The following is a 54,851-nucleotide window of genomic DNA, read 5'->3' as shown; positions in this document are numbered from 1 at the left end:
CTCGTCACCGCCCAGAGCCGTCACCGCGCGCTCAATGGCGCGGGTCTGGTTCACCAGCGCGTCGACCGCGCCCATGATCAGCGCCTCGCCCTCGGCATTGCCACGCTCAAGCATCATGTCATAGCTGAAACCCGCTTCGGCGGCGGTCTTGATCTGGCCCAGCTCCACCATGGAAGCGTTCAGCTTGGCGCGCAGGTCTTCATCGACACCCGCGTCGGCGCTGGCCACCAGATCGGACAGCGACGCGCCCGAGACCACACGCCCATCGACGCGCAGGTATTCGCCCAGATAGACGTTCCGCACGCCCAAACCGTCGTAGTAGTGGCTGTTGTGGGTGTTGTCCGAGAAGCAATCATGTTCTTCCTCGGGGTCGTTCAACATGACGCCCAGCTTCATCCGCTCCCCGGCCTGTTCGCCGTAGGAAAGCGAGCCCATGCCGGTCAGGATCGCGTCGATCCCGGCGTCTTCGTCGGCCAGCACGGTGGCGCGCGCCTCACCGCCTTCGGCCCATTGACCGGCCATCCATTCCAGATCGCTGACCAAGAGATCGGTGGCGGCCTTGAGGTATTGCCCACGGCGGTCGCAATTGCCGCCGGTGCAGTCGTCATCCGCTGCGTAGTCGGTCCAAGGACGGTCGCCCGCGCCGTGGTCGGTGCCGTTCAGGTCTTGGCCCCAGAGCAGGAATTCGATGGCATGGTAGCCGGTGGCGACATTGGCCTCGACCGCGCCCGCCTCATGCAACTGCCCTTCGAGCAGTTCGGGGGTGATTTCGGTGGCGTCCACCTCTTCCCCGCCGAGCGTGAATGTCGGGTTGGCGATGACGTTCAGAACCGCCAGTTGGTTCTCATCTGTTTCACCGCCATAGGAGGCGTCGACATAGTCGATCAGACCCTCGTCCAGCGGCCATGCGTTTACCTTGCCTTCCCAGTCATCGACGATGGCATTGCCAAAGCGGAACACCTCGGTCTGCTGGTAGGGCACGCGGGCGGCCAGCCATGCGGTTTTCGCCGCCTGAAGCGCCTCGGCAGAGGGGGAGGCGATCAGCGTCTCGACGGCGGCTTGCAGGGTCTGCGCGGTGGTCAGGCTGTCTTCGTATCCGGCCTGCGCGATGTCGGCATAGGTGTCCAGCACCTCGGCCTTGCCTTGGGCGAATGCCGGGGCGGCGGCGAATGTGATCAGCGCAATGGCCGTGGACGCTTTGAGGCGCATCGGATGTCCTTCCTTGAAAATCACCATGGTCCCGACACAGGGCGTATCGGGCCTTCGGGCAATAGGTGACTTATTTTGTCGGAAAAGACAAGGTACAACCTCAGGCGGGCTGAACCTGCGAAATCCCGCTAGCTCGTGGCCCTTTCCAACAGGGTCACATGGGTATCGCCATATTTGCGCGTGTCGATCCGGGCGAATCCCTCAGGCGCCTGCATGGGGGCGCTTTCTTCCCAGACGACCATCGCCCCGGGGGTGAGCCAGCCGCCTTCGGCCGCCGCGGCAAGCGCCTTTTGCCCCATGGACTTGCCATAGGGCGGGTCGAGAAAGACCAGATCGAAAGCCGCCTGCGTCCACGGCCCCAGCCGCGTGGCATCATGGCGCAGCAGTTGGGTGTCCGCCACCGTGTCCAGCTTGCGCATATTCTCCCCGAGCAGCCGCTGCCCGCTGCGGCCATTCTCGACGAAACAAACCGATGCGGCCCCACGCGACAGCGCCTCGAACCCAAGCGCGCCGGTGCCTGCAAAGAGGTCCAACACCCGCGCGCCTTCGATCACGTCGTGATGGGTCAGCATCGAAAAAAGGCTTTCGCGCACCCGGTCCGAGGTCGGGCGCAGATGCGCCCCGGCGTCGCCCTTGCCAAGTGCCGCCAGTGGGCGGCCCCGGTATTTCCCAGCGATGATCCTCATGCCCGCAGCAGCGCCTTGAGGTCCGTCTGATGGTCCGCGACCAAGGCGGGATCGGGCGATTTGCCGGCCTCAATTAACCGTTTGCCGACCATATAGCCCCGTGGATCGTTCGCCGCATCGACGGCCAGCAACGTCTCACCGCGGTAATACCAGAAGGAAGCGCTGCCCGCGCCCCGGCGGGTAACGACGCGGTCATAGCCTGCGTTTAGCCCAGCGATTTGCAGTTTCACGTCATATTGGTCAGACCAGAACCACGGTTTGGCGATGTATTCCTTGCCCGCGCCAAGGATGTTTTCGGCCACGACCTCGGCCTGATCGATGGCGTTTGGCACGCTTTCCAGACGGATGCGCCCGCCGCGATAGGGGAATGAGGTGCAGTCCCCCGCCGCCCAGATACCGGGCAGGTTCGTGCGGCCCTGCGCATCGACCTTGATGCCGTTGTCGATCTCGACCCCCGCGCTGGCGGCCAGCGCGATGTCGGGCTCGATGCCGACGCCGGTGATGACGAAATCGGCGGCGATCTCTGTGCCGTCGCTCAGCCGTGCGCCGGTGACATGGCCCTCGCCCAAGAGCCGCTCCAGCCCCACGCCTTCGCGCAGGCGCACGCCGTGGCCTTCATGCAGGGCGCGGAAATAATCGCTGGTCTCTGGCGCGGCCACCCGTTGCAGGATCCGGTCGGCCATTTCCACCAGCGTGACCTCAAGCCCCAGCTTGGCCGCGACCGCCGCCGCCTCCAGCCCGATATAACCGCCGCCGACGATCAGCACCTTCGCGCCCTTGACGAAACGCGGGGCCATGGCATCGACATCCGCCAGATCGCGCACGGTAAAGACACCCTCCAGCGCCCCGCCGATCGCGGCGGGCAAGCGGCGCGGGGTCGAGCCGGTGGCGAGCACCAGTTCGTCATAGGCGACCGCGCCGTCGGAGGTGCTCAGCACCCGCGCCTCGGAATCAATCGCGGTAACGCGGCAGTCGGTTTTCAGCGTGATCCCTTGATCGGCGTAGAATGCCTCGGGCCGGAGCAAGAGACGCTCTTGGCTCATCTCCCCCAGCAGGTAGCCTTTGGACAGGGGCGGGCGTTGGTAAGGGGGGCACGGCTCGCCGCCGATGAGGGTGATTTTCCCCTCGAACCCGCCGCTTCGCAGTTTTGCCACGCATGACGCTCCCGCCTGCCCGGCTCCGATCACCACCACATGCTGCATCTGCCACCCCCCGATTGATCTGGTCTCAGTCGCGGTCAAAGCCTATATCTGGCCCCAAGACAACCGCAATGACAGGAGAGGCTATCCCATGACGATTTCTCAAGGTTCGACACTGCCAGACGCGAAACTGGTTCAGATGGGCGCCGATGGACCCGAGCCGGTGCAGATGGCCGACAAGGTCAAAGGCCGCAAAGTGGTGATCTTTGCCGTGCCGGGCGCCTTCACGCCGACTTGCCACTCAGCCCATGTGCCCAGCTTCGTGCGCACCAAGGATCAGTTCGACGCCAAGGGCGTGGATGAGGTGATCTGCATTTCCTGCAACGATCCTTTCGTGATGAAGGCTTGGGGCGAGGCGACCGGCGCGACAGAGGCCGGGATCACCATGCTCGCCGACGCAAGCAGCGCATTCACCCGCGCCATCGGCATGGAGTTCGACGCCGAGGGCGCCGGGCTGGTGGGCCGGTCCAGACGCTATGCGATGCTGGTCGAAGACGGTAAGGTCACGCTCTGGCAGCCCGAAGAAAGCGCAGGCACCTGCGAGATTTCCGGCGGCGAAGCGTTGCTGGATAATATGTAAAGTGACGGGCAGCGACTGAGCGGATCAGGCGCTGCCCTTCCAACGACCCGCCCGGTGGCACACCGGGCATCGCCCTCCCTCCCCCCGGAGGGCGATTTTGCAAGGGTCTGGCAGACGGAACCTCAATTTAGGGTGAACCGGCCCGCCATACAGCGAGCCCCTCATCGCCCCCCAGGGAGGGCGATGCCCTTCGTTTCAGCAGGCAACGCCCTTCAGACGCCTTACTCCGCCGCCTGAACGATTGTGCGCGTGGGGAAGGGAATATCCACCCCGCCCTCATCCAGCGCCTCTTTGACCTTGCGGGTCATATCGGCCTTGAAGGCAAAGTAATCGTCCGCGCTGCACCAGACCCGCACAAGGAAATCCACCGAACTGTCGTTGAGGTTGTTCACCTGAATGAAGGGCTCGGGGTCCGTATGCGCGCGCTCATCCGACATGATTGTGCTGCGGATGATATCCTCTGCGGTCTTGAGGTTCGCGCCATAGCCCACACCAAAGGTCCACTCCGCCCGGCGCGTCGGGTTGACGGAATAGTTGGTGATCACATTGCCCCAAACCTCGGAGTTCGGCACGATGACCTGCACGTTGCTGAGATCGGCCAGAACCGTGTAGTTCAGGTTGATCTGTTTGATCGTCCCCATCTCGCCCGCGATCACAACGAAATCGCCGATCTTGATCGGGCGGAACAGGATCAGCATGACGCCCGCGGCCACGTTCGACAGGGTGCCTTGCAGGGCCAGACCAATCGCCAGACCCGCGGCACCAATGACCGCCACGACCGAGGTCGTTTTGACCCCGAAAGTGTTGAGCACGAACAGAACAGTGAAGCCCAGCACCACATAGCGCACGATGGAAGCCAGAAATTCGAACAGCATCTCATCAAGGTGTTTGTGCCGCTTGCCAAGGTTCTCAACCCGGTGCTGCAGCCAACTGGAGATGATCCACCCCAGCAGCAGAATGGCAATCGCGGCGATCACCGACCCCGCCGCGCTGGCCAAGAACTCCAGCGTCAGCAGATCGGCAACTGTCTTGCCCTGCCACAACTCGGTTTCAAACAAATCTTGCATCCGGTCTCTCCGTCAGTCTTTACCGGCCCCAAAGAGACCATCCATCTTACGCGCCAGCTTCGCGTCGAGCGAGCTGAGCCCATCCACGTCATGGGTGATCAACGTTACCTCCACCCGGTTGTAAACGTTGCTCCATTCCGGATGGTGATTCCATTTTTCCGCCCAAATAGCCACCCTTGCCATCCAGCCAAAGGCATCGGCGAAATCACTGAACTTGAACGTCTTGTGGATCGCATCCCGGCCTTCCACCATCTCCCAGCCCGTGTTGAACAGCGGCTGAAGCAGGGTCTTGCGGGTTTCGATGCTCAATCTCTCGGTCATTCTTGTTCCTCGATCGTCGTCTTTTTGAAAGGTCCGTAGTCGGTCAGCACGCTGATCTCTTCGTCCACGGCGTCGCGTTCGGCCTGCAAATACTCCCCCACGGCGGCGGCAAAGCCCGGATCGCGCATCCAATGCAGCGACCATGTGGGCGAAGGCAAATAGCCCCGCGCGAGCTTGTGTTCGCCCTGCGCGCCTGCCTCGACACGGGCAAGCCCATGGGTAATGGCGAAATCCATGGCGCGATAATAGCACAGTTCGAAATGCAAAAAGGGGTGGTGTTCGGTACAGCCCCAGTAGCGGCCAAAGAGCGTCTCGCGCCCGATGAAGTTGAGCGCCCCGGCCACCCAACGCCCGTCACGTTCGGCCAGCACCAATGCAATATCGTCACGCAGGCTTTCCTGCGCATGGTCAAAAAATTCCCGCGTGAGATAGGGTGAGCCCCATTTCCGCGCGCCGGTGTCTTGGTAGAACTGCCAAAAGGCATCCCAATGTTCCGGCTCAATCCGATCTCCGGTGAACGTGTGGATCCTGCCGCCGAAATCCTGCGCCTGCGCGCGTTCCTTGCGGATGTTCTTGCGCTTGCGCGAGGACAGGCTGGCGAGGAACCCGTCGAAATCCGCATAGTCGCGGTTGTGCCAATGGAACTGCTGGCTTTTGCGGCTCATCAAGCCGAGTTCTTCGGCCCGCGCGACTTCGCCCTCGGTGCAAAAGGTCACATGCAGCGACGACAGCGCGTTGTTGTCGGTCAGCTGCACCGCGCCTTGAACCAGCGCGGCGGTGCCCGCCTCTTCGAACCCGGGCCGCAGCAGAAAACGCCGCCCGGTGGCGGGGGTATGCGGCACCGCGATCTGAAGTTTCGGGTAATAGCGCCCGCCCGCGCGTTCATAGGCATGGGCCCAGTTGTGGTCGAAGATATATTCGCCTTGGCTGTGCGATTTGGCATACATCGGCGCGACGGCGATCACTTGGCCTGCGATCCGCGCCACCAGATACTGCGGCTGCCAACCGGTGCCGGGGCCGACCGAGCCGCTGCGCTCAAGCGCCGAAAGGAAGCGATAGGTGGTGAAAGGATCGCGCGGACGGCCCCCATCCGCAGCCTCGGGACAGGCGCAGGCGTCCCAATCCTCTTGGCCGATCTGCGCCAATTCCGGCACCACGGTAATCTCGATTTCCTGCGCGTTCATCTGAGCCTTGCCTGCCTTGGGTCCTATGTGTGGCGTCGCCCTCGCAGATCAAGGGCGCGGGCGCGGCAGATAGTCCTCAAAGGTCACGTTCTGCGCCACCTGACGCGCCATATCTTCCTCCGCTTGGCTGCGGATCGTCCAACAGAGTACCGCCGCCCCTTCTGCTTTCAGTTCCGCCACGCGGGGGCGGCTCAGGTCGTCCGCCTCATGGCTGATGAAACAAGACCCGCTGTCGGTGTAATCGGGAATCTCGCGCAGCCGGTCGCAGGTCGCTTCGGGCAGCGGCCATTCATCGGGGCGATAGGCGCTGGTGGTCAGGCCGCGCGGCACCTCGGGCAAAAGCTGGGCCAGCGCGCGCACCGAATGCGGGTTGAAGGACATGACCGCCAGATCACCCCGGTAGCGGCCAAGCAGTTCCGCCGCGGCGGCCTCAAGCGCACCGACATCCGGCCCCATGGCACCGTCCTGATCCTTGAACTCCACCAAGAGCGGCACGCGCCCGGCAACGAGGTCGAGGATTTCTTCAAGCGTCGGAATCCCCTCATCACCGCCCTTCAGCGGGATCGCGGCAAGGGCACTTGCGTCGCGCAGCCGAACCGCGCCCTGCTCTTCCGTCAGCCGCTCCAACCCGTAATCGTGGAACACCATCGGCTTGCCATCGGCGCTGAGTTGCAGGTCGATCTCGATCCCCAGGCCCGCATCGACAGCCGCGCGCACGGCGGCGCGGCTGTTTTCGGGCCGTCCGGCGGCAAGGTCATGCAGCGCGCGATGCGCCAGCGGAATGTTCAAAAAGGCGGCAGGAAGGGTCATTCGATCTCAAAGATGCCTTCGATTTCGACGGCGACACCCAGCGGCAGCGATGCGGCAGAGACCGCCGAGCGGGCGTGACGGCCCGCATCGCCCAACGCCTCGACCATGAAGTCGGAGGCGCCGTTGATGACCTTGGGCTGGTCGGTGAAGTCGGCGGTGGAGTTCACGAAGCCGGTCAGTTTCACCACACGCTTGAGCCGGTCCAGATCGCCATCACAAGCGGCGCGGACCTGCGCCAGAAGGCTCAGCGCACAGCTGCGCGCGGCGGCGGCACCGGCGTCGACATCCATATCGGCGCCCAAACGCCCGGTGATCAACCCATCCGGCCCGTTGGAGATCTGGCCCGAGACATAGACGGTATTGCCGGTGACCACGAAGGGCACGTAGTTCGCCGCGGGTGCGGGCGCGTCGGGCAGGGTGATGCCGAGTTCGGCAAGGCGGGCGGTCAGGGACATGACGGGCTTCCTTTGGTTGCGGTTCTGGGGCGGACGCTAACCGCCCGCCGCGCCAAGGGAAAGCCCCTTTGCCACCTGCCCCGCTTCAGCTTTCGCGGAAGGCGCGGGCGAAATAGTCGGCCATCGGTTTCAGCAAATAGGCCATGGGAGAGCGCTCCCCGGTGCGGATGAAAGCCTCGACCGGCATGCCGGGTAGGAGAATGGTGCCCTCCTCCAGCTTATCCGTCTCACCGGGGTTCAGCGCGATCTCGGCCCGGTAATAGCTCTGACCGGTGGCGTCATCTTCGATGGAATCGGCAGAGACCTGCAAGACCTTGCCCACCAGTTCCGGCGTGGTGCGCTGGTTCAGCGCCGAAAGACGCAGGTTGACCTCTTGGCCCACGGCGACCTGATCGATGTGAATGGTCTGCACCTGCGAGGCGATGATCAGCGGACGGTCCTGCGGAACGAGATACATCAGCGGCTCCGCCGCGCGCACGACGGAACGCGGGGTTTGCACCTGCATGCCATAGATCACCCCCGACACCGGCGCGCGGATATCAAGGCGGTCGATCTCGGCCCTCAGCGCGCGGCGCTGCTCGGCCATCTCCAACTCACGGTAGCGCAGATCGCGCAGTTGAGTGATCGCCTCTTCCCGTCCGGCGGAGCGCAGTTTGAGCCGTTCGATGTCGATCTCGGTCACCCGCTCTTGCGACTGGGCCTTTTGCGCCGAAAGCTCTCCGATCTGGCCGCGCAGGCGGGCCTGTTCGCGCATGAGGGTGAGCACGGCAGAGGCCTGCGTCAGGCCCCGGTCCAGCAGCGATTGCTGATTGGCCAACTCCTCTTCGATCAGCTCCAACTGCCGCGAAAGCGCGGCCTCCTGCGCGTCGACCCCGCGGATTTGCGCGTTGATCTGCGCCCGGCGTTTGCCCAATTGCTCAAGCTCCTGCGCCACGCTGACGCGGCGCGCGTCAAAAAGGTTGCGCTGCCCGTCCACCAATTCCTGCACGTCAGGGTTCGTCGCCCCGGCGGTCAGCAACTCTTCGTCAAATGTGACCGTCTCGACCTCATCGCGCTGCGCCTCTAGCCGTCCCCGGCGGGCCATAAGCTCGTAAAGCTGCCCTTCGACAATGGCCAATTGCGAGGTCAACTGCTCCGCATCCAGCCGCAGCAGCACATCCCCGGCGGCGACGCTGTCGCCCTCATCCACAAGGATGTCGGCCACCACGCCGCCGGTCTCATGCTGGACGATCTGCCGGTTGCGGTCGACTTCGATCCGGCCCGAGGCCACGACCGCCCCGGCGATTTGGCTGGTCACCGCCCATGTGCCAAAACCACCGAAGAGCAGGAGCAGCCCGATGAACCCAAGGATCAGGGGCCGCTTCGCCGACCAGCGCTTGTCCTCACGGGCGTTCATACCACGCCCCCCGAGCGCGCGGGCGCTTTCTGGATCTCGCGGTGGTTTTGCACCATCCCGGCCAGCACCTCATCCTTGGGGCCAAAGGCTTTGCGCATGCCGTTATCCAGCACCAGCAGCGTGTCGCATTCCTGAATGGCTGCCGGGCGATGCGCCATGATCAGCACCGACCGCCCGCTGGCCTTCATCTGTCGGATCGCGTGGTTCAGCGCCTGAGAGCCGGTATTGTCAAGGTTCGAGTTCGGCTCATCCAGCACGACGATCACCGGGTCATCATAAAGCGCCCGCGCGAGCCCGATCCGCTGCATCTGCCCGCCTGAAAGCCGCACCTGCCCTGCGCGGATGGGCGTGTCATAGCCTTGCGGGAATTCGAGGATCATCTCATGGGCCGCCGCCATCTTGGCCGCCTTGACCACTTTGGCGTCGTCAGGATTGGGAGAGAGGCGGGCGATATTCTCGGCAATGGTGCCGTCGAACAACTGAACGCGCTGCGGCAGATATCCGATATGCCGCCCCAAAGTCTCGCTCCCGTAATGCTCCAGCGCGGCCCCGTCGAGGCGGATAGACCCGCCTGCAGGCGGCCAGACCCCGGTGAGCGTGCGGGCCAAGGTCGATTTCCCCGCCCCCGAGGGGCCGATCACGCCAACCGCCTGCCCCGGCTCAACGGTGAAGTTGATCGACTTGAGCGCCGCCTGTTTCTCACCCGGCGCCACGACGGTCAGCGCTTTTGCGGCGAGTTTTGCCTTTGGCTGTGGTAGGGCAGTGCGCGCGGGCTCTTCCCCCACCGCACCCAGAAGCTGCGCCAGATTGGCCCAACCGGCCCGGCCCCGCTGCACCACCGGCCATTGGTTCAACGCCAGTTCCACCGGTGCCAGCGCCCGGCCCAAGAGGATCGAGCCTGCGATCATCGCGCCCGGTGTCATCTGGTTTTTCAAGACCAGCCAAGCGCCGAGACCCAGCATGGCGGATTGCAGAAACAGCCGCAGCGTCTTGGTCATCGCGGTGAAAGTGCCGCCCACGTCGGTCGATTTCACCTGCTGCGCCAGCGCCTGCCCCCGGGCCTGCTGCCAGCGGGTAAAGACGGCATCGCGCATCCCCATGGCCTGCACCATCTCGGCCTCGACCCTGATCTGGCCCGACATGGCATCCGCCGCCTGCCCCGAGATGCCAGCCCGGGCTTGGCTTTCGCGCGACAGCATTTGATTGGCCACCGCGATTGCCACCAGCACGGCGGCACCACCCAAGGCCAGCCAGCCCAACATCGGGTGGAACAAGAAGATCGCGGCAAAGAAGATCGGCGTCCATGGCGCGTCAAAGGCAGCCATTAGCACTGGGGAGGTCATGAGGCGCTGCACGGCTTCGAGATCGGCAAGGCCCGCGTTGGTTTTCACGTCCGGGGCCACGGCGGATTTGCGCACCACCGCGTCGAACACCCGCCGGTCGAGATCGGATTGAAACCGCGCCCCCACCCGCGCCATGATCCGGCCACGCGTGTAATCCAAAAGCCCCATCACCGCATAGAGAAAGACGACGAGAACCGAGAGGGCGATCAGCGTTTCCTCTGACCCTGAGCCGAGCACGCGGTCATAGACCTGCAACATATAGAGCGGGCCGGTGAGCATGAGCATATTGGCAAAAAGGCTGAACAAGGCCACCGCCCAATAAAGCCCGCGGCTGCGCCTGCGCACGCGACGCAGCTCGGACAGCCCCCTGTTCACCACATCGCTCTGCATCAAACCCCTTCAACGCTGCCCGCCACGCGCGCAGCACCTTCCCGCCTTTGGGGAATTGATACTGAGTTTAACAACCCAATGCTATTGATTTTTCGGCCCGCCCCCGACCGCCTCAGCGGTCAAGGAAGTTCGGCGCGGGCGCGCTGGCACCGCTGCCGCTGCTGCCGCCGCCAAAGATATCGCGCAGAACCCTGTCGATCACATTGTCCGCGCCGCCGCCTTGGTTGCCACCGCCTTGGGGTTGCGGCTGTGGCTGCGGTTCGGGCTGTGCCTCGCTCAGGTTGCTGGGCGGGGCGGGCGCCTGCATCGGCAACTCCTTGAGGGGCATCCCCTCATGCACGCGGCTCATGGTTTCGCGCCAAATCTCTGCGGGCAGGCCCCCGCCCGTGACCCCGGTGAGCGGCGTGTTGTCGTCATAGCCCATCCAGACCCCGGCCACATAATCCGCCGAGAAGCCCACGAACCAGGCATCTTTGTTGGCCGAGGTGGTGCCGGTCTTGCCCGCCAATTGCCGCCCGCCAAACTTGGCGCGCTGGCCGGTCCCTTCGGAGATCACCTTTTCCATCATATAGACCAACTGGCGCGCGGCATCTTCTTGGATCACACGTTCGTTGATGCCGCCGCCGGTGCCCATCAGCGGCTCCGTCTCGCCCAGAAGGCGCAGGTCGACCAACCCATAGGGCGTCACCGATGAGCCGCCGTTGAGGATACCGGCATAGGCGCCGGTCATTTCAAGCAGGGTGCTCTCCGATGCGCCAAGCGCCAGCGCCGGACCAGCGGCCAGATCGCTTTTGATGCCGAACTGCGTGGCGACCGAACTCACCGTTTCGCGGCCCACGCTTTCCGAGACTTTTACCGCCGGAATGTTCAGCGAGCTTTTCAGCGCCTCGGTCAGGGTCACCGGCCCCTTGAAACTCTTGGTGTAGTTCTTGGGACACCACTGTCCCGAACCGGGGATATTCAGGCAATAGGGCTCATCCACGATGATGTCATCGGGCGAATAGCCCAGATCGAGCGCCGCGGCATAGATGAAGGGTTTAAAGGCCGAGCCGGTCTGGCGCATCGCCTGCGTGGCACGGTTAAAGGCGCCCGCGACCTTGGTCTTGCGCCCGCCGACCAGCGCGCGCACCGCGCCATCAGAAGACATCACCACGATCGCCGCCTGCGCCTTGGAGCCTTCGCGGACCTTATTCTCAAACACCCATTTCAAGCCTTCCTCGGCTGCGCGCTGGATGCGCTGATCGAGGGTGGTCTTGATGATCACGTCCTCGGTGGTGTTGCGGGTAAAGAACTCCGGCCCCGAGGACATGACCCAGTCGGCGAAATAGCCACCCGCCTCGGCCTCTGCCGCCTCGGACAGTTGCGCGGGGTTGGCGATGGCCTCATCAGCCTCGCCGGCAGAGAGATAGCCCTGCTCTTCCATCAGGCGGATCACCGTGGCGGCGCGGCTTTGCGACCGGTCCAGATTGTTGGTGGGCGAAAGCGTCGTGGGCGCGGTCAGAAGACCGGCCAGCATCGCGCCTTCGGCGGGCGAGAGGGCCGCTGCGGGCTTGCCAAAGAACCGCTGCGCCGCGGCCTCTGCCCCAAAGGCACCGCCGCCCATATAGGCGCGGTTAAGGTAGATCGAGAGGATGTCGTTCTTAGTGTATTTCAGCTCCATCGCGATGGCAAAGAGCGCTTCCTTGGCCTTGCGGCCCAAAGACGAACGACGGCATTCCGCCTCATATTCCTTTTCCGTCATGCCGCTGCTGGGGTCATAGGGTTCGCCCAGACAAAGCAGTTTGGCTGTCTGCTGCGTGATGGTCGAGCCGCCGTGGCCGGAAAGCGGCCCGCGCCCCTCGCTCAGGTTGATGCGCACAGCCGAGGCGATGCCCCGCGGGCTGACGCCCAGATGGCGATAGAATCGCTTGTCCTCGGTGGCGATGACCGCGTTTCTCAGATGTTTGGAAACCGATTCCGCCGAGACCACGCCGCCAAACTGGTCGCCGCGCCATGCAAAGACCTCTCCCTCACGGTCAAGCATCGTGACAGAGCCGCGCGCGCGGCCATCCAACAACGCTTCGAGGGGCGGGATCGTGGTGTAGATATAGCCAACGGCCAAGGCGAGGACGAGGAAGACCACAAGGCTGACACGCCATGTGATCGTCCAGATCAAGCGCCAGATCCAGCGGGCGAGGCCCGCAAAGAAACCGATGATACCGCCGCGCCGGGGGCGTTTGGGACGAGCGGCTTTGCGGCGGGCGGGCGCGGCCTTGCGCGTGGCCGGTTTGCCCCGCGCCGCGGTCTTGGCCTTTGGTTTGGCCTTACCGGGATACCGCTTGTCGGCCACCAAAGGGCGTTTGCGCTTGTTCTTATCGGTCATAATATCGCCTGCTCGGGCCTATTTTTCGCCACTTTAGCCTGACTGCAGCGGTTTGTTTAGCGCTGCAAGGTCCAATCGGCGTCAAATGTCTGATTAATTTATAGGCAGATTCCAACCTGCGCCCGCTTTTTAGGCGGCACTGCCACGCAATGGCGCAAATATGGCAGGCAAACCTGTCCAAGAGCGCCCGATATCCGGTTTTCTCATGCTGCACGGGCAGCCGCCCGCTTCGGTAAGCACGCATTCGGACCCGCAGACAGGAAACGACCATATGAAACCCATCTTAATACTTCCCCTCGCAGCGGCGGTCAGCGCCCTGCCCGGGCTGGCGCTGGCACAGGACGCGGAATACGCGACGCTGGCGGATACGACCTTCATCTTCAACACCCTGCTTTTCCTGATCGGCGGTTTTCTCGTCTTCTGGATGGCGGCGGGTTTCGCCATGCTGGAAGCCGGGCTTGTCCGCTCCAAGAACGTCACCACGCAGTTGACCAAGAACATGGGCCTCTTTGCCCTCGCGGCGGTCATGTATTGGCTGGTGGGCTATAACATCATGTATCCCGGTGACGGCAATTGGATCATGGAAGGCGTCTTTGGCACCTTCGCGACCAAGGATATCAAGACCGAGATCGACGCAGGCGGCTACTCCAACGCCTCCGACTTCTTCTTTCAGCTGATGTTCTGCGCCACCACCGCCTCCATCGTGTCGGGTGCACTAGCCGAGCGGATCAAGCTATGGCCCTTCCTGATCTTCGTGGTTGTGCTGACCGGCTTCATCTACCCGATCGAAGCGTCCTGGCAGTGGGGCGGCGGTTTCCTTTCCGCCATGGGCTTCAGCGACTTCGCCGGTTCGACCCTCGTGCACGCCGCTGGTGGTTTCGCCGCACTCGCCGGGGCCATCGTACTGGGGCCGCGTTTGGGCAAATACGGCAAGGATGGCCGCGTTGTGCCGATGCCGGGTTCCAACCTTGCCCTCGCCACTTTGGGCACGTTCATCCTGTGGATGGGCTGGTTCGGCTTTAACGGTGCGTCGCAGCTTGCCATGGGCACCATCGAAGACGTGGACGCCGTAGCGCAGATCTTTGCCAACACCAACATGGCCGCTGCCGCCGGTGCCATCGCCGCGCTGATCCTGACGCAGGTGATGTACAAGAAAGTCGACCTGACCATGGTGCTGAACGGCGCGCTGGCCGGTCTCGTCTCGATCACTGCAGGGCCGCTTGACCCGACGCTGTTTGGTGCGCTTTGGATCGGTGCCGTGGGCGGTGTCATCGTGGTGCTGACCGTGCCGATGCTCGACAAGTTCAAGATCGACGATGTGGTCGGCGCGATCCCGGTTCACCTGATCGCCGGTTTCTGGGGCACGCTGGTCGTGCCGGTCTATACCGAAGGCACATCCTTCGTCACACAGATCATCGGCTTTGCCGCGGTTGGCCTCTTTGTCTTCATCGTCAGCTTCGTCGTCTGGCTGATCCTGAAAGCCGCCGGTGGCATCCGCGTCAGCGAAGAGGCCGAGATCACCGGTCTGGACATGTCGGAACTGGGCATGGAAGCCTACCCCGAGTTCGCCAAGGGCTAAGCCTCGGCGACATCGCCAAACAATCGACCGCCCGGCCAGCAATGGCCGGGCGGTTTGCGTTAGGCCACTAGGGGTAAAGAAATGGTAAAGGTCGTGCCGACACCCGGCGCGCTGACATAGCGGATGCTGCCCCCGTGCCGGTCCAGAATCTGCCGGGTGATATGCATCCCCAGACCGCTGCCATAGGCGACCTTGGTGTCGGAGCCATCGACCTGCGAAAAGGGCGCAAAGACCTGCTCTTCCGCGCCCGGCGGGATGCCACAGCCGCTGTCGCTGACCTGCACATGCGCCATGCCTTCGGACTGCTGAAGGCTAACCTCCACCTGCCCGCCCGGGGCAGAGAATTTCACCGCGTTCGACAGCACGTTGCCAAAGACCTGCCCCAACCGCTCTGCATCGGCTTGGACCGTCAGCACCGCCGCGGGCATCTCGCAGCTAAAGCGGATATCCTTCTCCGGTTGCAGGCTTTCCGCCCTCGCCACGGCCTTTTGCACCAGCGGCGCGAGCGCGGCAGGTCGCAGGTCGATGCTGAACTCCGCACTGCTGAGGCTTTGGGTGTCGATCAGATCATTGACCAAGGTCGTCAGCGTCTCGGAGCTACCTGCGGCCTTTGCCAGCAGACGCGCCTTTTGCGCATCGCTCACCTTGGCCCCGCCCTGCGACAACAGGCCAAGCGCGCCGTTGATGACCGTCAGCGGGGTGCGCAGCTCATGGCTGACCGTGGCGAGGAACTGCGCCTGCATCTGCTCGGCGGCGATGGCCTTTTCGGCGGCGATCTTTTGCACGGTCACATCCAAAAGCGCCACGGCCCAGCCCACCTGTTTCTGCCCCGCCCCCAGAGAAATCGCATGGGCGCGCACGGCGAAATGGCGGTGACCCAGTTGGATATCTGTCACATCGGGTAGGCTGCCATGGGCCGCGAGATAGCGGATGATCGGCCCCAACTCCCCAAAGGCGCTCAGCGGGGCCTCGGGATCGGCCTCCCGACGCAAGAGGTCGGCGGCGGCTGGATTGGTCTCGATCGCAGCGCCGCTCGGGTCGACCACCAAAACCGGATCGGTGCTGTTGTAGAACAACAGCTCGCGCGCGATTGCGTTCACGTCGATCCAGCGGTTATCGGCCACCAGCCAGACCACCAGCGTCAGCGAAAGCGCGAATGAGAAAGGCGCCGGATCGGTGTTGAACAGGGTGATGCCGCCCAAGATATAGGCCAGATTGGCCACCATGGGGATCAGCGTCGCGGCAAAAAGCTTGAGGAAAAAGCTGCGCACCGCCGGGTTTGCCGAACGCACCGCCCGCCCCGCCACCACCGCCGCCGCCATGATGACCATGTAAAGATAGGTGATCGCGATGAAGAACAGCGGGCCGTGGTCGGATTGGACATAGGCCCCCTCTGCGCTCAGCAACCACTTGGTTTCGGGGCCATAGAACTTCTCATGCCAACCGCTCGTCACCGCGGCGAGGGTGATCAGCGCAGGCGCAAGCCCCGCGCAGAGCGGCACCAGCCATCGCGGCACCTTGGCCCCAAGCGCATATTCATAGAGGAAAAAAGCCCAGAAGGTTGGCAGCAGAACAAAGCCGATCCACGCCCAACGGCTGACCCCAAAGGCGCAGGCGGCAGAGGTGGCGGAAAGTTCGACCCCGACCGACAGAAGCCAGAGGTCCATGGCTAAAATGGCCAGCAAAAACCAATGTTTACCGGGTAGGCTGCTGTGCCCACGCACCCAATAGCCCAACACGGTGACAAGCGTGGCTGTCACGATCACCAGCTCTACCGCTGGCAAGCTCACATCCAAGCGGATGCACTGTAGGAATGATTCTAAAATTGGCCCGACCCTGAGTTTTCACTCAAGCTATCCAAACATGCCATTTCGACCAAGTTTTGATTAAAAGAGGCCAGAATAGAGGCATAGGGCGATTGTTCCGCAACAATCGAAGGCTGACCGGGCCGCGACATGCGCGGCCCGGAGCGCGATTAGATACCGACGTCGATGATCGCACGGGCGAGGATCGGCACGCTGTTTTGATTCAGCCCGGCAATGTTCATACGGCTGTCGCCGACCATATAGATGCCATGTTTCTCACGCAGCGCGTCGACCTTATCCGGCGTGGTGCCAAGCCGCGAGAACATGCCCCGGTGCTGGGCGAGGAAGCCAAAGCGGTCCGACCCGGAAAGTTTCTGCAACTCACCCGCCAGTTGCTCACGCAGACCCAGCATGGCGTTGCGAACATCCTCAAGCTCGGCCATCCAATCGGCCTTGAGCTCATCATCGGTCAGGATGGTCGACACGATCCGCGCGCCGTGATCGGGCGGGAAGCTGTAGTTCTGGCGGTTGAGGAAGGCCAAAGTGGCTTGGTTCAGCCCCTGCGCCGCCTCGGCGGCCACCAGCATCAGAATGCCGGTCCGTTCGCGGTAGATGCCGAAGTTCTTAGAGCAGCTTGCCGCGATCAGGCATTCCGGCACCGAAGCGGCCACTTTGCGCGTCGCAGCGGCATCGGCTTCCAGCCCGTCGCCAAAGCCCTGATAGGCGATGTCGATCATCGGCACGGCGCCGGTGCTTTGCAGCACTTCGATCACCGCGTCCCACTCCGCGCTGTTGAGGTTCGCGCCCGTGGGGTTGTGGCAGCAGCCGTGCAGCAGGACCACATCGCCTTTCTTGGCGGTCTTGAGGTCTTCGATCATGCCGTCGAAGTTCACGCCGCCGGTCGCGCTGTCGAAATAGCGGTAGTTCACCACTTCCATGCCCAGATAGGACAGGATCGACAGGTGGTTCGGCCATGTCGGATCAGAGACGAAAACGCGCGCTTCGGGGTTGGCCATACGCACCAGTTCAAAGGCCTGACGCACGGCACCGGTGCCACCGGGCGTGGCGGCGGCGGCAATCGCGCCGCGCGTCACGGCATCGCCCAGAACGAGCGCGGCCATCGCATTGGTATAGGTCGGATCGCCTGCCAGACCGGTGTAGACCTTGGTGTCTTGGTTTTCCCAGATGCGCTGCTCGGCGGCTTTGACCGCGCGCATCACCGGGGTGTTGCCGCTGGCGTCTTTATAGACACCGACGCCGAGGTCAATCTTCGTGTCGCGCGGGTCTTCGCGGTAGGCCTGTACAAGGGCGAGGATCTTATCGGCGGGTTGCGCCTTGAGCGTCTCGAACATTGGGTTCTCCGGTTGGAAGGTAACGGTAAAAGATTAAGCCGCGCCAGTGGCCACGGGCACGGTGGGGAACATTCCCCATTCCGCCCATGAGCCATCGTAGAGCGACCATTTGCGGTGGCCCACCCGCTCCAGCGCCAGCGCCAGCACGGCGGCGGTGATGCCCGACCCGCAGGAGGTGATGACGGGTTTCGACAGGTCCACGCCCGCCGCCTCGAAAATGGCGCGGGTCTCTTCGGGGGTTTTCATCGTTTTGTCGTCGTTGAGCAATTCGGTGAAGGGCACGTTGCGCGCGCCGGGAATATGGCCTGCGCGCAGCCCCTCGCGCGGTTCAGGCGCATCGCCGCGGAAACGTGCTGCGGCGCGGGCGTCGACGATCTGCGGATCGCCGAGTTTGGAGGCATGGGCCACCTGTGTCACATCGCGCACCAATTGGTTCTGGAAGCGCACGGTCATATGGCGGTCGCGCGGCACGGGGGGCATATCTTCGGTCTCGCGACCCTCGGCCTGCCATTTGGGCAACCCGCCATCCAGCACGGCGACATTCTCTTGCCCCATCAGGCGGAACAGCCACCAGACCCGCGCGGCGGACATTAGCCCCGCGCCGTCATAGACCACCACCTGATGCCCGTCACCCACGCCCATGGCGCGCAGCCGCGACATGAATTTCTCGATCGGCGGGGCCATATGCGGCAGGTCCGAACGCGCGTCCGAGATATCGTCGATGTCGAAAAAGCGCGCGCCGGGGATGTGCGCGGCGTCATACTCCGCCTTCGGATCGCGCCCGGCGTCGGGCAGATACCACGAGGCATCAAGGATGCGCAGATCCGGGTCTTTCAGATGCTGAGCCAACCAATCGGTTGAAACCAATGTCTTGGGATCGTCGGCCATGGGGGCCTCCTTCGTCGCGGGCGTTGCCCATGCCTATAACCGGCAGGGGATGCTGGCAAGTGGAAGGGGGGATGCGGAGTGCTGAGGGCCATCGCCTGCCCGTCGGGTGGGCGATGTGACGGTGCCACATGCCACTTTATGGTTCAGCTTCGATGTGCGCTCACGAGGTCACGCCCAGCCTCGCCAAATCGCCTACCCGGTCGCACCAAAGGTGCGCCTAGTATATTCTGGCACGCCTTTGGCGAGACGGGCGGGCAGGCGATGGCCCGGCGCCTGCGGCTTCATTCCGGGCCGGTGGTAATCTCGGTCGAAGCGAAACCTACCCGTGATCTTTCAGCAACCGCTGCTTCTGCCGCGACCAATCGCGCTTGGCCGCCGTCTCGCGCTTGTCATGCAGCTTCTTACCCTTGGCCACGCCGATCTTGATCTTCGCCATGCCGCGATGGTTGAAATACATCACCAAGGGCACCAGCGTCATGCCCTTGCGCTGCGTCGCGTTCCACAGCTCAGCGAGCTGCTTGCGGCTCACCAGAAGCTTCCGACGCCGGCGCTCCTCATGCTGAAAGGTCTTGGCCTGCTTGTAGGGCGCCACATAAGAGTTCACCAACCACAGTTCGCCATCCTCCACCGCGGCGTAGCTCTCGGCGATATTCGCCCCGCCTTCGCGTAGCGATTTCACCTCGGATCCCTCAAGGATGATACCGCATTCGATGTCTTCTTCGATCGCGTAATCAAACCGCGCGCGGCGGTTTTCGGCGATCACCTTGTAATTCGGATCGGATTTGGAACTGGATTTGACCTGTGACATGCCAAAGCATGTAGAGCGCCCCCCGCCCCGGTGCAAGATGCTGCCGCTTAGTCACCCAGTTTGGCGTGCACCTCATCCAGATCGATCTCACCCACGGGGTGCTTGTTGCCGGGGTTGTCGAAGTCATATTTGAACAGATCGAAGTCGCGTTTGTAGATCTCGCGCATCAGATGCATCGACAGATCGTCGAAGTAATCCTCGACCGGATGCGCCCGCTTGGGCCCATGGCCCTCGCTCTCATTAAAGCGCGGGATCGCCGCCAGATCGACAGGGTACGACGTGTCCACGGCATCAAGCACCTGCTGCATCCCGTCGTTGAACCGCTCGGTCCAGAAGATCTGGTCGTAGGTGCCGCCGTTGACGATAAAGGTGCTGACATGGCCCGAGACCGCCGACCAGTGAATGTCCGGGTCCATTGGCCGCCGCCAACGAATGGTATCGCGGGCGAACAGCAGGAAACGCCGGAAGCTCGCGATCTGGTCGAACTCCTCCTTGCCGTCCTCACCCCCTACGTCGATCCCGTATTTCTGCACCAGCAGCGGCACCAAATTGCCGCGATAGCGCCGCCCGTTGCGCTGAATGCCGCAAATCTTGTCAAAGAAAGACGACAGAATCCGCGTGTAAGGGTTGCGCACACAGGTAAAGGCATAGGACTTGCGCGCCGTCACATTCTCGGTAATCGGCCCCTGCGACCCATCCAAGGCCCATTTATGAATGCCTGACTTGGCATCATGGATGTCGCCGTCAAAGAACTCTCCATGATCGGAATAATACATGATCTGGCCGATGGTCGAACAGGCGCATTTCGGCACCACGCGGTACACCATGCTCTCACTTTCCGTCATCCATGTTCCGGGAAAACCCATGCGCGTCCTGCCTCCTGCTGGCGCTGGCTGTTTTAAGCAACAGTCAGACCTCGGTGCAAAAAAGCAAAGAAATGCTGTTTATTCAATCGGTCTTCAGGATTAACTAGGAAGGTGATCCACGACAAAAGGCCGATGCAAGCGGGCCGCGACAAGGACATTCGGTATCCTGCATGGCGAAAATTGCCTATATCCTGCTGTGCCACAAGGATCCGGAGGCCATTATCCGGCAAGCCGAGCGGCTGACCGCCGTGGGCGATTACATGGCGATCCATTTCGACGCTTCCGCCAGCGCCGAAGACTACGCCCAGATCACCGCGGCCCTGCGCGACAACCCCAACGTCGCCTTCCCGCGCAAACGCATACGCTGTGGCTGGGGCGAATGGTCACTGGTGCAAGCCACGCTCGACACGCTCACCGCCGCGATGGAAGCCTTCCCGCGCGCCACGCATTTCTACCTACTCTCCGGCGACTGCATGGCGATCAAATCCGCCGAATACGCGCATCGGTTCCTTGATGAAAATGACGCGGATTTCATCGAAAGCGTGGATTACTTCGAAAGCGATTGGATCAAGACCGGCTGGAAAGAAGAGCGGCTGATCTATCGCCATTGGTTCAACGAACGCACGCAGCGCAAACGCTTCTACGCAATGTTCGAGGCCCAGAAACGTCTTGGCCTCACCCGCAAGATCCCTGCCGACCTTCAGGTGCAAATCGGCAGCCAATGGTGGTGCCTGCGCCGCCGCACCGTGGAGGCGCTGATGGCATTCAGCCACGAGCGCCCCGATGTCATCCGCTTTTTCCGCAGCACTTGGATCCCGGATGAGACCTTCTTTCAAACCCTCGTGCGCCACCTCGTCCCCGAAGGTGAAATCGCCAATCGCAGCCTGACCTTCCTGCTGTTTTCCGACTACGGCATGCCGGTCACCTTCTACAATGACCACTATGACCTGCTGCTCGGCCAGAACCACCTCTTCGCCCGCAAAATCAGCCCCGAGGCACTGGACCTCAAACGCCGCCTCGGCCTGCTCTACGCCGCCCAAGGCGTGCCCTTCCAGATCAGCGACGAAGGCCGCAACCTGTTCGAATTCCTCACCGCGCGGGGCCGCATTGGCCGCCGCTTCGCCCCCCGCTTTTGGGAGAGGGAATCCAGCCTTGGCCGCGAACGTGAACTGCTGATCATCATCGCCAAGAAATGGCATGTGGCAAAACGGCTCGTGGGGCGGATACGCCAGCAAACCGGCCTCCCAGCAGTGGATTTCCTCTTCAACGAAGAAGACACCCCCCTGCCCGACCTCGGCGGCATTCAAACCACGCTGGAAAAACGCACCCGCCACCGCCGCGCCCTGATGCGGATGCTCTACGACTACTACGACAGCACCCGGCTGATCGTCTGCATCGACACGTCGAACCTCGACCTGCTGCGCGATTTCGCCTCGGACCGCGCGCAGGTGCGCATGCTCGAAGTCGAATGCAAACTGACCGACACCTATCTCAGCGGCCACGCCCGGCGCATCGGCCTCAGCGGCGCGCAAACATCGCAAGAAAACCTGTCCCGCCTGCTCCCCACGATCCGCGGGAACATGCTGCATGAGGTCGACCAAATCCGCGACGCCCAATTCGCAAACTACAGCCGCCTCTCCGAATACGCCAACCCCGAAACCAACGCCGCAGCCCTCGCCCATTTTCTTAAGGTGACCCAAGACGAGGCCCGCGCGATCGTCCAGCCCGCAGGCCTCTTCGCAGATTAGCGCCGCCCGCCCCTACCGTCTGGAACAGCCCCCCGCGCCAAACGTTGAACCAAGAACGCCGCCCCGCGGCCGGACGCACCACAACGCAAGAGGTTTTCCATGACACATAAGTTCACCGCCCTCGCCACATCGCTCCTGCTCGCCCCCGCGGCCCTCTTCGCGCAAGAGACCGCCCCCGAGGCCGAGCGCATCAGCATGTCCCAAGCCATTAAATCCGCGCAAAGCAGCAGCGACGGCGGCGTGCTGGAGGCCGAAATCGAAACCGAAGGCGACGCGCTGGTCTATGAGATCGACCTCGTCCGCGGCGAATCCGTGTACGAAGTCACCGTCAACGCCGCCACCGGCGATGTGATGAAGCAGTCCGAAGAGCAGCTCACAAGCTTCCTCAGCGGCCTCTTCCAAGAGGACGAATTGCGCGCCGCTGGCACGGCCCGCGATGTGCTGATGACCGCACTGACCGAGCTGGAAGGCCAAGACGGCACATGGATCGAGGAAGTCTCGCTCGACGATGAAGATGACCGCATGGTCTATGAAGTCGAACTGACCGACGCCACCGGCGAACGCGAACTTCTGATCGACGCCACCACCGGCGAAATCACCCCCGACGACTAACCCCAGCCAAAGGTGCGGCCGCCTCTACCGGCCGCACCTCCCTATCTTCATCCTTTCTCAAATACCCTGCACCACACTGCCCCCAAACGCCCCACCAGCGTTTGACGCGCCGAGCTACCCCCGCCCGCCCGAGACCAGATCCACCGGATCGATCCCGCGCTTCTCCGCACTGGCACGCACCGCCTCGCGCAGGGCCGCGCTCCGTTCCAGCAGGCGCCGGAACCGGTCCTCGTCCAGAACCAAAAGCGTGGTCGGCGCGATGGCGCGCACATCCACCCGGCGGACGCGGTTCGTCAGGATCGCCATCTGGCCAAACATCTCACCCCGCCCCAATCGCCAAGTCTGACCCGCGCTTTCCAATTCGACAGCACCTGAGGCGATGAAAAACACGCTGCGCGCGGGGCTTTCCTTGCGCAAAACCACGTCGCCGATATCGACATAGCGGGTCTTGAGCGCCCGGCTCAGCCGTTTGAGCGCGCCCTCCTCCAGATCCGCAAACAGCGGAAACTGCTCGATGAAAGCGCCGCGCCGCACGGCAAGGTCAAGGCCCGGACGCCCCTCTGCCGCGGTGCGCCGGGTCGCCAGTTCCTGCATCAAGGCGGTATAGACCTCGGCCCCAAACAGACCGTCTTCGCGCATCAATGTATATTCACGCTCTTCCAAACGCAGTGCCGTGCGGCGGATGAAACGCCGTTCCAACTCCTCAGCATAGCCGGGATACTGCAAGCGCAGCCCCTCCAGCGCGGTTTCAATCCCTTCGATGCGCCGCGCCAACAGGTCGTGCAGCAATTCGGCCACCCGCCGCCCGTGGATCCGGCGAATGCGGCCATCGATGAAAGTGCCCAGATCCCGCAGGATCAACCGTTGCGACAGCAGCATTTCAAAGCGATCCGCCGTCATCCGCGCCAGCGGCCCCGACACACCGTAGCGCCCGTGCAGCACCGCCGCTGCGCGAAATGTGCGCCCATAGGCCACGCTGCGCCGGGCCGCGCGTTGATAGCCGCTGCGGCCTTGGGTTCGCGCCCCTTCGATCAGCCGGTCCGCATCCGAAAGCACCAGATCGGCCATCCGGGCCGAGATCGTCCGCTCGCGCACCCGCGCAAGGATCGTGTCACGCTCATGCCCCGCCAGCGCGATCAGCCCAAGCGCGATGCGGTCGCGGTCGAGGATATCGGTCGCTTCCTCCGCTGTCTTGACCGCTGTCTCAAGCCGCTCGCCAAACCGTTTCGCCTCGGAGCGCACGATGTCGCGGTTCAGGTCGTAATTCTCTGTCGTTTGGGCCACGTCTTCGCGCACGGTCTGCAGGGCCACGGCGATGACCTGCCGCGACAGCGCGTGGTCAATGGGCGAGAGTTGATCGAGCCCTAACCGCCCGATGATCCAACGCAGCGTCGTACCCTGGGCCAGCAGGGTGAAGAGCGTGAAGCCGGTGGCCAAGATACCCACGATCCGCTGAATGTCATCCGGCACCCGCACGCTTTCCGTCACCGCCAGTGCCAGCGCCAATGTAACCGCTCCGCGCAAACCGCCCCAGAGGATCGCCACCCGATAGGGCCGCTCGACCATGGGCGAAAGCTTGGCCGTGGTCAGCAGGGGCAGCAGCCCGAAAAGAACCACTGCGCGGGCGAAAATGGCAGCCACCACAACCACGGCGATGAGAAAGAAATCTTCTAGCCGGACCTCTTCCAACAACCGCGGGATCAGCAGTGCGGCGAGGATAAAGATGAGCGCCCCGGCCCAATGGGCCAACACGTCCCAAAGCTCGCGCAGGTTGGTCAGCGCCTGTGGCGGCAGCCGCCCCGGCGCGGTGAGGTTCAGCGTCAGCCCCGCCGCCACCACGGCGATCACCCCCGACGCGCCGACGCTTTGCTCGGCCACGATATAGGCCAGATAGGGCAGCGCGACCGAGATCGACTGCTGCGCCAATTCATGCCGCGCAAACAGCGCCATGACCCAAACCGCGATCCGCGCGCCCAGCCAGCCCACCAGCGCCCCGCCTGCGATCAGCATCGGGAATTGCGCAAGCGCACTGCCCAGTTCCGGGTCGGGAATGCCCAGCATGACATAGCCCATGAACAGGCCGAAAAGCGCGATGGCGGCGGCGTCGTTCAGCAGGCTTTCGCCCTCGATGATCCGCGCCAGCCGCCGCGGGGCCGAGATCGACCGAAAGATCGAGACCACCGCCGAAGGATCCGTGGTTGAGACGATTGCCCCGATCAGCAGACAGGCCGCCAGCGGGATCGCACTGACCCAAAACAGCGCGTAGCCAATGCTAACCGTCGCCACCACTACGGCCACGACCGCCAGCACCAGGATGGGCACCCAATCGTCGACCATACGGCGCAGGTTCATCCCCAATGTCGCCTGAAACAACAGCGTCGGCAGGAAGACGTATAGAAAGACGTTCGACCGGATCGGCAGCCCAAGAATGGCCGCCGCCACCGGGTTCAACGCATCCGTCAGATCAGTGCGCAGGAAAAAGATCGCCGAGGCCCCGATGAGGATGCCAACGACCGCCAAGATCACGCTGAACGGCAGTCGCAATCGCGCGGCCAAGGGCTCGGCCAAGCCGATGACGACAAAGAGCGACGCGATGACCGTGGTGACGAGGATGATGTCCATATAGGATGGAATACCAGAATTTACCTGAATGCGGGGCGCTTCTTGCCCCGCTCAGCGCTGACAGTTCGTGGTGAGGTTACTTGCGCGCGCGCCGCTCGGCGCGCCAACGGGCAAAACGGCCCCGGCGCGCGGCGATGTCATCCTCGATCGCCTCGATCTTGGGGTCGAGCCGCGCGCGGCGGAACCGCCGCCAGCGCACCCAGATCGCATAGAACAGCGCCGCGGCGAGGGTCAGCACGATGATGGTCACGAAGGGGATACCCTTGCTCGCTTCCGGCCCCTCGACCGGGCGGAGCGAAATGGCATTGGGGTAGATCGACAAAAGCTCACTGCGCCAGCCGTAGTGCTTCAGCGCATAGTACTGCGGCGCGCCAGTGGTGCTGCGCGCATCCGCCGCCTCGGCCTGAAGGTTGGCGGTGTCGAACTTGAAATAGGGCGGCCAGCCCCAGCCGGTGTCTTCGTTGCGGTAGACCATGACATCGCCCTTGGCCCGGCGGGTCTGGATGAAAAAGACATCGCGGTTGACCGCCTGTCCCGCGCTATCGGTTGATGAGCCGGACCAGAAGATCGAATTGTTGCCGAAGTCGATCCGCTTTTCATAGGTGTCCGTGACGCGGACGATATCGGTCTGCGGCAGCGTATAGTGGAAGAACGCCCCCACCAGCACCCAGACGGTCACCCAGAACACCCATTTAACGATTCTCATCTTCGGCCCTTTCCATTAGGTCGCGCGGCCGAACAGGGGCCTTTGCCCCACAGACATAGTGTTTCCGCGGCACTGCGGCAAATGCCTTACGCGCAATAAGGCGAGGCATTTGCCGCAAAATGCGGACCTTAGCTGCCCAGCAGCGCTTTGGTCAGGTCGCTGTCCGGCTCTGACAGCGGATCGATCACGTCGAAATGGTGCTTGCCCTCGGCCACCACATGTTTCGCGCCCCAACTGCGGGCGAAACTCTCGGCCTGTTCGAGGAAGGCGGGCCGCTCCGCCGCGCCGACCCAAACGGTCACATCCACACCATGGGGCGGGGTCATCTTGATCGGGCTTTCAGCGGCGGCTTCGGCCTCATCCAGCCGCAGGGTGTCATTCATTTCGGTTTGCAGCAAGGGCGCCAGATCAGCCACGGGGGAGATCGGCACGATCCGCGTGATCCGGTCGCGCACCTCGGCCCCCAGCAGCAGCGGGTCGGTCATGCGGGCCACCAAATGCCCGCCCGCCGAATGGCCCGACAGCACGATGGTGCCCTGCGTGCGGTTCGCCACTTCGGTCAGCGCCGCGGCGATCTGGGTGGAAATCTCGGAAATGCGCACTTCGGGGCAGAGGTCATAGGACGGCATTGCCACAGCATAGCCCCGCGCCAACGGACCGGCGGCCAGATGCGACCAATAGCTCTTGTCGAAAGCCTTCCAATAGCCACCATGCACGAAGACCGCCGTGCCGCGCGACACGCCCTCGGGCTGGAAGAAATCGAACTTTTGACGGTCCGTAGGGCCATAACGCACGTTAAGCTGCGCGCGCGCCCCCAATGACGCGCGGAATGCCTCTGCCTCCTTTTCCCAGCGGGGCGGAAAGCCGTCGGCCCCGTCGATATAGGCAGCGTTTGCATAGGCGTCATCTAGCATCATTTGGGTCTCCCACCCCGGATTTGATCAAACTTAACTGGACAATCATACTCGTTGTTGCTTTGGAGGCTATAGAGAATAGCGGAGAGATGACATGACTGATGCTAAGACGGATCTGAAATCACTGCTGAAAGACCCCAGCCTGCTTGAAACCCGCGCCTATATCGGCGGCCAATGGGTCGAAGGCGACGACGGTACATTTGACGTGACCAATCCCGCGCGGGGCGATGTCATCGCACAGGTCGCCGACCTTAGCCGCGCGCAGGTCGCGGGCGCGATTGCCCAAGCCGAGAAGGCGCAGAAGGGCTGGGCCGCTTGGACTGGCAAGGAACGCGCCGCCGTGCTGCGCAAATGGTTCGACCTGATGATGGAGAACCAAGACGATCTGGGCACCATCCTCACCGCCGAGCAGGGCAAGCCGCTGGCCGAAGCCAAGGGCGAGATCGCCTATGGCGCCTCCTTCATCGAATTCTTCGGCGAAGAGGCCAAGCGCGTCTACGGTGAGATGATCCCCGGCCACCAGCGCGACAAGCGCATCATGGTAATGAAGCAACCCATCGGCGTCGCGGCCTCGATCACCCCGTGGAACTTCCCCAACGCGATGATCACCCGCAAAGCCGCGCCAGCGCTGGCGGCGGGCTGTTCCTTTGTGGCGCGTCCGGCGGCGGAGACGCCGCTCTCCGCCATCGTCATGGGTGTACTCGCGGAACGCGCAGGGATCCCGGCGGGCGTGTTCAACGTGGTGCCATCCTCCTCCTCCTCGGCCGTGGGCAAGGAGTTCTGCGAGAACCCCGCCGTGCGCAAGCTGACGTTCACCGGCTCGACCGAGGTCGGGCGCATCCTGTTGAAACAGGCTGCGGATCAGGTGATGAAATGCTCGATGGAACTGGGCGGCAATGCGCCCTTCATCGTCTTCGACGACGCCGATCTCGACGCGGCGGTCGAGGGCGCGATCATGTGCAAGTTCCGCAACAACGGCCAGACCTGCGTCTGCGCCAACCGGATCTATGTACAGGCGGGCGTCTATGACGCCTTCGCGGCCAAGCTGAAGGACCGCGTGAGCCAGATGAAGGTGGGCGACGGCCTCGAAGAAGGCACCGATCTGGGCCCGCTCATCAACCCCGAAGCCTCGGACAAGGTGCAAGAGCATATCAAGGATGCGGTCGAGAACGGCGCGGAAATCATTCTGGGCAACGCCAAGGACGACATGGGCGGCAACTTCTTCGGGCCCACCATCGTCACCGGCGTGACGCAGGACATGAAGGTCGCCAAGGAAGAGACATTCGGCCCCCTCGCGCCGCTCTTCAAGTTCGAGGACGTCGATGACGTGATCGCCATGGCCAACGACACGATCTTCGGCCTTGCGTCCTATTTCTACGCCAAGGACCTCAGCCGCGTCTACAAGGTCGCCGAGGCGCTGGAATATGGCATCGTCGGCGTCAACACCGGCATCATCTCGACCGAGCTTGCGCCCTTTGGCGGGGTCAAGCAATCCGGCCTTGGGCGCGAAGGATCGCACCACGGGATCGAAGACTATCTTGAGATGAAATACGTCTGCCTGTCGGTCTAAGCACCGGCGGAAGTTAAAGAAACGGGGCGTGCCATGGCGCGCCCCGTTTTGCATCGGGCTATTGCGTCAGCCGGTCCTGTACCAGCATCCGGCGCTCCGCCTGCGAAAGATGCGAGATCGCCTGCGCGACATCACCTTCGCAACGCTGCAACGCCCGACACCACAGCCGATGCGCCGAACGGGGCGACCACGGCAGCGCCGCCTGCGCCAGCCATGCCCGCAGGGGCGGCGGCAGTTGGTCGAAGGCCGCCATCGGGTTCCCCTGACGCCGCCGCTGTTTCAGCCCGCTGCGCAGGTTTCGCTTTTTGCCAGTCATGCCGCGGGCCGCCCTTAATGCGCCTGCATATCCGCCGCGATCTCAGACGCGCTCAGCTCGGCGGGGAAATAGGTCGGCCAGTTGGTCAACTCTTCCAAAACCTCGGCGCGGTCGTCGCCCCAGTAGAGGTGATAGTGATCGGCCTTTTGCGGCGCGATGATATGGTCGCTGAATTGGATATATTCCGGCGCTTCGGCATCGCCGCCCTCTTTGGCAAAGACATAGCGCACGCCGCGGTTGCCCTTCTTGTAGGTCAGCACCTCATAACCATCGCTGACATAGCGCCCCTGCACCGGATCACCGTCCCGGAAGAAGGTCACGGCATTGCCGTCGATGGTGATGCGGTCCACATCGGTGGCATAGCCAACCTCGTAATAGGCCTTGTACTCCGCCGCCGTCTTGTCGCCATGCTCGGCCTTGTGCTGCATCACCGCGTCCAGCGCGCCCTGCTGCAACAGCGGGTAGACCGATTGCCAGTCGCCCGCCCAATCCGACAGGGGCCTATCCTTGATCTGCGCGTCGTCGAAGTAGCCTTTGTAGATGTCGTTCTGGTCGTGGGCGTGGTCATGCGCATGGGAATGATCGTGGTCATGCGATGCCTCTTTCGTCTCGGCCACGACCGGGGCCGAAAGGGCAAGGCCCGCGCTGAGCGTCAGGAAGAATAGCGGGGATGCGGATGTTTGGGGCATGTCGTTCTCCGTGGTTTGGCCTGCGTCTTGATTCGATATGTTATACCATAACAAATTCGGAGTAGCCCTGTCCCGGAGAGTTTGCAACCCGATGGCCGCTAGCCCGAACATGAAAAAGCCGACAGCACTTTCATGCTGTCGGCTTTCGGGCGGGGGAGAGATACGCCCTGGGGTGACCCGTCTCAGTTGGTCCGGGTCTGCGCCGCGCCGTCCGCATTCACTTGCTGGGACAGGGCCGCGGCGAATTCGTCGCCTGTCATGCCGATGAGCAGCTGGCCATCGGCGTCGACATCTTGGTCGATCTGCACGACCGCACGGTCGCTATCGGCGGCGAATTCCTCAGCCAGATCGATGGAATAGCGCATGGAACCGTCCGCTTGCGGCTCTGCGTTCGAGATGGTGCCGATGACCGTATCATCTGAGGCGACGGCCACGCTGCTGCCATCCAGCGCGATATCGGCATCCATATCAATGTCCGAGGTCGCGGTTTGGTCGATGGACTGTTCGGTGGTCAGGGTGCCATTCGCCTCGGCCCCGGCTGTGGTGTCCAGTTCCGTGCCCGCCAGATCGGCGGTCGCATCGGTGCCGACACCCGCGTCCAGCGTCTGTGCGGCGACTGGGGCCGCCATAAGAGCGGCGACAGCCGTGGTCAGGGAAAGCTTGCGTAGGGAATTTGCATAGGTCGTCATGGTTCTTCCTTTCATTGCGCGTGCGGTACTCTGCACGCTGTTGTCCGGGCACGCCTGCCCGGTCCCCCACTCAACCCGACAGCTTTTGCTTGGTTTCACCCCGCCCCCCGCGCAGCAGAAAGCCGCCGTTTTCGCCCCTAGGCTTCGGCAGATATTCACCCACGAAAGGATTGAGCTTGGGAGGCGACCGCCCCCAAAAAAGGCCCGCCAAAAGCGGGCCTTCACAAAGCGCTGGAACGGTTGCGCTTAATTCACGGATTTGGCGTCAACCACGTCCTTGTCGATCGCCTTCACATCGGAAGAGATGGTGATCTGGCGCGGTTTCAGGGCCTCGGGCACCTGACGCTCAAGCTCGATATGCAGCATGCCATTGGCATGGGCCGCGCCGATGACCTGAACGTGGTCCGCCAGATGGAAGCGACGCTCAAAGGCGCGGGTGGCGATGCCGCGGTGCAGATAGGTCTTGGCCTCATCCTCATCCGCCTTGCGGGCCGAAACGATCAGCGCCTTCTCACGCACTTCGACGCTCAGGTCGCTGTCCGAGAAACCGGCGACGGCGATCGAGATGCGATAGGCATCATTGTCGAGCTTTTCGATGTTGTAGGGGGGATAGCTGGGGGTGGCCCCATCATTTGTCAGAACCCGGTCCATCATGTTGGCGATCTGGTCGAAACCAACGCTGGAGCGGTAAAGGGGTGCGAAATCAAAGCTACGCATGTGTTCATCCTCATCAGTGAGCGATTGACATATCGGGCCTTCCACCATTGGACAGACCCGGTTTTTTCAAGCGCCGAAGCCCTATTGAGGCACCTCGGCAAAGCTCATGTGGGAAAGGGTTTGCGCGCTTTCAAGTCCTGCCGCGCAGAATTACGGGCGGATGAATTTCGCCCCGGTGCCGCGCTCTTCGCCGACGCGGATGCGCTTGCCTGCGGGGTTGGAATCCAGAAACACGCCCTTGCCCGCCACCAGTTCCGCTTGCAGCAGCGCCAAAGGCGCGCCAAGCGCGGTGCCGAGCGAGACCTGCGCGCCCTCAACCTCGGCCTTGGCCGAAACGACGGAGACGATATGCGCCTCGCCTGCGACGAAACTAAAGATCGGCGCGCCGCTAGAGCCGAAATCGACCGCGCAGGAGGTCACCAAGACCCCCTCTTGCTGGGCCAGCACCTTGCAGACCTCTTGCAATGATGGTGCCTCGGCCCGGTCGCGGGCATAGCTGACCACGCCCACACGGTCGCCGGGGCGCGGACGCGCGGCGGTGCCGAAGGGCCGGATGGTGGTGTTGCGGATCGGGCGGGAGAGTTCCAGAAGCGCCAGATCATTGCGCACCCGTCCCGAAGAGACCTCACCGTCGTAGACGTAATCTGGATGCACCACGGCGCGGCGAATGTCGCGGTAGGCCCCGGCGCGGCCATTGCGCCAACCGGCGAGGAACTGCACCTCACCATGGTCGATCCGGGCCTTGGTTTCGCGGTCAAACAGGCAATGCGCGGCGGTCAGCACCAGACGCGGGGCGATCAGCGTGCCGGTGCAAAAGCCGGTCCCGCCGATGTCGAGACGGCCCACCGCCTCCCACGCGGCGGCATCCACACCGTTGTCGAGCGCTTTGAGCGCGCTGTCTTGGGCCAGCGCTGCCGTGGCAAGGGTAAAGACGCCGAAGATAGCCGCCAACAATTGTCGCAAAATGCACCTCAAAACCTTGTTTCCTTGGCGGATATAGGGGAGTTGCGGCGAAAATACGGCGCAGGCTTAACGCAAACGCGGCACCTGCGCAGGCGCGCTGAGCGCGGGTGGTTTTGGCCCACCACAGGCCCAATCGAGCAGTTCGACGCTATGCACCACCGGCACCCCGGTGCCCGATCCGATCTGCATCATGCAACCGATATTGCCCGCCGCGATCACATCCGGGGATTTGGCCTCCAAGGTCTTGATCTTGCGCTCTTTCAGCTTGGCCGAAATCTCGGGCTGCATCAGGTTATAGGTGCCCGCCGAGCCACAGCAGAGGTGACTGTCCGCCGGTTCCACCACCGTGTATCCCGCCTGTTTCAGCAGGGTCTTTGGCGTGGCTTTGATCTGCTGACCATGTTGCAGCGAGCAGGCCGCGTGATAGGCGACGACCATGCCCGGCGCTGCCGGTTCGACAAAGGGCAGATCCAACTCCGCCAGCAGTTCCGTCACATCCTTCGCAAGGGCCGAGACACGCGCCGCATCCTCTGCCAGCGGGTCATTGCGGAACATATGGCCGTAGTCCTTGACCGTGGTGCCGCAGCCCGAGGTGTTGATCACAATGGCATCCAGGCCCTTGCCGTCCATCTCGGCCCGCCATGCGCGGATGTTGCGGGCGGCGTGGGCGTGGCTCTCATCGGTCTTGCCCATGTGATGGGTCAGCGCACCGCAACAGCCCGCCCCTTCGGCCACCACCACCTCGCAGCCCGCGCGGGTCAGCAGCCGGATCGTGGCGTCGTTGATATCGGTGTTCAGCGCCTTTTGGGCGCAGCCGGTCATCAGGGCCACCCGGCGCAGCGGCTTGCCCTTAGCCGGAAAGCTTTGCGGGTCGTCGTTGCGGCTGACCGGGGGGACCGTCTTGGGCGCCATCTCCAGCATGGCGCGCAGCCGCGCGTCGGGCATCAGCCGGGCAAAGGGCCGCCCGATCTTGGCCCCGAGCAGCGCAAGCCGAAAGCGTGTGGGATAGGGCAAAATCCGCGCCAGCATCCAGCGCAGGGCGCGTTCGCCCATGGGGCGCTTGTAGCGTTCTTCGATATAAGCGCGGGCGTGATCGACCAGATGCATGTAATGCACCCCCGAGGGGCAGGTCGTCATACAGGCGAGGCAAGACAGGCAGCGGTCGATATGCTGAACCGTCTTTGGATCCGGGTCGCGGTCGTTCTCCAGCATGTCCTTGATCAGGTAGATGCGACCGCGCGGGCTGTCTAACTCATCGCCCAAGACCTGATAGGTCGGGCAGGTCGCCGTGCAGAAGCCGCAGTGCACACAGGCGCGCAGAATCTCATTGCTGCGCTGCGTGTCAGGATCCTGCAACTGCGCGGGGGTGAAGGTGGTTTGCATGGCGGCTCCGTTCCTATGTGCTGCGCATCAGATTGGCGAGGACGAGGCCGAACCACGGCACCGTCGTGCCCACGGCCCCCAGCACCCCGCTCCACCGGCGCATTGCCGGGCGCGGATCGGCCCGGCGCAGCGCTTGGACCACCAGCGCAATCACCCCGATCCAAGCGGCCCAGAGCGCCAAGGCGATGGCCCCCAACAGCCAAGCGCTGTCACCCCAATAGCGCAGCAGACCATAACGCAGGGCAAGCGCGATGAGAAAGGTCGCCAGCACCATCGCCGCCAACGCGCGGATGGCCCGAAGCGAAGGCGGCACGGCGATCAGCGCCTTGAACAGAAAGGGGCCGATCAGAAAGACGGTGAGGAAGACCAGCACCAAAGTCATGCGCTGCTGGCCAAGGCTTCGACGTTGAACAGGCCACGGGGGTCGAACTTGGCCCTGAGCCCCGCCGTCAACCGCGCCACCCCCGGGGCTTCGGGTTCCTGTCGTGGCAGCGCCCCCGCCGCCTCGGCTCGCAACAAGGTCGCGTGGCCGTCATACTGCCCCAAGCGCGCGCGCAGGTCCGTGCCGGGAGCCATCCGCAGCCATAGCAGCCCCCCGGCCCAATCATAAAGCCGCGCCTCCGCCCCGGACTTTGCCGCAAGCACCGGAGCCTCGGTCGGGCGGCAGTGCAGGCGCCAGACATCGCCCGCCGCCCCATGGAAGGGCGCCACATCTCGCAAACCCTGCCAGAGGGTCTCTGAGCTACCTTCTGCAAGCACTTCAATCTCGCCCCCCGTGGCGGCGAGCAAATCCTTCAACCGCCCGATCCGGTAGGTGACTGAGGTCTCGAACCCCTCCAACCGCAGGACCGTTCGGCCCTGCGCCGGGTCATGGGCCGCGCCGGTGACTTCGAAGGGGCTGCGCATGGCCTGCGCCATCGCGGCGATGGCGGCGGCGTCGTCCAGCCCGGACAGCACGAGCGTCGCGCTGGTTTCGGGTTTTGGCAACACCTTCAGCGAGACTTCGGTCAACGCGCCCAAGGTGCCCTGCGACCCGGCCATGAGCTTGACCAGATCATAGCCGGTGACATTCTTCATCACCCGGCCCCCGTTCTTGATGATGGCCCCCTGCCCATCGACGAACCGCACCCCCAAGAGAAAATCCCGCGCCGCCCCAACAGCAAGCCGCCGCGGCCCGCTGACATTGGCGGCAAAGACTCCGCCGATGGTCGGCGTGCCGCTGCGGCCCATGAGCGCGCGGTGGTCCATCGGCTCAAAGGCAAGCCGCTGCCCCTCAGCGGCCAAAGCGGCCTCGATCTCGGAGACCGGCGTGCCTGCCTGCGCGACCAGCGTCAGCGCGCCCGGCTCGTAAAGGGTGATCCCCCGCAGACCGGCAAGCGACAGCGCCGCGCCCGGCCCTGCCATGCCGCGCGTATCGCCGCCCCGCAGGGAAAGGGGCGCATCTGCGCCACGGATCGCCTCGGCCAGCTCCGCCTCGGAAGTCACCGTCACGCCGCCACCGAAGCGCCGCTGCCGCGTCGCCCTTCCGTCACGTCGAGGGGGAAGACCTTGGCCGGGTTCAGCAGCCATGCCGGGTCAAAGACATCCTTCACCATCAATTGCGCCTCTAGATCCGCGGGGCCGTATTGCTCATGCATCAGATCGCGCTTTTCGATCCCAACTCCATGCTCCCCGGTTAGGCAACCGCCCGCTTCGACGCAGAGCCGCAGGATGTCGGCGCCAAAGGCCTCGCATTTCTCCAGATCGCCGGGTTTGTTGGCGTCAAACAGGATCAGCGGGTGCATATTGCCGTCGCCCGCGTGAAAAACATTGCCGACCTTGAGGCCATAGTCATCGGACATCTCACCGATGCGGCGCAGCACCATGGGCAGCTCATTCACCGGGATGGTGCCATCGAGGCACATGTAGTCGTTGATCTGCCCCATCGCGCCAAAGGCGGACTTGCGGCCCAGCCAGATCGCGGCGCTTTCCTCGGCGCTGGTGCTTTCGCGTAGTTCCACCGGGTTGTGACGGCGGGCGATCTCGGTGATCAGGGCGAGCTGGTGGTCGATCTCGGCGTCGGAACCTTCGACCTCAACAATCAGCAGCGCCTCGCACATTGGGTAGCCCGCATGGGCAAAAGCCTCCGTCGCCTCGATGCAGGGGCGGTCCATGAATTCGATCGCCACGGGCAAGACGCCGGCCTTGATGATGTCGCTGACACAGGCCCCGGCGACGGCGTTGTCGTCGAATCCCATGAGCACGGGTCGCGCGCCTTCGGGTTTGGGCAGGATGCGCAGGGTGGCTTCGGTCACCACGCCCAACTGACCTTCGGAGCCGCAGATCACGCCCAAAAGGTCCAGCCCGCCCGCGTCCATATAGCCGCCGCCGATCTCGACCACTTCGCCGTCCATCATGACCATGGTGACGCCCAAAAGGTTGTTGGTGGTGACCCCGTATTTCAGACAATGCGCCCCGCCCGAGTTCATCGCGATATTGCCCGCGATGGCACAGGCCAACTGGCTGGAGGGGTCAGGCGCGTAGAAGAAGCCGTCCTCCTCCACCGCGCCGGTGACGCTCAGGTTGGTGCGCCCGGTCTGCACGCGCATAAGCCGGTTGTCGTAATCGACCTCAAGCACCTCGGCCATGCGCGCCACCCCCAGCACCACGCTATCGGCGGTGGGCAAGGCGCCACCGGCAAGCGAGGTGCCCGAGCCGCGCGGCACCACCGGCACGCCCTCCTCATGGCAGATTGCCAGAATTGACGAGACTTCTTCGGTGCTGGCAGGCAGGGTCACGGCCAGAGGAGGGCATTTATAGGCCGTCAGCGCGTCACATTCATAGGCGCGGGTCTCATGCGCATCGTCGATCACGGCATCGCGGGGCAGCGCCGCGCGCAGCCGCGCCACGACCCGCGCTTTGCGCGCAATGATCCCGGCATCGGGTGTTGGCATCTGCATTGCGGTCCCTCCTCTGGCCCGCAGCATAGAGCCTATGGCGCGGGTTTGGCCAGTTTGCCGCGCGCCTGGTGCAATTGCACCACTAAATTGCGGCTTCAGGGTGAATTGCACCGGGCCCAACTTCCGCCTACCTTGGAACCTTTCCGAAATGCGCTATATTCAGTTCGTTGTTTTATTGGTGTCCCATGTTCAAACGTAGCCTCATTCTCGCCTTCTTGGCCTTTGCCGCGCCGGGTTTCGCCGATCCGCCCGCCATTCTGAATGTCACGGTCGATCGACAGGGCGATTTGTGGAAGTTTGACGTCACCATCCGGCACAACGACAGTGGCTGGGACCACTATGCCGACGCTTGGCGCATTCTGGACCCCGATGGCAAACCCTTGGGCACCCGCAATCTGGCCCATCCGCATGTTAAAGAGCAGCCCTTCACCCGCTCGCTTTCTGGCGTGCGCATCCCCGAAGGGATGACGGAGGTCAGCATTCAAGCGCGCGACAGTGTCAGCGGCTGGTCTTCGGAATTGGTGACGATCCCGCTGCCCTGACCTGCGCCCTTTCAGACCCGGTGGTAAGGCCCGCCCGAGAGGATCGCGGCTGCGCGGTAAAGCTGTTCGGCCAGCATGCCCCGCACCAGCATATGCGGCCAGACCATCTTGCCAAAAGAGAGGGCATGATCCGCCTCAGCCCGCAGGCTGGGGTCGATGCCATCGGCCCCGCCGATGACAAAGGCCAAATCCCCCCGCCCGGCGTCACGCCAATTGCCAAGCCGTTCGGCGAATGCGGGGGAGGTTTCGACCTTGCCGCGTTCATCCAAGACGCAGATCACCGCCCCTTGGGGGATCGCGCGCCGTAGCAGCAGGGCTTCGGCGGCCATGCCGCCGTTCTTCTTGTCTTCCATCTCGACCACGCGCGCGGGACCAAGGCCCAGACCGCGCCCGGTCCGGTCGAACCGGGTCAGATAATCATCGACAAGGGATTTTTCCGGACCGGCGCGAAGCCGGCCCATGGCACAGATGTGAACCCGCATGACCTAGGCCCGCAAAGCGGGATCAGTGCGGTGCCGCTGTGGCCGCGTCGTCGCCGCCCAGCCACATCTTTTCAAGCTGGTAGAATTCACGCACTTCGGGCCGGAAGACATGCACGACAACGTCGCCTGTGTCGATCAAGACCCAGTCGCCGGTTTCGCGGCCTTCCATCTTGGACGTGCGTCCGGTGGCATCTTTGACGGCCTGCGCCAGCTTTTCCGAGATCGCCGAAACCTGCCGCGTGGAGCGGCCCGAGCAGATCACCATATAGTCGCCGATGGCCGTCTTGCCGCGCAGATCGATCTGCACGATATCTTCAGCCTTGTCGTCATTCAGCGAGGAAAGGATAAGCGCCAGCAGGTCGTCGCTGGTTGCGATTTGCGAGGCGGCAGTCATTGCAGCCCCATGGTCAGCAGCCTGCGCTGCGTCAACGTTAAGAGACAGGACATTGTCCTCCTTCGTAAATAGCACCATCAATGCTGAACGCTTGCCCCGGTGCCGAGCAGCCCCAATTTAGCGACCCGGGGTTTATTTTTCAATGGATCGCGTAGCCATAGCGTTAACCACGGCGCAAATCCCCGCTCACTCAGGCATATCCCGCGATGCCGCGGCGCGCGACAGGGCCAGTTGACTGTCTTCGATGACTTTTACCTCGCGCTGCGGGAAGGGGATGGAGATGCCGTGTTCCTTGAACGCATCCCAAAGCGCCAGATAGACATTGCCGCGAATGTTGGTCAGCCCGCCGGTCGGATCCTTGATCCAGAAGCGCAGGATGTAATCCACCGACGAATCGCCAAAGCCCACAATATGGCAGACCGGGGCCTTGTAGCTCAGCACCCGGTCGACGCCCTTGGCCGCCTCCACCGCCAGTTTGCGCACCAGATGCGGATCGTCGGAATAGGCCGTGCCGAAATAGATATCAAGCCGCACAAAGTCATTGGAATGCGACCAGTTCACCACCTGCCCGGTGATCAGGTCTTCGTTCGGGATCAGGTATTCCTTACCGTCCCGCGTCACCACAGAGGCATAGCGCGCGCCGAGCGTTTGGATCCAGCCAAAGGTCTCGCCCAGACTGATCACATCGCCGGGCTTGATCGACTTGTCGAGCAGGATGATCACGCCAGAGACGAGGTTCGACACCACCTTTTGCAAACCGAAACCAAGGCCCACGCCGATTGCGCCCGACAGCACCGCAAGCCCGGTCAAGTCGATCCCCACGGCCCGCACCCCGATAAAGAACGCGAGACCGTAGAGCAGGATTTGAACCCCCTTCACGGCCAGCACCTGCATGGAGGGGCTGATGTCTTCGTTCTTGCGGATCGTCGCGGCGGTGGTCGTGCTGACCAGCCGCGCCATGGTCAAAAGCGCGCCGACCACCACCAGCGCGGTCAGAATGGTCAACACCGAGAGGCGGAATTCGCCCACAGTCAGCGCGACGCCGTCCAGAAACAGGGCCACATCATCGGCGACGTTCAGCATGTAGAGCGTGGCATAGATCCACAGCCCCCATGTCACCATGCGCCGCAAGGGTCGGTTGCGCACCAGACGCGCGGCGAAAGCGATACCCACATAGATCGCCGCCAGCGTCGCTGCCAAACCGATGAGATAGGACCGTGACGGCCAAGTCACGTTCTGCATCACCTGATAAAGCAGCCCCGCCAGCAAAGCGAACCAGATCAGCCCCAAGCGCCGTTTGACCTGCACCACCACGCGCAATTGCCACTTGGACCAGCCTTCGCGGGAGCGGACCCAGTTTTGCAACATCACGCCGGTGACCCGGTGCAACACCCACGCCAGCGCCACCAAGGCCAGCAGGATCAGGATTTGGTTTTGCCGCCAGCCGGGGCTCAAAATGCTTTCCCCAAAGCCGAGCACCCCGTCGAACAAAGCCTGAAGCGACAGCAGGAAGTTCGAAAACGGGTGGCTTTCAGGGATCATGGGCGGCCTTTTCAGCTAGGGAGGATCACGGTCGCACAGGCTTTGCGCCGGGGCAAGATGACCCGCAGCCTACCCCCTGCCTCCAAGACGATCACGACACCTTGCGAGACTCGCTCAGGCTCTATATCCCTTGCCCCATGATACTGGTGTTTGATCTTTGCGACCGTGCGCGTCTGCGCGAACGCTTTTTCGGCGCGACGCATAGCGTTCTGGCCCGACTATAAGCCAGCCCTCTCAGCCACACCCATAGCCATTCCAAACCACGGGAGAGGACCATCATGTCCCCCAAGACGCTTTACGATAAAATCTGGGACGCCCATGTCGTCCACGAAGCCGATGACGGCACCTGCTTGCTCTATATCGACCGCCATCTGGTGCACGAAGTGACCAGCCCGCAGGCCTTTGAAGGGCTGCGCATGTCGGGCCGCACCGTGCGCGCACCGGACAAGACCATCGCCGTGCCGGATCACAACGTGCCCACCACCGAGGGCCGCGAAGACCCCGAAGCGATGACCGAAGACAGCCGCATTCAGGTCTCCGCCCTCGACAAGAACGCGCGCGAGTTCGGCGTGCATTACTACCCCGTCTCGGACGTGCGCCAAGGCATCGTGCATATCGTCGGCCCCGAGCAGGGCTGGACCCTGCCCGGCATGACTGTCGTCTGCGGCGACAGCCACACCGCGACCCACGGCGCCTTCGGCGCGCTGGCCCACGGCATCGGCACGTCTGAGGTCGAACATGTCCTTGCCACCCAAACGCTGATCCAGCGCAAGGGCAAGAACATGAAGGTCGAGATCACCGGCAAGCTGCGCCCCGGCGTCACGGCCAAGGACATCACCCTTTCCGTCATCGGCGCCACCGGCACGGCGGGCGGCACCGGCTATGTCATCGAATACTGCGGCGAGGCGATCCGCGACCTGTCGATGGAAGGCCGCATGACCGTCTGCAACATGGCGATCGAAGGCGGCGCCCGCGCGGGCCTCATCGCGCCGGATGAGAAGACCTTCGAGTATTGCAAGGGCCGCCCCCACGCTCCGAAAGGCGCACAATGGGAAGCGGCGATGGACTGGTGGAAAACCCTCTTCTCTGACGAGGACGCCCATTGGGACAAGGTCGTCACGCTGAAAGGCGAAGACATCGCGCCGGTTGTCACTTGGGGCACCTCGCCCGAAGACGTGCTGCCGATCGACGCGACGGTCCCCTCGCCCGAAGACTTCAAGGGCGGCAAGGTCGACGCCGTGAAACGTGCGTTGGAGTATATGGACCTGAAACCGGGCCAAAAGCTCACCGATATCGAGATCGACACCGTCTTCATCGGCTCCTGCACCAACGGCCGCATCGAAGACCTGCGCGCCGCTGCCGAAGTGCTGAAGGGCAAGAAGATCAAGGACGGTCTGCGCGCCATGGTGGTGCCGGGCTCCGGCCTCGTCCGGGCACAGGCCGAGGAGGAAGGGCTGGCGGACATCTTCCGCGAGGCCGGTTTCGAATGGCGTCTGGCGGGCTGCTCCATGTGTCTGGCGATGAACCCCGACCAGCTTGCTCCCGGCGAACGCTGCGCGGCGACGTCGAACCGCAACTTCGAGGGGCGTCAGGGCTATAAGGGCCGCACGCATCTCGTGTCACCCGGCATGGCCGCCGCCGCCGCACTGACCGGTCACCTGACCGACCTGCGCGAACTGGCGTGAGCGACCGGGGCATGGATACCGGGCGCGTTGCGCAGGGCTCAGTCGGCCTTGCGCAGCTCGCTGCCGGACTTCAGCACCTCGCTGCCGTCGTCCTGTTCGATCTTATAGGCCGGTTCGTCATCGCTCGCCTTGCGGGTCACCTCGCTGCCCTGCAGCTTCAGGGTGATCTTCTGCGTGTATTTCCTGACGATCTTGCCGGTCCCGGTGCCATTGCCCCAGTCCCATTCCACCTTCGTGCCGGTTTGGTACGACATGCCATGCCCTCCTGATATACCATTTGCCTAGAACGCGCCGTCAGACGGCGCGGTTCCCGCACTCTCCGAAGGATACCCCGATGGAAAAGTTTACAGAAATCACCGGCACCGCGGCTCCCATGCCGTTGGTGAACATCGACACCGACATGATCATCCCCAAGGTCTTTCTCAAGACGATCAAACGTTCCGGCCTTGGCGTGAACCTGTTCGACGAAATGCGCTATGACCGCGAAGGCAACGAAATCCCCGATTTCGTGCTGAACCAACCGCAATATCGCGACGCGCAGATCCTCGTGGCGGGCGACAACTTCGGCTGCGGCTCGTCGCGCGAACACGCGCCTTGGGCGATCCTTGATTTCGGCATCCGCTGCGTCATCGCACCCAGCTTCGCCGACATCTTTTACAACAACTGCTTCAAGAACGGCATCCTGCCCATCGCCCTGCCGCAAGAGCAGGTCGACGTGCTGATGAAAGACGCCGAAAAGGGATCGAACGCGCGGATGACCATCGATCTGGAAGGCCAGACCGTGACCACTTCAGATGGTGAGACATTCCCCTTCGAAGTGGACGCCTTCAAAAAGCACTGCCTTCTCAACGGGCTGGACGACATCGGCCTCACGCTCGAAAAAGGTGCCGCCATCGACAGCTACGAGGATTCGCTGGGCCAAAGCCGCCCTTGGGTCTAACGCCCGGCCTGCATGATCAAACTTGTGGGCGCAAACCGCGCGCCCACAAGATGTTGCCGCCTGCCATCAAACCGCCACGGAATTGATGCAAGAAGGCACCACCCCCTCCCTCAAAATACCCCAGTATCCTGCTCTTCTCTCTGCGGAGCCTTGAGGCATGTGCGGAAAGAAGGCAAAAATTGGACCAGAATGAGGCACACCCCATCAACCGGGGGCATCAAGTTGGAACAAGCACGCGGCATCGTATCGCGGCTGGCCAGTTTGAAAGGGCAGAGCAGTGATCGGACGAATGACAGGCGCGGCGACGCGTGGCCTATTGGTGGCGCTATTGATTGCCATCCCGGCGCTTCTCTTGCCGGGGGCCGATGCGGAATCCAGCCAGATCACCGTGCTGCTCGCCTGTATCGCGGCGATCCTGACCTTCATGGAATACAACGCCCGCCAGCCCGGCATCGTCGAATTCCGCGACGCGCCGCCTTTCAATCGGCTGCGCTTCATCAGCCTGCTCTTCACGATCCTCGTGTTGTCGCTTATCGCGCGGGGCCAAACGGCCCCGACCCTACTGACCGGCGCGCTCACCGCGCTTGGCACGATACTGGGCAATGCGCTTGATTTTCCCTATTCCCCGGTGCGCCTCGTGGTTCTGATGATGCCCGCCGACGCCCCTCTCGAGGCGGTCAACCTGATCCGCACGGCGGCGGGTCTGGCCTATCTGGTCTCGCTCATCGCATTGGCGACCTTCGTGGTGCTGGTGCGCGTCATGGGCTGGCCCGCACGCCAAGGCGCCTTCAACGTCTGGGTGAACCTGCCGCTTTTCGATCCAACCGCTGGGGGCGATGTGCTCTACCGGCTGCAACGAGACGCGCGGATCAACATCGCGCTTGGCTTCCTTCTGCCCTTCTTCATCCCCGCAGTGGTCAAGGCCACCGCCGATCTGCTAGATCCGATCTCACTGAGCAATCATCAAACCATGATCTGGACAATAAGCGCATGGGCATTCCTTCCGGCCAGTATGATCATGCGCGGCATCGCCATGGGGCGGGTGGCCGAGATGATCCACGACAAACGCCGCCGCGCCTACGCCGAAGCGCATATGCAGGCCGCCTGATCCGCTTTCTGCTGGCGCTGCTCCTGCTGACCGGCACCGCGCAGGCCGAACCGCTGCGCATCGCCACCTTCAACACCGAATTGTCGCGCAAAGGGCCGGGCCTGCTCCTGCGCGATATCCTACGCGGGGACGACCCTGCCGTCGCCTCCGTGATCGAAACCATCACCCGCGCCGATCCCGATATCATCGCGCTACAAGGCATCGACTACGATCTCGAACAGGCCGCCCTCAATGCCCTCGCCGATGCCCTCTCCGCCGCCGGCGCGCCCTATCCCCACCGCTTCGCCGCGACGCCCAATGCAGGCCGCCAAAGCGGGGTCGACCTCGACGGTGACGGCAGGCTCGGCACCCCCCGTGACGCCCAAGGCTATGGCCGTTTCTTCGGCCAAGGCGTCATGGCGATCCTCTCACGCCACCCGATCCAAGAGGGCGAGTTTCAAGACTTCAGCACCCTCCTCTGGCGCGACCTCCCCGACACACTTTACCCGATGATCGACGGTACCCCCTTTGCGGGCGCCGAAGCCCATGCCACACAGCGCCTCTCCTCCAACGGTCACTGGTCCCTGCCGATCCAAACCCCGGAGGGCCCCGTCACGCTGCTGACATACCACGCCACCCCGCCGGTCTTCGACGGCCCCGAAGACCGCAATGGCCGCCGCAACCATGACGAAACCATCTTCTGGCTCCACCACCTCGCCGGAAAGATCGGGACGCCCCCGACACCCCCCTTCGTCCTACTGGGCGACGCCAATCTCGACCCGCAGCGCGGCGACGGGCGCGGCGAAGCCATTGCCGCCCTCCTCTCCCATCCTGCGCTACAAGACCCCCTGCCGCACCGCCCCACGGTCAACTGGCCCCAAACCGGCCCGATGCGCGTCGACTACATCCTTCCCTCCCGCCACTGGGAAACCAATGATGCTGGCCTCATCTGGCCCAAGGGCGAAAGCGCCAGCCGCCATGCCCTCGTCTGGGTCGACCTCACCCGCTGACGCCCCCTATCTTGACCCTCCGGAACCCGCAGGCTACCCAATCTCCAACCGTATTTTCAGGAGTTTCCCATGGCCAACCCATCCTTGCTCATCCTCCCCGGCGACGGCATCGGCCCCGAGGTCATGGCGCAGGTCACGCGCATCATCGACTGGTTCGGCGAAAAGCGCGATCTGGCCTTCGACGTAGAGCATGATCTGGTCGGCGGCGCGGCCTATGACAAACACGGCACCCCGCTGCATGATGACACGATGGCCCGCGCCCTCGAAGTCGACGCCGTGCTGCTGGGCGCCGTGGGCGGCCCGAAATACGACGACCTCGACTTCTCCGTGAAACCAGAACGCGGCCTGCTCCGCCTGCGCAAGGAAATGGACCTCTTCTCCAACCTGCGCCCGGCACAATGCTTTGACGCGCTTGCCGATTTCTCCTCGCTGAAAAAAGACGTGGTCGCGGGCCTCGACATCATGATCGTGCGCGAACTCACCTCCGGCGTCTATTTCGGTGAGCCGCGCGGCATCTTCGAGGAAGGCAACGAACGCGTCGGCATCAACACGCAGCGCTACACCGAAAGCGAGATCGAGCGTGTCGCCCGCTCCGCTTTTGAACTCGCCCGCCGCCGCGGCAACAAAGTCTGTTCCATGGAGAAAGCCAACGTCATGGAAAGCGGCATCCTGTGGCGCGAAGTCACCCAACGGGTGCGCGACGCAGAATACCCGGATGTCGAACTCAGCCACATGTATGCCGACAATGGCGCCATGCAGCTCGTGCGCGCACCCAAGCAGTTCGACGTGATCGTCACCGACAACCTCTTCGGCGACATTCTCAGCGACTGCGCCGCCATGCTGACCGGCAGCCTCGGCATGCTGCCATCGGCCAGCCTCGGCGCACCCAATGCCGATGGCCGCCCCAAGGCCCTCTACGAGCCCGTGCATGGGTCCGCCCCCGACATCGCAGGCCAAGGCAAAGCCAACCCGATCGCCTGTATCCTCAGCTTCGCCATGGCGCTGCGATACTCTTTCGACCAAGGCGAAGAAGCCGCACGTCTGGAAAAAGCCGTCGAACGCGCGCTGGCCGATGGCGCCCGCACCCCCGACCTGATGGGCCCCGAAGGCGGCACCCCCATCACGACAGAGGAAATGGGCGACGCCATTCTCAAAGCCCTAGACGCCAGCCTATAAGAAACCAAGGCGGGGTTCACGCCCGCCCCCTTCCCTTCATCCTTTCTCAAATACCCTCGGGGGAGCAGCCAAGGGCTGCGGGGGCAGAGCCCCTAATTACCCCCGCTTTCCGCAAACGCCACAGAAAATCCCTGCAACTGACCAATTGCCAAAGCCGCCAAGCTGCGCTATTGCGCTGCACATCGGTCGGGCTGTAGCGCAGCCTGGTAGCGCACCTGCTTCGGGAGCAGGGGGTCGGAGGTTCGAATCCTCTCAGCCCGACCAGATACCCCCACAGCTCCCTAGGCCCAAAAACTCGGATCGCTCTGCTCCACTCAGCCGTAGACCTTGAGCAGCATCCAGCCCCCCATGCCCAGCATCATGACGTTCTCGGTAAGCGAGACGAACCCAAGTGGGACATTGCTCGACCCGCCGAGGCAGGCGCATTTTAGCTCACGTTTGTCGACATAGACCGCCTTGATGACCGAAACCGCGCCAATTGCGCCGATCACGATCGCCACGGGGGCCGAGAGCCAGGTCAGCGCCCCGGCGGTCATCAGAATACCCGCCAGCGCCTCCCCGAATGGATAGACCTTGCCATAGGGCACCCACCGCTGGGCCAGCAGGTCGTAGTTCAGAAACATCGTCGAAAAGCTCTCAATATCCTGCAACTTTTGAACGGCGAGGAAACACATGGAGATCGAGATGAACCACTCGAAAGCCCGAAGTGTGAAGATGTTGCCGAATGCATACCAAGAGAGTCCCAGTGCCATCAGGAAGGCCACGCCGAAAATAGCGACAACGGGCTGATAGCTGGTGTCCGATTGCTCTTCCTTGGGCTTGTCCAAACCTAAATGCACGCGCAGATCGTCGTAACCGCCGATCCGCTCCCCCTCGATGAAAGTCTGCGGCGTGGTCTCCACACCCTCTTTCGCCATGAAGGCATCGGTCTCCTCGCGGGTCGTGAGGTGGTGATCTTCGACGTGGTAGCCCTGCCGCTCCAGCAGGTCTTTGGATTTCAACCCGAAGGGACAGAGGTGCTGTTCCATCACCATCCGGTAGAGTTTCGCGGTCTTGCCCTGTCCTTCGGCCATCCTAGCCTCCTTTTGCCTTTTCGAACGACATCTCAAAGGAGGAACAAGTTTCCAGCGCAGGAGAGTTCCGCAAAGGGGTGATTTAGGTCAACCGGCAACCCGGCGCAGCACCACAGGCGCGATGCCGCTCAGGCCAGTTTTCCCAGATGCGCGGCAGGGATCGTGACTGTCCAAGTCAGGGCGTTTTCGCTGGTCACCGTTTCCGCCGCGCCATTGACCATCGCGGGGGCCAATACAGACAGAACCTTGCTCCCGAAACCGGTGGCTTTCTTGGCAGAGGGGTCAATGGTGATGCCGGTCTCGATCCACTGGAAACGCAGCCCGCCCTTTTCGGTATGGGACCAGTGGCATTGGATATCGCCGCAGCCGTCGCTCATCACCCCGTATTTCGTGGAATTCGTCGCCAGTTCATGCAGCGCCATGCCAATCAGTTGCAACGCCTGCGGTCCCAAAGCGACAGAGGGGCCATCCACATCCACCGCCTTGGCCTGCAAATGCAAAAACGGGTCCAACTGTGCGCGCACCAACTCGGCCAAATCCACCGAAGACCAGCCGCCATCGACCAGCAAATCGGTGGAGCGGGCCAGCGCCTGAATACGGGCCCCGAAGGACTTGTTGAACTCCGCGAGAGAGGCCGCCGAACTCGCCGTCTGCCGCTGCATCGCCGTCACCAAAGACAGCATGTTCTTGGCGCGGTGGATCACCTCGCGCGAGACGAGATCGCGCACCTCTTCGGCCTTGCGCGTCGCAGTCACATCATGGTGGATGTTCGAGATCGAGACGATATCCCCCGAAAGTGTCCGAATGGGCGTGCAGGCGATGGTGACATGGCGCTCGGTGCCGTCCTTGGCCACGCGCACCGCATTGAATTGGCGCAGCTTGCCGGCCATGATCTGATCGCGATACTCAAGGACCCGCGTCGGCCAATCCGGCGGATACAAAAGCTCGACCGACTGGCCCAAAGCCTCCTCTTCCGTATAGCCATAAAGCCGCTCGGCTGCCGGGTTCCAACTGATGATGCGGCCTTCCATGTCATAGGTCAGGATCGCTTCGGCCGTGGTGGCCACGAGGGCGGCAAAGGTTTCCGCCTGCACATGGGCCCGTTCGATATCATCATGCGCCATGCGGCGCGTCGTGACATTGCGGTGCTGCAACAGCAGGCAGGGCGCGCCTTGGATCGTCAGGCGGTTGGCGTTGAGTTGAAACCAGCGCCGCACCCCCGGCCCATCGCAGGGGTATTCCCCCTCAAAGGAAGTCCCGGTTTTCAGCGCTTGGCGTAGCCCCTCCAGAACCGTTTCCGCCTGCACCACGGCACCCATGGCCGCCGCTTCGCAGATGTCAAAGTAATTGGCGCCGACGTAATGCGTTCCGGTATCGCCGCCATTCTCTTCGCAAAACAGTTTCCACGCCATATTGACCGCGACAATCTTGCCGGTGGCGTCAAGAATGACCACCTCATCGGTCATCGCCTCGATCAATTCATAATGGCTGGCGTCGAGCGTGACGCTTTGGGTGCTTTTCAACATAGCCCCACCATAGCGCGAATTCGGCATTGTCTAAAGTTAACTTAGGTTTAATCGTTAAGGCCAAAATCCTTATTTTATCGGGTTTTGGCGGAAACCCTCCTGCCTCTGCGGCGGCTGCCCGCCCGCCCGCGCGTGAGGCTTGCAATCCGCGCAAATTCTGAAATAAGCCCCGCCATCCGGTCGCAGCCTACCCGGACATCAAAACAAGGGCCCCAAAATGAAAACACTTGTCATCTGCTCAGGCGGACTCGATTCCGTGTCGCTTGCGCATATCACCGCCGAGGTGCACCACCTCACCCGGCTTGTCTCCTTCGACTATGGCCAGCGTCACCGCAAAGAGGTCGATTTCGCCCGGGCGGCGGCCGAACGATTGGGCGTGCCGTTTCACCTGATCGACATGCGCGGCATCGGTGCGGCGCTCTCAGGCTCTGCCCTGACTGACGATATCGACGTGCCTGACGGGCATTACGCCGAAGACACGATGAAGATCACCGTCGTGCCGAACCGCAATGCCATCATGCTGTCGATCGGCTTTGGCATTGCCGCCGCGCAGGGGGACGAGGCCGTGGCCACTGCCGTGCATGGCGGCGATCATTTCATCTATCCCGACTGCCGCCCCGGTTTCACCCGCGCCTTCGATGCGATGCAGCAGGCCGCGCTCGACGGCTATGCCAATGTGCGGCTGCACACGCCCTTCGTTGAGCACAGCAAGGCCGAGATCGTCCGCCAAGGTGCGCAGCACGGCACGCCCTTCGCTGAGACGTGGTCCTGCTACAAGGGCGGCGCGGTCCATTGCGGGCGCTGCGGCACCTGCGTCGAACGGCGCGAAGCCTTTCATCTGGCCGAGGTCACAGACCCGACTGTCTACGCCGACCCCGACTATTGGACCACGGCCCTTGCCGCGCAGGGGAAAGGCTGATGTTCCGTATTCGCAAGGAATTCCACTTCTCCGCCAGCCACCAGTTGACCCACCTGCCCGACGATCATCAATGCGCGCGGCTGCATGGGCACAACTACATCGTTGTGGTCGAACTGGCCGCCGAGACGCTCACTGCCGATGGTTTCGTGCGCGATTACCACGACTTGAAACCGCTCAAGAGCTATATCGACGATCACTTTGACCACCGGCACCTGAACGATGTGCTGGACGGCCCCTCCACCGCCGAGAACATGGCGAAACATTTCCACGACTGGTGCGCCGCCCGCTGGCCCGAGACCTCTGCCGTGCTGGTCAGCGAGACCCCGAAAACATGGGCGGAATACCGGCCATGACCCTGCGCATTGCCGAGATTTTCGGCCCCACCATTCAGGGCGAAGGCGCGCTGATCGGAGAGCCGACGGTATTCGTCCGCGCGGGCGGCTGTGACTATCGGTGCAGCTGGTGCGACAGCCTGCATGCCGTCGACAGCCAGTACCGCCATAGCTGGACCCCCATGTCGACCGAGGACATCTGGCGCCGGATCCGCAAGCTTTCCAAGGACCAACCGCTGACCGTCTCCCTCTCGGGCGGCAACCCGGCGATACAGGATTTCGGCCCGCTGATCCGCATGGGCAAGGCCGCGGGCTATCGCTTCGCCTGTGAGACCCAAGGCTCCATCGCGCGGCCATGGTTTGCCGATCTCGATACGCTTGTGCTCTCCCCCAAGCCGCCATCAAGCGGTGAGCGTGTCGACTGGGACGCATTCGACGCCTGCCGGACCCTCGGCGCGCAGGCGCGGCAGCAGGTGATGAAGATCGTGATCTTTGACGAGATCGACTACCATTGGGCGCGCGAAGTGCATGCCCATCACCTCGACATCCCGCTCTACCTTCAACCCGGCAACCCCGAGGTCGACCCCGCCACACCGGTGGACCCGCAGGCGCTGGCCGACCGTTTGGGCTGGCTGACCGAGCTTGCCATGACCGATCACTGGTTCGCCCCCCGTATCCTGCCGCAGCTTCATGTCCTGATCTGGGGCAACAAGCGCGGCGTCTGACCGATGGAGACACCCATGTCCGACGACATCTACAGCAATCTCAAACAACTCGGCGGTGAGACCCGCATTCCCGCCAGCCCCGAAGAAGCCGAACTGGAGCGGGTGCCGAACCCACAGGCCGATGTGGCCTATAACGTGCGCTTCACCGCGCCGGAGTTCACCTCGCTCTGCCCGATGACCGGCCAGCCCGACTTTGCCCATCTGGTGATCGACTATGTGCCCGGCCCGTGGCTGGTGGAATCGAAATCGCTCAAGCTGTTTCTGACCTCCTTCCGCAATCACGGCGCCTTTCATGAGGATTGCACAATCTCCATCGCCCGACGGTTGGCCGAGTTCCTTGCCCCGCAATGGCTTCGGATCGGCGGCTATTGGTATCCGCGCGGCGGCATTCCCATCGATGTATTCTGGCAAACCGGCCCCCTGCCCGAGGGCGTCTGGATCCCCGATCAAGGGGTGCCGCCCTACCGCGGGCGCGGCTGACCGGGCCCTCCCTACCTCCGACCCCCGCAGCATTCGGGGCGCGCGCCCACCTGCCCGCGCCCCGTTTTTTCGGTGAAAACCGTGTGTTTTAGATCACAATATCTTCAGCAACCGCCTTCTTCCTTGAACCTCCAGCGGAGAAAGGCCGTTAGTCTTTCATACACGCATACGACCCTGCCCCGCGCAGAGAGGTCAACCACGGAGCGACCACATGCTGACAAGACGTCATTTCATCCAGACCACCACGGCGCTATTTTCCAGCGCAATTGCCACCCCCCTGATGGCCCGCACGCGCCCAAGCGCGGCAGAGAAGGCCGCTTGGGATGCGCAGGTCACCCCGGCGGGCTTTGACCCGGCGACGAGCAACCCTTGGGGCGTCCACCCGCGCTTCTTGCCGCAGCGCGTCGTGGCGAATGACAACCTGCGCGTCGGTGACATCCACGTCGATGCGGTGGCACGCTATATCTATCATATTGAAGAGGGCGGCACCGCCATGCGCTACGGCGTGGCGATCGCGCGTGGCAATCTCTATGAGCCCGGCACCTATACGATCAAGCGCAAGGCGCAATGGCCGCATTGGACGCCCACCCAAAACATGATCAAGCGCGATCCCGAGCTCTACGCGGGCCTTGAGGACGGCGTGCCGCCCGGCCCGGAAAACCCCCTTGGCTCGCGGGCACTTTACCTCTTTGAAGGGAACCGCGACACCTATCTGCGCATCCACGGCACCCCGCAGCCGCAGAGCATCGGCGGCCGGGCAAGCTCAGGCTGTGTGCGGATGATCATGGCGCATATCAACCAGCTCTACCCGAATGTGCAGACCGGCTCGACGGCCTATCTCTATTCGGCGGAAGAAAGCGTTGTTGCCAGCAGCTAAGCTGGAACGAATAACGGGGGCCGCTTGGCAGCCCCCGTTTCTATGTCAGGCTTGGCGTTTGGTGCAGATCGGATTGCCACCCACCGCCCGGAGCGGCACCAGCGTCGTCTCGACCGGGCCGTTGTGCTGATACCAATAGCAGCCATCCTCCGGCAGCAACCGCGCCGTCGACAGATCTTGGTTCGGCGCGGCAAGGCTCACCACTGCCTCCGGCAGATTGCCCACACGGGCCGAGCCGCCCTGCGGCCCACTCGCCGGTACCGTACACCCGGCAACGGCCAGCATGGCCGCCCCGATCACAAAAGTTCCTGTTTTCATCAAAGCCTCTGCCATTCCTGATTATATCCGGGGCAATCTGACAGACCGGATGGGGATTTCAAGGCCCAAGGGGGTGAGGTGGTCGGCAGCGCCCTACGCGCCGAATGGCGACCCCGGCAGGATTCGAACCTGCAACCTGCCCCTTAGGAGGGGGCTGCTCTATCCAGTTGAGCCACGGGGCCGACAGGCTTGGGTTTAGCGCAAGCGTCTGGCGATGTCATCGGCAGATTGGCAACCGAATGACTGCGCCTTGCAGCAGCGCTGCGGCAATGCTTGATCGCGCCTCCCGCTTCGCGCTACCTATGGGTGAGGCAAACAGGAAAACCAAATTGACCACACCCCCCAAACGCCCGTTGACCCTGCGTGATGTGTCCGATGCTTGCGGCGTTTCCGAGATGACGGTCAGCCGCGTCCTGCGCAAGCGTGGCGACGTGTCGGAGGCCACCCGCAATCGCGTTCTCGCCGCCGCCAAGGCGCTTGGCTATGTGCCCAACCAGATCGCCGGATCGCTGGCCAGCCAGCGCGTGAACCTTGTGGCGGTCGTGATCCCTTCACTGGGCAATATGGTGTTCCCCGAAGTCCTGAACGGCATCAATCAAGTGCTCGAAGACACGCCCCTGCAGCCGGTGGTGGGGGTGACAGACTACCTGCCCGAGAAGGAAGAGCGGGTGCTTTATGAGATGCTCTCATGGCGGCCCTCGGGGGTGATCATCGCGGGGTTGGAGCATTCCGACGCCACCCGCGCCATGCTGCGCAATGCGGGCATTCCGGTGGTCGAGATCATGGACACCGACGGCAAACCCGTCGATGCGATGGTGGGGATTTCGCACCGCCGCGCCGGGCGCGAGATGGCGCAGGCGATCCTGCGCGAGGGTTATGAGCGCATTGGCTTCATGGGCACGAAAATGCCCCTCGACCACCGCGCGCGCAAACGGTTCGAGGGCTTTACCGAAGGGCTCGCCAAAGCGGGGGTCGAGATCGAAGACCGGGCCTTTTACTCCGGCGGCTCCGCGCTGGCCAAGGGGCGCGAGATGACGCAAGAGATGCTGGAACGCTCACCCGACCTTGATTTCCTCTATTACTCCAACGACATGATCGGTGCGGGCGGGCTGCTGCATCTGATCGACCAAGGCATCGACATTCCCGGTCAGATCGGCCTTGCCGGGTTCAACAACGTCGAGCTGCTGCAAGGTCTGCCGCGTCAATTGGCGACGATGGACGCTTGCCGGAACGAGATCGGTCAGGCCGCGGCGCGGATCATCCTCAACCAGACCCAGCCCGAGCCGGACCCGGAAATGCAGACCCAGATCACCCTGACGCCAACACTGTCGCTGGGCGACACCCTCCGCCGCCGCCGTCAGGGGTGAGCCGCCCAAGGCTCGGCAATGCCGCCGCGCGGCGGTTGTTTCTAGCGCGTCACCTGCTGTCCGATCCGCCGCAGGGCCCGGCCAAGGGCGCGGCACTGCTCAAGCTGATCCATGATCTGGGTTTTGTGCAACTCGACAGCATCAACACGGTGGCGCGGGCGCATGATCTGATCCTGTTCGCCCGCCGTCCGCGCTATCGCCCCGCTGCGCTCAAGCGGCTTTATGAAAAAGACCGGGCGCTGTTTGAGCATTGGACCCATGACGCCGCCGTCATCCCGATGGAATTCTATCCGCAATGGCATCTGCGCCGAACCCGCGATGCGGCCAAGTTGCTGGGCCGCTGGAAGGATTGGCAGCGGCACGACTTCGAAACACAGATACAAAACGTGCTCGCGCAGGTCCGGGCCGAGGGCAGCGTCACCTCATCCGACGTGGGCCGGGACGAGCCGCGCAGCAGCGGGGGCTGGTGGCAATGGCATCCGTCGAAAACCGCGCTGGAGTATCTGTGGCGCAGCGGCGCGCTGGCTGTCACCGGGCGCGAGGGGTTTCGCAAGCGCTATGACCTGACCGAGCGGGTGGTGCCCGCCGCGCTGCGCGACCCGGCGCATGCCCCCGACATAGAGCAGACGATCGACTGGTGCTGCGATCAGGCGCTGGCGCGCTTGGGTTTTGCCACGGCAGGGGAATTGGCCGCCTTCTGGGCCCATATCTCCCCCGCCGAGGCGCGCGGCTGGTGCGCGGCAGAACAAGCCGCGGGGCGGCTGGAGGAGATCGACATTGAGGCTGCCGACGGCAGCCTGCGGCCCGCCTTTGCCCGCCCCGGCTGGGCAGATGACCCCGCCCTTACCCACGAACCGCCCAAACGGCTCCGGGTGCTCAGCCCCTTCGACCCCGCCCTGCGCGACCGCAAACGCGCCGCCCGGCTTTTCGGTTTCGACTACCGGATCGAGGTCTTCGTGCCCGAGGCGCAGCGCGAATACGGCTACTATGTCTTTCCGCTGCTACAGGGCGACAGGCTGGTGGGACGGGTCGATATGAAGGCGCATCGCGATCTGGACGTCTTGCACGTCACCGCGCTCTGGCCCGAACGCGGGGTTCGCTGGGGCAAGGGGCGGCAAGCGGCCTTCGAGGCAGAGCTGCAACGACTCCTCCCGCTGGCTGGGGTGCGCCAGGTCAGCTTCACCGACGGTTGGCTGCGCCTGCCACATTAGCCGAAACGGGGCGGCAGCAGCCCTGCGTGAAACCAGTTGAGATAGCTGTGGATCGAATGCACGGGCCGCCCGGTCGCCGCCGCGATATCGGAGGCATATGGCACCATATTCGTGCATTCTAAAAGGATCGCCCCGACATCTGCGTGGGCCTCCACCAACCGCTGCGCCGCCTGCACCATCTCGGCTCGTGCCTGCGCCACGTCGAGGTCGGGCAGATTGCCGAGGATCGTTCGGGCGAAGCCGCTGCCCTCCATCCCCACCACCGGGCTGCCCTCGGGCACCCCCGCCGCGCGTAGATGGGCGGGCGAAAGCGTGGCCGCGGAGATCGTCAAGATGCCCACCCTTTGCCCCGGCGGCAGGCAGGCCGCGATCTGCCCCGCCTGCTCCAACGCAGAGGCGGCAACGGGCACGCCCAGCGCTTCGGCGAGGCGAGGCCGGATCAGCGCCAAGAACCCGCAGGTGGTGGCAATGCCGGTGCAGCCTTCGGCGATCAAGTCGCGCCCCGCGGCGATGAAAGCCTGCACGAAGGGCTCGATATCGTCGCACACGATCGCTTCAGGCGTGGCCCCCGGCACCACCGCATAGCGCACCGGGAAGTCCCAACTGCCCGCATGGCCGACATCCCCCAGAATGCGGGGAAACCGCGTGTCCAGCATGAGGATTCCCAGCCGCGCGCCCGTCTCGTTTGTCATATGCCCTCCGTTTGGGCGCAGGGTGCCTTTGCGGGCAGGGCGAGACAAGCGAAAGTCTAACGATGACATTTTATCAGCATTTTGTTGACGTGATGATTTTTTGTGTAAAAGATGCCCCAAAGGAAACAAGCCATGACCCAACGCGAAATCGAAAGCCACCACCCATGAGCCAGCATGTCGTCGTTATCGGCGCCGGGATTGTCGGCGTCTCTGCCGCGATCTGGCTGCGCCGCGCCGGGGCGGAGGTGATACTGGTCGACCGGGCCGAGCCGGGGCGCGGCACCTCGCATGGCAACGGTGGCGTG

The 54,851-nt window shown here is 63.3% G+C and carries 55 protein-coding genes and 2 tRNA genes (2 of these 57 cut by a window edge); 20 read left to right on the top strand and 37 right to left on the bottom strand.

Annotated elements, in window-relative coordinates; all coding sequences use genetic code 11:
* The 3 genes from ACGYLX_RS11645 to ACGYLX_RS11635 form a co-directional block, all read right to left on the bottom strand.
* Positions 1–1,209, bottom strand: the 5' portion of a protein-coding gene (locus ACGYLX_RS11645) for an imelysin family protein (RefSeq protein WP_394449601.1). It extends 54 nt beyond the left edge of the window; only the first 1,209 of its 1,263 coding nucleotides appear in the window; its start codon is at positions 1,207–1,209; the stop codon falls past the left edge of the window.
* Positions 1,210–1,337: 128 nt separating this feature from the next.
* Positions 1,338–1,895: a 16S rRNA (guanine(966)-N(2))-methyltransferase RsmD gene (gene rsmD, locus ACGYLX_RS11640; protein WP_394449599.1), complete on the bottom strand. Its 558-nt coding sequence runs from the start codon at positions 1,893–1,895 to the stop codon at positions 1,338–1,340.
* On the bottom strand, positions 1,892–3,097 hold the full coding sequence (locus ACGYLX_RS11635) for an NAD(P)/FAD-dependent oxidoreductase (RefSeq protein ID WP_394449597.1): 1,206 nt from the start codon (positions 3,095–3,097) through the stop codon (positions 1,892–1,894). Before ACGYLX_RS11635 ends, rsmD begins: the two co-directional genes overlap by 4 nt.
* 88 nt (positions 3,098–3,185) lie before the next feature.
* Here ACGYLX_RS11635 and ACGYLX_RS11630 point away from each other — a divergent pair, with 88 nt between their 5' ends.
* Positions 3,186–3,674, top strand: a complete 489-nt coding sequence (locus ACGYLX_RS11630) for a peroxiredoxin (protein WP_394449595.1) — start codon at positions 3,186–3,188, stop codon at positions 3,672–3,674.
* Positions 3,675–3,895: 221 nt separating this feature from the next.
* On the opposite strand, the gene ACGYLX_RS11625 is transcribed toward ACGYLX_RS11630, so the two are convergent.
* The 8 genes from ACGYLX_RS11625 to ACGYLX_RS11590 form a co-directional block, all read right to left on the bottom strand.
* The gene (locus tag ACGYLX_RS11625) at positions 3,896–4,741 is read right to left on the bottom strand and encodes a mechanosensitive ion channel family protein (RefSeq protein ID WP_394401907.1); all 846 of its coding nucleotides are present in this window, start codon (positions 4,739–4,741) and stop codon (positions 3,896–3,898) included.
* Positions 4,742–4,753: 12 nt separating this feature from the next.
* A complete protein-coding gene (locus ACGYLX_RS11620; RefSeq protein ID WP_394401904.1) occupies positions 4,754–5,062 on the bottom strand; it encodes a 4a-hydroxytetrahydrobiopterin dehydratase in 309 nt (102 codons plus the stop codon).
* On the bottom strand, positions 5,059–6,246 hold the full coding sequence (locus ACGYLX_RS11615) for a GNAT family N-acetyltransferase (RefSeq protein ID WP_394401901.1): 1,188 nt from the start codon (positions 6,244–6,246) through the stop codon (positions 5,059–5,061). Before ACGYLX_RS11615 ends, ACGYLX_RS11620 begins: the two co-directional genes overlap by 4 nt.
* A 48-nt stretch (positions 6,247–6,294) precedes the next feature.
* Positions 6,295–7,056 (bottom strand): glycerophosphodiester phosphodiesterase family protein, encoded by a 762-nt coding sequence (locus tag ACGYLX_RS11610; RefSeq protein WP_394449592.1) that lies wholly within the window; start codon positions 7,054–7,056, stop codon positions 6,295–6,297.
* On the bottom strand, positions 7,053–7,511 hold the full coding sequence (locus ACGYLX_RS11605) for a RidA family protein (RefSeq protein WP_271688794.1): 459 nt from the start codon (positions 7,509–7,511) through the stop codon (positions 7,053–7,055). Before ACGYLX_RS11605 ends, ACGYLX_RS11610 begins: the two co-directional genes overlap by 4 nt.
* Before the next feature lie 85 nt (positions 7,512–7,596).
* Positions 7,597–8,907, bottom strand: a complete 1,311-nt coding sequence (locus tag ACGYLX_RS11600; RefSeq protein WP_394449590.1) for an HlyD family type I secretion periplasmic adaptor subunit — start codon at positions 8,905–8,907, stop codon at positions 7,597–7,599.
* Positions 8,904–10,640, bottom strand: coding sequence for a type I secretion system permease/ATPase (locus tag ACGYLX_RS11595; protein ID WP_394449588.1), 1,737 nt, complete (start codon positions 10,638–10,640; stop codon positions 8,904–8,906). The genes ACGYLX_RS11600 and ACGYLX_RS11595 overlap by 4 nt, the downstream gene beginning before the upstream one ends.
* Before the next feature lie 112 nt (positions 10,641–10,752).
* Entirely contained in the window at positions 10,753–13,002 is a 2,250-nt protein-coding gene (locus ACGYLX_RS11590; protein WP_394449586.1) for a transglycosylase domain-containing protein, read from the bottom strand.
* Positions 13,003–13,273: 271 nt separating this feature from the next.
* On the opposite strand from ACGYLX_RS11590, the gene ACGYLX_RS11585 reads away from it, so the two are divergent.
* A complete protein-coding gene (locus ACGYLX_RS11585; RefSeq protein WP_394449584.1) occupies positions 13,274–14,581 on the top strand; it encodes an ammonium transporter in 1,308 nt (435 codons plus the stop codon).
* A gap of 59 nt (positions 14,582–14,640) precedes the next feature.
* Here the strand turns inward: ACGYLX_RS11585 and ACGYLX_RS11580 are convergent, their stop codons facing one another.
* The 5 genes from ACGYLX_RS11580 to ACGYLX_RS11560 form a co-directional block, all read right to left on the bottom strand.
* On the bottom strand, positions 14,641–16,365 hold the full coding sequence (locus ACGYLX_RS11580) for a histidine kinase N-terminal 7TM domain-containing protein (RefSeq protein WP_394449582.1): 1,725 nt from the start codon (positions 16,363–16,365) through the stop codon (positions 14,641–14,643).
* 191 nt (positions 16,366–16,556) lie between these two features.
* Positions 16,557–17,738, bottom strand: coding sequence for an aromatic amino acid transaminase (locus ACGYLX_RS11575; RefSeq protein WP_394449580.1), 1,182 nt, complete (start codon positions 17,736–17,738; stop codon positions 16,557–16,559).
* Positions 17,739–17,771: 33 nt separating this feature from the next.
* Complete coding sequence (gene sseA, locus ACGYLX_RS11570; protein WP_394449578.1) at positions 17,772–18,626, bottom strand: 3-mercaptopyruvate sulfurtransferase; 855 nt, start codon at positions 18,624–18,626, stop codon at positions 17,772–17,774.
* Positions 18,627–18,945: 319 nt separating this feature from the next.
* The gene (smpB, locus tag ACGYLX_RS11565) at positions 18,946–19,434 is read right to left on the bottom strand and encodes an SsrA-binding protein SmpB (protein ID WP_168613581.1); all 489 of its coding nucleotides are present in this window, start codon (positions 19,432–19,434) and stop codon (positions 18,946–18,948) included.
* A 47-nt stretch (positions 19,435–19,481) separates the two neighbouring features.
* Positions 19,482–20,300, bottom strand: coding sequence for a sulfotransferase family protein (locus tag ACGYLX_RS11560; RefSeq protein WP_394449576.1), 819 nt, complete (start codon positions 20,298–20,300; stop codon positions 19,482–19,484).
* Between the two features lie 170 nt (positions 20,301–20,470).
* Between ACGYLX_RS11560 and ACGYLX_RS11555 the strand changes: the two genes are divergently transcribed.
* Complete coding sequence (locus tag ACGYLX_RS11555; protein WP_394449574.1) at positions 20,471–22,048, top strand: DUF5928 domain-containing protein; 1,578 nt, start codon at positions 20,471–20,473, stop codon at positions 22,046–22,048.
* Positions 22,049–22,147: 99 nt separating this feature from the next.
* The gene (locus ACGYLX_RS11550) at positions 22,148–22,660 is read left to right on the top strand and encodes a PepSY domain-containing protein (protein WP_394449572.1); all 513 of its coding nucleotides are present in this window, start codon (positions 22,148–22,150) and stop codon (positions 22,658–22,660) included.
* Positions 22,661–22,774: 114 nt separating this feature from the next.
* Here the strand turns inward: ACGYLX_RS11550 and ACGYLX_RS11545 are convergent, their stop codons facing one another.
* From ACGYLX_RS11545 to ACGYLX_RS11535, 3 genes are all read right to left on the bottom strand, one after another.
* The gene (locus ACGYLX_RS11545) at positions 22,775–25,282 is read right to left on the bottom strand and encodes a cation:proton antiporter (RefSeq protein WP_394449570.1); all 2,508 of its coding nucleotides are present in this window, start codon (positions 25,280–25,282) and stop codon (positions 22,775–22,777) included.
* 76 nt (positions 25,283–25,358) lie between these two features.
* A complete protein-coding gene (locus tag ACGYLX_RS11540; RefSeq protein WP_271688785.1) occupies positions 25,359–25,988 on the bottom strand; it encodes a DUF1523 family protein in 630 nt (209 codons plus the stop codon).
* 128 nt (positions 25,989–26,116) lie between these two features.
* The gene (locus tag ACGYLX_RS11535; RefSeq protein ID WP_394449568.1) at positions 26,117–26,905 is read right to left on the bottom strand and encodes an alpha/beta hydrolase; all 789 of its coding nucleotides are present in this window, start codon (positions 26,903–26,905) and stop codon (positions 26,117–26,119) included.
* A gap of 91 nt (positions 26,906–26,996) precedes the next feature.
* Here ACGYLX_RS11535 and ACGYLX_RS11530 point away from each other — a divergent pair, with 91 nt between their 5' ends.
* Complete coding sequence (locus tag ACGYLX_RS11530; RefSeq protein WP_394449566.1) at positions 26,997–28,472, top strand: NAD-dependent succinate-semialdehyde dehydrogenase; 1,476 nt, start codon at positions 26,997–26,999, stop codon at positions 28,470–28,472.
* A 58-nt stretch (positions 28,473–28,530) separates the two neighbouring features.
* Here the strand turns inward: ACGYLX_RS11530 and ACGYLX_RS11525 are convergent, their stop codons facing one another.
* The 9 genes from ACGYLX_RS11525 to ACGYLX_RS11485 form a co-directional block, all read right to left on the bottom strand.
* The gene (locus tag ACGYLX_RS11525; RefSeq protein WP_394449564.1) at positions 28,531–28,788 is read right to left on the bottom strand and encodes a DUF6525 family protein; all 258 of its coding nucleotides are present in this window, start codon (positions 28,786–28,788) and stop codon (positions 28,531–28,533) included.
* A gap of 14 nt (positions 28,789–28,802) precedes the next feature.
* On the bottom strand, positions 28,803–29,477 hold the full coding sequence (locus ACGYLX_RS11520; protein WP_394449562.1) for a metal-binding protein ZinT: 675 nt from the start codon (positions 29,475–29,477) through the stop codon (positions 28,803–28,805).
* Positions 29,478–29,659: 182 nt separating this feature from the next.
* Positions 29,660–30,166: a hypothetical protein gene (locus ACGYLX_RS11515; protein ID WP_394449560.1), complete on the bottom strand. Its 507-nt coding sequence runs from the start codon at positions 30,164–30,166 to the stop codon at positions 29,660–29,662.
* A 246-nt stretch (positions 30,167–30,412) separates the two neighbouring features.
* Positions 30,413–30,883, bottom strand: a complete 471-nt coding sequence (locus ACGYLX_RS11510) for an Hsp20 family protein (protein WP_394449558.1) — start codon at positions 30,881–30,883, stop codon at positions 30,413–30,415.
* Positions 30,884–31,033: 150 nt separating this feature from the next.
* Entirely contained in the window at positions 31,034–31,837 is an 804-nt protein-coding gene (locus tag ACGYLX_RS11505; RefSeq protein ID WP_271689910.1) for a serine protease, read from the bottom strand.
* Positions 31,838–31,912: 75 nt separating this feature from the next.
* Positions 31,913–33,229, bottom strand: coding sequence for a glycolate oxidase subunit GlcF (gene glcF / locus ACGYLX_RS11500; protein WP_394449556.1), 1,317 nt, complete (start codon positions 33,227–33,229; stop codon positions 31,913–31,915).
* Between the two features lie 13 nt (positions 33,230–33,242).
* The gene (locus ACGYLX_RS11495; protein WP_394449554.1) at positions 33,243–33,611 is read right to left on the bottom strand and encodes a hypothetical protein; all 369 of its coding nucleotides are present in this window, start codon (positions 33,609–33,611) and stop codon (positions 33,243–33,245) included.
* A complete protein-coding gene (locus ACGYLX_RS11490) occupies positions 33,608–34,720 on the bottom strand; it encodes an FAD-binding protein (protein WP_394449552.1) in 1,113 nt (370 codons plus the stop codon). Before ACGYLX_RS11490 ends, ACGYLX_RS11495 begins: the two co-directional genes overlap by 4 nt.
* A complete protein-coding gene (locus ACGYLX_RS11485; protein WP_394449550.1) occupies positions 34,717–36,168 on the bottom strand; it encodes an FAD-linked oxidase C-terminal domain-containing protein in 1,452 nt (483 codons plus the stop codon). Before ACGYLX_RS11485 ends, ACGYLX_RS11490 begins: the two co-directional genes overlap by 4 nt.
* A 185-nt stretch (positions 36,169–36,353) precedes the next feature.
* On the opposite strand from ACGYLX_RS11485, the gene ACGYLX_RS11480 reads away from it, so the two are divergent.
* A complete protein-coding gene (locus ACGYLX_RS11480) occupies positions 36,354–36,710 on the top strand; it encodes a hypothetical protein (RefSeq protein WP_271692826.1) in 357 nt (118 codons plus the stop codon).
* 11 nt (positions 36,711–36,721) lie between these two features.
* Here ACGYLX_RS11480 and rlmH read toward each other — a convergent pair whose 3' ends face one another.
* The 3 genes from rlmH to ACGYLX_RS11465 form a co-directional block, all read right to left on the bottom strand.
* Positions 36,722–37,192, bottom strand: a complete 471-nt coding sequence (rlmH, locus tag ACGYLX_RS11475; RefSeq protein WP_394449548.1) for a 23S rRNA (pseudouridine(1915)-N(3))-methyltransferase RlmH — start codon at positions 37,190–37,192, stop codon at positions 36,722–36,724.
* A gap of 22 nt (positions 37,193–37,214) precedes the next feature.
* Positions 37,215–37,586 (bottom strand): ribosome silencing factor, encoded by a 372-nt coding sequence (gene rsfS, locus ACGYLX_RS11470; RefSeq protein ID WP_067268516.1) that lies wholly within the window; start codon positions 37,584–37,586, stop codon positions 37,215–37,217.
* A gap of 186 nt (positions 37,587–37,772) precedes the next feature.
* Positions 37,773–39,128 (bottom strand): mechanosensitive ion channel family protein, encoded by a 1,356-nt coding sequence (locus ACGYLX_RS11465; protein WP_067268515.1) that lies wholly within the window; start codon positions 39,126–39,128, stop codon positions 37,773–37,775.
* 278 nt (positions 39,129–39,406) lie between these two features.
* On the opposite strand from ACGYLX_RS11465, the gene leuC reads away from it, so the two are divergent.
* Positions 39,407–40,813 carry a 3-isopropylmalate dehydratase large subunit gene (gene leuC / locus ACGYLX_RS11460; RefSeq protein WP_067268511.1) on the top strand — a complete coding sequence of 469 codons (1,407 nt, stop codon included), beginning with the start codon at positions 39,407–39,409 and terminating at the stop codon, positions 40,811–40,813.
* Positions 40,814–40,851: 38 nt separating this feature from the next.
* Here the strand turns inward: leuC and ACGYLX_RS11455 are convergent, their stop codons facing one another.
* On the bottom strand, positions 40,852–41,067 hold the full coding sequence (locus tag ACGYLX_RS11455) for a DUF2945 domain-containing protein (protein WP_394449546.1): 216 nt from the start codon (positions 41,065–41,067) through the stop codon (positions 40,852–40,854).
* 80 nt (positions 41,068–41,147) lie between these two features.
* Between ACGYLX_RS11455 and leuD the strand changes: the two genes are divergently transcribed.
* From leuD to ACGYLX_RS11430, 5 genes are all read left to right on the top strand, one after another.
* Positions 41,148–41,753: a 3-isopropylmalate dehydratase small subunit gene (leuD, locus tag ACGYLX_RS11450; protein ID WP_067268508.1), complete on the top strand. Its 606-nt coding sequence runs from the start codon at positions 41,148–41,150 to the stop codon at positions 41,751–41,753.
* 277 nt (positions 41,754–42,030) lie between these two features.
* Complete coding sequence (locus tag ACGYLX_RS11445; protein ID WP_271688770.1) at positions 42,031–42,861, top strand: hypothetical protein; 831 nt, start codon at positions 42,031–42,033, stop codon at positions 42,859–42,861.
* Entirely contained in the window at positions 42,744–43,850 is a 1,107-nt protein-coding gene (locus ACGYLX_RS11440; RefSeq protein ID WP_394449544.1) for an endonuclease/exonuclease/phosphatase family protein, read from the top strand. The genes ACGYLX_RS11445 and ACGYLX_RS11440 overlap by 118 nt, the downstream gene beginning before the upstream one ends.
* 69 nt (positions 43,851–43,919) lie before the next feature.
* Complete coding sequence (leuB, locus tag ACGYLX_RS11435) at positions 43,920–45,026, top strand: 3-isopropylmalate dehydrogenase (RefSeq protein WP_394408417.1); 1,107 nt, start codon at positions 43,920–43,922, stop codon at positions 45,024–45,026.
* A 187-nt stretch (positions 45,027–45,213) separates the two neighbouring features.
* A tRNA-Pro gene (locus ACGYLX_RS11430) sits at positions 45,214–45,290 on the top strand.
* 50 nt (positions 45,291–45,340) lie between these two features.
* Here the strand turns inward: ACGYLX_RS11430 and ACGYLX_RS11425 are convergent.
* The gene (locus ACGYLX_RS11425; RefSeq protein ID WP_394449542.1) at positions 45,341–46,099 is read right to left on the bottom strand and encodes a MauE/DoxX family redox-associated membrane protein; all 759 of its coding nucleotides are present in this window, start codon (positions 46,097–46,099) and stop codon (positions 45,341–45,343) included.
* A 128-nt stretch (positions 46,100–46,227) separates the two neighbouring features.
* Complete coding sequence (locus tag ACGYLX_RS11420; protein ID WP_271692819.1) at positions 46,228–47,625, bottom strand: sensor histidine kinase; 1,398 nt, start codon at positions 47,623–47,625, stop codon at positions 46,228–46,230.
* Between the two features lie 217 nt (positions 47,626–47,842).
* Between ACGYLX_RS11420 and queC the strand changes: the two genes are divergently transcribed.
* The 5 genes from queC to ACGYLX_RS11395 all read left to right on the top strand — a co-directional run bounded on the left by queC (position 47,843) and on the right by ACGYLX_RS11395 (position 50,958).
* Positions 47,843–48,544, top strand: a complete 702-nt coding sequence (gene queC / locus ACGYLX_RS11415; protein WP_394449539.1) for a 7-cyano-7-deazaguanine synthase QueC — start codon at positions 47,843–47,845, stop codon at positions 48,542–48,544.
* A complete protein-coding gene (gene queD, locus ACGYLX_RS11410; RefSeq protein ID WP_322328526.1) occupies positions 48,544–48,897 on the top strand; it encodes a 6-carboxytetrahydropterin synthase QueD in 354 nt (117 codons plus the stop codon). Before queC ends, queD begins: the two co-directional genes overlap by 1 nt.
* Positions 48,894–49,601: a 7-carboxy-7-deazaguanine synthase QueE gene (queE, locus tag ACGYLX_RS11405; RefSeq protein ID WP_394449537.1), complete on the top strand. Its 708-nt coding sequence runs from the start codon at positions 48,894–48,896 to the stop codon at positions 49,599–49,601. The genes queD and queE overlap by 4 nt, the downstream gene beginning before the upstream one ends.
* A gap of 15 nt (positions 49,602–49,616) precedes the next feature.
* Positions 49,617–50,081 carry a preQ(1) synthase gene (gene queF / locus ACGYLX_RS11400; protein ID WP_271692815.1) on the top strand — a complete coding sequence of 155 codons (465 nt, stop codon included), beginning with the start codon at positions 49,617–49,619 and terminating at the stop codon, positions 50,079–50,081.
* Between the two features lie 211 nt (positions 50,082–50,292).
* Complete coding sequence (locus ACGYLX_RS11395; RefSeq protein ID WP_271692814.1) at positions 50,293–50,958, top strand: L,D-transpeptidase; 666 nt, start codon at positions 50,293–50,295, stop codon at positions 50,956–50,958.
* Positions 50,959–51,003: 45 nt separating this feature from the next.
* Here ACGYLX_RS11395 and ACGYLX_RS11390 read toward each other — a convergent pair whose 3' ends face one another.
* Both ACGYLX_RS11390 and ACGYLX_RS11385 read right to left on the bottom strand, forming a co-directional pair.
* Positions 51,004–51,276 (bottom strand): hypothetical protein, encoded by a 273-nt coding sequence (locus ACGYLX_RS11390; RefSeq protein WP_322328529.1) that lies wholly within the window; start codon positions 51,274–51,276, stop codon positions 51,004–51,006.
* A gap of 105 nt (positions 51,277–51,381) precedes the next feature.
* Positions 51,382–51,458: transfer RNA gene (locus ACGYLX_RS11385), tRNA-Arg, on the bottom strand.
* Positions 51,459–51,605: 147 nt separating this feature from the next.
* Between ACGYLX_RS11385 and ACGYLX_RS11380 the strand changes: the two genes are divergently transcribed.
* Both ACGYLX_RS11380 and ACGYLX_RS11375 read left to right on the top strand, forming a co-directional pair.
* On the top strand, positions 51,606–52,643 hold the full coding sequence (locus ACGYLX_RS11380) for a LacI family DNA-binding transcriptional regulator (protein WP_120349930.1): 1,038 nt from the start codon (positions 51,606–51,608) through the stop codon (positions 52,641–52,643).
* Entirely contained in the window at positions 52,640–53,854 is a 1,215-nt protein-coding gene (locus ACGYLX_RS11375; protein ID WP_394449535.1) for a winged helix-turn-helix domain-containing protein, read from the top strand. The genes ACGYLX_RS11380 and ACGYLX_RS11375 overlap by 4 nt, the downstream gene beginning before the upstream one ends.
* On the opposite strand, the gene ACGYLX_RS11370 is transcribed toward ACGYLX_RS11375, so the two are convergent.
* Complete coding sequence (locus ACGYLX_RS11370) at positions 53,851–54,546, bottom strand: aspartate/glutamate racemase family protein (RefSeq protein WP_394449533.1); 696 nt, start codon at positions 54,544–54,546, stop codon at positions 53,851–53,853. The two genes, ACGYLX_RS11375 and ACGYLX_RS11370, sit on opposite strands and share 4 nt — an antisense overlap.
* Before the next feature lie 164 nt (positions 54,547–54,710).
* Here ACGYLX_RS11370 and ACGYLX_RS11365 point away from each other — a divergent pair, with 164 nt between their 5' ends.
* A protein-coding gene (locus tag ACGYLX_RS11365) for an NAD(P)/FAD-dependent oxidoreductase (protein WP_394449531.1) crosses the window boundary here: on the top strand, positions 54,711–54,851 show its 5' end (the start). 1,101 nt of this gene lie beyond the right edge of the window; the window shows 141 of its 1,242 coding nt (coding positions 1–141); it begins with the start codon at positions 54,711–54,713; the stop codon falls past the right edge of the window.

The organism is Sulfitobacter sp. 1A13496 (genome assembly GCF_043557225.1).
Classification (GTDB): Bacteria; Pseudomonadota; Alphaproteobacteria; order Rhodobacterales; family Rhodobacteraceae; genus Sulfitobacter; species Sulfitobacter faviae.
The sequence above is the reverse complement of the archived record's forward strand: the minus strand, read 5'-3'. Positions and strand labels throughout refer to the sequence as shown.

What these genes read in the sequence shown, in the direction of transcription:
- ACGYLX_RS11440 (WP_394449544.1), top strand. Translation starts at nt 42,744, where the DNA reads ATGGGCATTCCTTCCGGCCAGTATGATCATGCGCGGCATCGCCATGGG.
- ACGYLX_RS11420 (WP_271692819.1), bottom strand. Translation starts at nt 47,625, where the DNA reads ATGTTGAAAAGCACCCAAAGCGTCACGCTCGACGCCAGCCATTATGAA.
- ACGYLX_RS11495 (WP_394449554.1), bottom strand. Translation starts at nt 33,611, where the DNA reads ATGACTTTGGTGCTGGTCTTCCTCACCGTCTTTCTGATCGGCCCCTTT.
- queC (WP_394449539.1), top strand. Translation starts at nt 47,843, where the DNA reads ATGAAAACACTTGTCATCTGCTCAGGCGGACTCGATTCCGTGTCGCTT.
- ACGYLX_RS11600 (WP_394449590.1), bottom strand. Translation starts at nt 8,907, where the DNA reads ATGAACGCCCGTGAGGACAAGCGCTGGTCGGCGAAGCGGCCCCTGATC.
- ACGYLX_RS11635 (WP_394449597.1), bottom strand. Translation starts at nt 3,097, where the DNA reads ATGCAGCATGTGGTGGTGATCGGAGCCGGGCAGGCGGGAGCGTCATGC.
- ACGYLX_RS11465 (WP_067268515.1), bottom strand. Translation starts at nt 39,128, where the DNA reads ATGATCCCTGAAAGCCACCCGTTTTCGAACTTCCTGCTGTCGCTTCAG.
- leuD (WP_067268508.1), top strand. Translation starts at nt 41,148, where the DNA reads ATGGAAAAGTTTACAGAAATCACCGGCACCGCGGCTCCCATGCCGTTG.
- ACGYLX_RS11550 (WP_394449572.1), top strand. Translation starts at nt 22,148, where the DNA reads ATGACACATAAGTTCACCGCCCTCGCCACATCGCTCCTGCTCGCCCCC.
- ACGYLX_RS11425 (WP_394449542.1), bottom strand. Translation starts at nt 46,099, where the DNA reads ATGGCCGAAGGACAGGGCAAGACCGCGAAACTCTACCGGATGGTGATG.
- queD (WP_322328526.1), top strand. Translation starts at nt 48,544, where the DNA reads ATGTTCCGTATTCGCAAGGAATTCCACTTCTCCGCCAGCCACCAGTTG.
- ACGYLX_RS11480 (WP_271692826.1), top strand. Translation starts at nt 36,354, where the DNA reads ATGTTCAAACGTAGCCTCATTCTCGCCTTCTTGGCCTTTGCCGCGCCG.
- ACGYLX_RS11485 (WP_394449550.1), bottom strand. Translation starts at nt 36,168, where the DNA reads ATGCAGATGCCAACACCCGATGCCGGGATCATTGCGCGCAAAGCGCGG.
- queE (WP_394449537.1), top strand. Translation starts at nt 48,894, where the DNA reads ATGACCCTGCGCATTGCCGAGATTTTCGGCCCCACCATTCAGGGCGAA.
- ACGYLX_RS11590 (WP_394449586.1), bottom strand. Translation starts at nt 13,002, where the DNA reads ATGACCGATAAGAACAAGCGCAAACGCCCTTTGGTGGCCGACAAGCGG.
- ACGYLX_RS11530 (WP_394449566.1), top strand. Translation starts at nt 26,997, where the DNA reads ATGACTGATGCTAAGACGGATCTGAAATCACTGCTGAAAGACCCCAGC.
- ACGYLX_RS11625 (WP_394401907.1), bottom strand. Translation starts at nt 4,741, where the DNA reads ATGCAAGATTTGTTTGAAACCGAGTTGTGGCAGGGCAAGACAGTTGCC.
- ACGYLX_RS11595 (WP_394449588.1), bottom strand. Translation starts at nt 10,640, where the DNA reads ATGCAGAGCGATGTGGTGAACAGGGGGCTGTCCGAGCTGCGTCGCGTG.
- ACGYLX_RS11575 (WP_394449580.1), bottom strand. Translation starts at nt 17,738, where the DNA reads ATGTTCGAGACGCTCAAGGCGCAACCCGCCGATAAGATCCTCGCCCTT.
- ACGYLX_RS11605 (WP_271688794.1), bottom strand. Translation starts at nt 7,511, where the DNA reads ATGTCCCTGACCGCCCGCCTTGCCGAACTCGGCATCACCCTGCCCGAC.
- ACGYLX_RS11455 (WP_394449546.1), bottom strand. Translation starts at nt 41,067, where the DNA reads ATGTCGTACCAAACCGGCACGAAGGTGGAATGGGACTGGGGCAATGGC.
- ACGYLX_RS11390 (WP_322328529.1), bottom strand. Translation starts at nt 51,276, where the DNA reads ATGAAAACAGGAACTTTTGTGATCGGGGCGGCCATGCTGGCCGTTGCC.
- ACGYLX_RS11540 (WP_271688785.1), bottom strand. Translation starts at nt 25,988, where the DNA reads ATGAGAATCGTTAAATGGGTGTTCTGGGTGACCGTCTGGGTGCTGGTG.
- ACGYLX_RS11615 (WP_394401901.1), bottom strand. Translation starts at nt 6,246, where the DNA reads ATGAACGCGCAGGAAATCGAGATTACCGTGGTGCCGGAATTGGCGCAG.
- ACGYLX_RS11515 (WP_394449560.1), bottom strand. Translation starts at nt 30,166, where the DNA reads ATGACGACCTATGCAAATTCCCTACGCAAGCTTTCCCTGACCACGGCT.
- glcF (WP_394449556.1), bottom strand. Translation starts at nt 33,229, where the DNA reads ATGCAAACCACCTTCACCCCCGCGCAGTTGCAGGATCCTGACACGCAG.
- ACGYLX_RS11520 (WP_394449562.1), bottom strand. Translation starts at nt 29,477, where the DNA reads ATGCCCCAAACATCCGCATCCCCGCTATTCTTCCTGACGCTCAGCGCG.
- ACGYLX_RS11630 (WP_394449595.1), top strand. Translation starts at nt 3,186, where the DNA reads ATGACGATTTCTCAAGGTTCGACACTGCCAGACGCGAAACTGGTTCAG.
- leuB (WP_394408417.1), top strand. Translation starts at nt 43,920, where the DNA reads ATGGCCAACCCATCCTTGCTCATCCTCCCCGGCGACGGCATCGGCCCC.
- leuC (WP_067268511.1), top strand. Translation starts at nt 39,407, where the DNA reads ATGTCCCCCAAGACGCTTTACGATAAAATCTGGGACGCCCATGTCGTC.
- sseA (WP_394449578.1), bottom strand. Translation starts at nt 18,626, where the DNA reads ATGGCCGACGATCCCAAGACATTGGTTTCAACCGATTGGTTGGCTCAG.
- ACGYLX_RS11370 (WP_394449533.1), bottom strand. Translation starts at nt 54,546, where the DNA reads ATGACAAACGAGACGGGCGCGCGGCTGGGAATCCTCATGCTGGACACG.
- smpB (WP_168613581.1), bottom strand. Translation starts at nt 19,434, where the DNA reads ATGTCACAGGTCAAATCCAGTTCCAAATCCGATCCGAATTACAAGGTG.
- ACGYLX_RS11555 (WP_394449574.1), top strand. Translation starts at nt 20,471, where the DNA reads ATGGCGAAAATTGCCTATATCCTGCTGTGCCACAAGGATCCGGAGGCC.
- ACGYLX_RS11610 (WP_394449592.1), bottom strand. Translation starts at nt 7,056, where the DNA reads ATGACCCTTCCTGCCGCCTTTTTGAACATTCCGCTGGCGCATCGCGCG.
- rsfS (WP_067268516.1), bottom strand. Translation starts at nt 37,586, where the DNA reads ATGACTGCCGCCTCGCAAATCGCAACCAGCGACGACCTGCTGGCGCTT.
- ACGYLX_RS11620 (WP_394401904.1), bottom strand. Translation starts at nt 5,062, where the DNA reads ATGACCGAGAGATTGAGCATCGAAACCCGCAAGACCCTGCTTCAGCCG.
- ACGYLX_RS11535 (WP_394449568.1), bottom strand. Translation starts at nt 26,905, where the DNA reads ATGATGCTAGATGACGCCTATGCAAACGCTGCCTATATCGACGGGGCC.
- ACGYLX_RS11395 (WP_271692814.1), top strand. Translation starts at nt 50,293, where the DNA reads ATGCTGACAAGACGTCATTTCATCCAGACCACCACGGCGCTATTTTCC.
- ACGYLX_RS11560 (WP_394449576.1), bottom strand. Translation starts at nt 20,300, where the DNA reads ATGGGTTTTCCCGGAACATGGATGACGGAAAGTGAGAGCATGGTGTAC.
- rlmH (WP_394449548.1), bottom strand. Translation starts at nt 37,192, where the DNA reads ATGCGGGTTCACATCTGTGCCATGGGCCGGCTTCGCGCCGGTCCGGAA.
- ACGYLX_RS11525 (WP_394449564.1), bottom strand. Translation starts at nt 28,788, where the DNA reads ATGACTGGCAAAAAGCGAAACCTGCGCAGCGGGCTGAAACAGCGGCGG.
- queF (WP_271692815.1), top strand. Translation starts at nt 49,617, where the DNA reads ATGTCCGACGACATCTACAGCAATCTCAAACAACTCGGCGGTGAGACC.
- rsmD (WP_394449599.1), bottom strand. Translation starts at nt 1,895, where the DNA reads ATGAGGATCATCGCTGGGAAATACCGGGGCCGCCCACTGGCGGCACTT.
- ACGYLX_RS11585 (WP_394449584.1), top strand. Translation starts at nt 13,274, where the DNA reads ATGAAACCCATCTTAATACTTCCCCTCGCAGCGGCGGTCAGCGCCCTG.
- ACGYLX_RS11545 (WP_394449570.1), bottom strand. Translation starts at nt 25,282, where the DNA reads ATGGACATCATCCTCGTCACCACGGTCATCGCGTCGCTCTTTGTCGTC.
- ACGYLX_RS11510 (WP_394449558.1), bottom strand. Translation starts at nt 30,883, where the DNA reads ATGCGTAGCTTTGATTTCGCACCCCTTTACCGCTCCAGCGTTGGTTTC.